Source organism: Pseudomonas sp. SJZ078, from assembly GCF_007828255.1.
Taxonomy (GTDB): Bacteria; Pseudomonadota; Gammaproteobacteria; order Pseudomonadales; family Pseudomonadaceae; genus Aquipseudomonas.
This window is the reverse complement of record NZ_VIUG01000001.1, coordinates 344,770-399,436: the sequence shown is the minus strand read 5'-3', so window position 1 is coordinate 399,436 and position 54,667 is coordinate 344,770. Positions and strand designations below refer to the sequence as shown.

Here is a 54,667-nt window from a genome sequence, read left to right as displayed (position 1 = left end):
CGCACAAAAGTGAAGAACTGATCATCGAAGCGCTGGACGTTCACAAGTCCTTCGGTGACTTGCAGATCCTCAAGGGCATATCCCTGCAGGTTCGCCGCGGTGAGGTGGTGGTGCTGATCGGCGCGTCAGGGTCCGGCAAGACCACCTTCATCCGCTGCATCAACCTGCTGGAAGACATCCAGGGCGGACGCATCCGTGTCAACGGCCAGGCCATGGGTTACCGGGAACGGGCCGATGGCAGCCTGGTGCGCGATTCGGAGCGCAACATCGCCCGCCAGCGCCGGGACATCGGCATGGTGTTCCAGCGTTTCAACCTGTTCCCCCACATGACCGCCCTGGAGAACATCATCGAGGCGCCGATCCAGGTCCTTGGGATTCCGCGTGCCGCCGCGTTGGAACAGGCCCGCAGCCTGCTCGCGCGGGTCGGCCTGGCGGACAAGGCCAGCCATTACCCCTCCATGCTCTCCGGCGGGCAGCAACAGCGCGTGGCGATCGCCCGGGCGTTGGCGATGAAGCCCCAGGCGATGCTGTTCGACGAACCCACCAGCGCCCTCGACCCGGAAACCGTGGGCGAGGTGCTGGAGGTGATGAAGGAACTGGCGCAAGAGGGCATGACCATGGTGGTGGTGACCCACGAAATGGGGTTCGCCCGGGAAGTGGCCGATCGTGTGGTGGTCCTGGACCAGGGCGAGCTGATCGAGCAAGGCCCGCCGGAGCAGATTTTCAGCCACCCCAGTCACCCGCGTACCCGGGCCTTTCTCAGTCGTGTGCTCTGACTCATTTTGTAGGTGAAGAGAGTTTGTCATGTTGAAATTTTCTGCTCACGAGTACCCGTATCCGTCGCAACGCCAGAGCGTTTTCGCCCGCCGAGGCATGGTCGCCGCTTCTCAGCCACTGGCCGCGCAGGCGGGTATCGAAATCATGCAAAAGGGCGGCAACGCCATCGATGCGGCCATCGCCACGGCGGCGGCGCTGACCGTAGTGGAGCCCACCGGCTGCGGCATCGGCGGCGATGCCTTCGCCTTGGTCTGGTGCAAGGGCCAGTTGCACGGCCTCAATGGCAACGGCCATGCACCGGCGTCCCTGAGCGTCGAAGCGGTGCAGGCCGCCGGCCATGAACGGATGCCCACCTACGGCTGGACGCCGGTGACGGTGCCCGGTTGTCCATCGGCCTGGGCCGAGCTGTCACAACGCTTCGGCAAGCTGCCCTTTGCCGATCTGTTGCAACCGGCGATCAGCCTGGCGCGGGGTGGTTTTGCCGTGTCGCCGGTGGTCGCTCATCAATGGCAGATCGCCTTGAAGGAGTTCACGCCCCAACGCGACCCGGTGCTGGAGACCTGGTTCGATACCTTCCTGATTGAAGAGCGTGCGCCGCGGGCCGGGGAGATCTTCCGCAATCCGGCCCAGGCCCGCACCCTCGAAGAACTCGCCGCCACCCGTTGCGAAAGTCTCTATCGCGGTGCTCTGGCCGAGCGCCTGGATGCTCATTCCCGAGCCACCGGCGGCTACCTGCGCAGCACCGACCTCAAGGATTATCGCGCCCAGTGGGTGGAGCCGATCCACATCAACTACCGGGGCATCGACGTCTGGGAAATCCCGCCGAGCGGGCAGGGCCTGGTGGCCTTGATGGCGCTGAATATCCTCGAGGGCTTCAACTTCGATCACCGCGACAGCCAACAGACCTGGCATCGCCAACTGGAAGCGATGAAGCTGGCCTACAGCGACGGCCTGCATTACATCACCGATCCGCGGCATATGCGCGTGGCGGTGGCCGACCTGCTGAGTGACGACTACAGTGCCCGGCGCCGTGGGCAGATCGGCGAACAGGCCCAGCCGCCCGAGCCCGGCGACCCCCACGCCAGCGGCACGGTGTACCTGGCGACCGCCGACGAAGAAGGCAACATGGTTTCGTTCATCCAGAGCAACTACCACGGTTTCGGCTCCGGGGTGGTATTGCCCCACAGCGGGATTGCTTTGCAGAACCGCGGGCAGGAATTCAGTCTCGACCCGACGCACGCCAACTGCCTCGCGCCGGGCAAGAAAACCTTCCACACCATCATCCCCGGCTTTCTCACCCAGAACGGTCAGGCCCTTGGTCCCTTCGGCGTCATGGGCGGCTACATGCAGCCCCAGGGACACGTGCAGATGGTCATGAACCTGGTGGACTTCGGCCTGAACCCCCAGGCGGCCCTGGATGCGCCGCGCTGGCAATGGCTGGGCGGGATGAAGGTCGGCATCGAGCACGGCGCGTCACCGGACCTGGTCAACGCCCTGGCGCGCCGTGGCCATGAGGTACAGGTCAGCAGCGACCTGACCGACTATGGTCGCGGGCAGATCATTCTCCGCGATCCGCTCAGCGGTGTGTTGTGCGGTGGGACTGAGCCTCGGGCGGATTCGCATATTGCGGTCTGGTAGCCCAGGGGCCGGCCGTGATATCGAGCGACAGTTCGTTGCGACGGTTCCTGACGGAAGTATCCAGGTGCGCAGTCTCGATAGGGCAGGAAGACGTGTGCGCATTGTGTCAGTTACCGGCCCATCCGCGATGTTTTCCTGTCCGCCCTTTGCCCGGGATTACAGGGGCATCTTCAACAGCGCCTCATAATCGGGGCTGATTTCCGCCAGGATCATCAGGGCCGCGGCCCCGACCGCAACGGCGTCAGGGCCGGCGCCAAGCGAGCCTACCGAACACCCGCTGCTGGAACCGTTCACCATGATCCAGGGGTTCTACCTGATGGCTGCCCGACTGGCCGAGGCTCGCGGACGTGATCCTGACCAGCCGCGGTTGTTGAAGAAAGTGACCGAGACGCGGTAACGCGGGGCGCGGGGGGGGCCGCTGGGGAGGACAGAGGCATCGGTCCGTCACAGGGTACATAGCCTCCTGAGCGCCGATACAACGTCTGCATGGCACCGCTCGGTGAGCGCCCCCGGATACTGATCGAACATGTGCGGTACGCCGGGATACACGTGGAGCTCCACCGGGACGCCAGAACGGGAAAGCTTCAGCGCAAAATCCACGTCTTCCTCCAGGAACAGGTCCAGTGCTCCGACGCAGATGAAGCTGGGTGGCAGGCCTTGCAGGTCCGGGGCAAGGGCCGGTGAGAACAGCGGCGCGCGTTCATCGTCGAGGGCATATGAACCTTGCATGCATTGCCAGCAGAACTGATTGGCTTGCCGTCCCCAACCGATCTGTCCGCCCGTGGGATTATCGACAGGTGCGCTCGATGAGCCGGTTCGATGATCGAGCATCGGGTAGATGAGTACCAGTCCGGCCATGGAGTGGTGTTGCCTGTCCCGCACGGCGATCGCCAGCGCAGCGGCGAGTCCGGCCCCGGCGCTGTGCCCCATGACCACCAATCGGCTCATGTCCAGGCCAAAGGGTTTGCTGTTGTGCTCCATCCATTCCAGGGCGGTGTAGCAGTCTTGCAGTGGCGCCGGAAAGGGATGCTCTGGAGCGAGCCGATAATCCACCGCCACTATCGCTATCTTCAGCGTGTTGGCGAGGTCGGCCAGGTAGTCGTCAACCATTTCGGGGCAGCCCAGGACAAAACCGCCGCCGTGAATGTACAGCAGGGGGGCCAGCGCCTGATGTTCAGCTGTCGAGTCGGGCCGATACAGGCACAAGCGGACCCCCGAAGGCTCCGGCGAATCAGTCGTCCATTTAACTTCGCAGCGTGCGGCCTGCGCTGATTTATATCCGCGGCTGACCCGATGCCTGATGTCAGCAAGCGTGCCGGGTGTCCAATGGCTGGCCGGTTCATCCAGCAAGAATCGATACGAAGGGTCCAGTAGCTCAGTAGCGTCCATTCGTCACTCCTTGACAAGCGGGAGCCGGCAGCCCCCGGGTTTCAGCACCTACAGCCAGCTTTTGATTTGCGCGCAGACCGCCTCGGTCGAAATGCCGTAGCGATCGTGCAGCGTCGGAAGCGCACCGGCATCCAGGAAGGCATCGGGTAATGCGATCTGCCTGAAGGTCGGCGTGACGCCGTTGCGTAGCAGTACCGTCGCGACCGCTTCACCCAAACCACCAATGATCGAATGGTTTTCGGCAGTGACCACCAGGCGTCCGGACTTGCGCGCCTCGGCGAGAAGGGTCTGCTCGTCCAGCGGCTTGATGGTCGGGACGTGGAGCACGGCGACGTCGACGCCATCTGCCTGAAGCTTCTGCGCAGCCTCCAACGAGCGCATGGTCATCAGGCCGGTGGAGATGATCAGCACGTCCTTGCCGGTGCGCAGGGTCTTGGCCTTGCCGATTTCGAACTGGTAGCCGTACTCGTCGAGTACCAACGGCACGTTGCCGCGCAACAGACGCATGTACACCGGCCCGTTGTGCGCGGCGATGGCTGGCACTGCCTGTTCGATTTCGAGGGCGTCGCACGGGTCGATGATCATCAGGTTCGGCATCGCGCGAAAGATCGCCAGGTCGTCGGTGGCCTGGTGGCTTGGACCGTAACCGGTGGTCAGCCCGGGCAACCCGCAGACAATCTTGACGTTCAGGTTTTCTTCGGCAATGGCCATGCAAATAAAGTCATAGGCACGGCGTGAAGCGAACACGGCGTAGGTGGTGGCAAAGGGCACGCAGCCTTCGCGGGCCATACCCGCGGCGGCGCTCATGAGCAGTTGCTCGGCCATGCCCATCTGGTAGAAGCGATCCGGGTGGGCTTTGGCGAAGATGTGCAGATCGGTGTATTTCGACAGGTCCGCCGACAGCCCGACGATGTCCGAGCGCTGCTCGGCCAAAGCGGCCAGTGCGTGGCCGAACGGCGCGGAGCGGGTCGCCTGACCTTCGGAGGCAATCGAGGCGATCATGGCCGACGTGGTCAGGCGTTTCTTGCCGCTCGAAGGGGTTTTCACACTGCTCATACGGTTCTCCCGACCTTCAGGTTATTCAATGCCAGATCCCATTCGTTCTCGTCGACGCGAATGAAGTGGGTCTTTTCACGGGTTTCGAGGAAGTCAACGCCCTTGCCCATCTTGGTGTCGCAGATGATGACGCGCGGCTGACTTCCCTGATGGCTGCGCGCGGCGTCGAATGCACCCACCAGCGCGGCGATATCGTTGCCATCCACCCGTTGGGTGAACCAGCCAAACGCCTGCCAGCGGTCGACGATCGGTTCGAACGCCAGCACCTCGCTGGCGTGGCCGTCGGCCTGCTGGTTATTGACGTCGATGATTGCGATCAGGTTGTCGAGCTTCCAGTGCGAAGCCGACATCGCGGCTTCCCAGGTCGACCCCTCATTGAGTTCGCCATCGGACAAGAGGTTGTAGACGAATGCGTCCGATTGTTTGCGTTTGAGCCCCAGGCACGCACCCACGGCGATACCCAGGCCATGGCCGAGGGAACCACCGGTGATTTCCATGCCAGGGGTGTACGCGGCCATGCCAGACATCGGCAGACGGCTGTCGTCCGAACCATAGGTTTCCAGCTCATCGAGGGGGAGGACTCCGGCCTCGATCAGCGCGGCGTACAGCGCAATCGCATAGTGCCCGATCGACAGGTAGAAGCGGTCGCGTTCCTCCCATTCGGGATTCTGTGGCTGATAGCGCAGCGCATGGAAATACGACACGGCTAACAGATCGGCGGCGCCCAGGGCTTGGCCGACATAGCCCTGACCCTGGACCTGGCCCATGCGCAGTGCATGGCGGCGGATGTTATGGGCGCGATCTGCCAAGGCCGATAGCGGCGTGATAGGGGAAGTGACAGTCATGGTGACGACTCCAGGAACTTAACGATTGACCGAGGCGGCCGGGATTCGCAGTACCAGCCACGCGCCGATGCACAGCACGCAGGTGATCAGGTACATGCCGATAGCGCTCGAGCCTGTTGTGGTAGTGATCCAGCCAATCAGGTACGGCGAACAGAAACCGGCCAGATTGGCAAAGCTGTTGATGCCGGCGATGCCCGCCGCGGCGGACACACCGCCGAGCAGCGTCGTGGGTAGCATCCAGAACAGTGATGAGGCGGACAGCACGCCGGCGGCTGCCAGGCACAGGCTCAGCACCGAGAGCAGCAGGTTGCCCCCCAGCAGGGCCGCCAGCGTCAGGCCTATCGCGCCGGCGATCATCGGTGCAACCAGATGCCAGCGACGCTCACGGTGCTTGTCGCCGCTGCGGCCCATCAGCAGCATCGCGGCAATTGCGCAGAGGTAGGGCAGGCTGGTGAACAGGCCAATGTGCAAGGGGTCGGAAACCCCGGCGTTGCGAATCAGCGTTGGCAGCCAGAAGGTAATTGCGTACTGGCCCATCACCACGCAAAAGTAGATGCACGCCAGCAACCACAAACGCCGGTCGCGGATGAATTCCCGTGGCGAAGCATGGGTGACCTTGCGGCTGTTGTCTTCGGCGAGCTCCTTGTTGACCAAGGCCTTTTCATCGTCGGTCAGCCAAGTGGCCTGATGCACACCGTCCTTCAGGTAGGTCAGCACCAACAGGCCTACGATCACGGTGGGAATGGCTTCGATGACGAACATCCACTGCCAGCCGCTCCAGCCATGAAAACCTGCGAACTGATTCATGATCCAGCCCGACAGCGGGCCGCCGATCATGCCGGACAGCGGGATGGCGATGAACCACAGGACCGTCATCTTGGCCCGGCGATAGGAGGGGAACCAATAGGTCAGGTAAAGCAGCAGGCCAGGTGCCAGGCCTGCTTCGGCGATGCCCAGCAAAAAGCGCAGGGTGTAGAACTGCCAGGCCGTCTCGACGAAGGCGAAGAGCGCGGAGATGATCCCCCAGGAGATCATGATCCGGGCAATCCAGCGGCGAGCGCCGACCTTGTGCAGGATCAGGTTACTGGGGACTTCGCAGAGAAAATAGCCGAGAAAGAACATCCCGGCGCCCAGTCCATAGACGGTTTCACTGAGGGACAGGTCGCTCATCATCTGGAGTTTGGCGAACCCCACATTGACCCGATCCAGATAGGCGCACAGATAGCACAACATCAAAAAGGGCATCAGGCGCCAGGCAGTCTTGCGGTAGGCATTGGAGCGCACGGTCGAAACCGCGTCGAGCGTCAGGGTGGTCATCATGATGGTCTGATCTCTTGTTTTTATAGACCGCCAGGCGCTACCGCCCGGCGCATCATCGATCCAGAACAGCGCGGGCCGTTACCGACCCGCTTGGGTGTCATCAGTGAATCAGCATGCCGCCGTTGACATCCAGCGTAACGCCTGTGAGATAGGAGGACAGGTCGCTGGCCAGGAACAGCGCAGCGTTGGCCACGTCCTGGGCGGCGCCCAGACGACCCAGCGGAATACCCTCGATGATCGCGTGACGCCGTTCATCCTGCATCAGGCCACCGGTGATGTCGGTATGGATCAAGCCGGGTGCAATCGAGTTCACCCTGATCTGGTCCGGACCGAACTCACGAGCCATGGCCTTGCCCAGGCCCAGGACGCCCGCCTTGGCGGCGCTGTAATGCGGGCCGCCAAAGATGCCACCGCCCCGTTGGGCTGAGACCGACGACATGCAGACGATACTGCCCGACGCTTGAGCGCGCATGGTGGGGATCACGGCCTGGGACATCAACAGCGTGCCACGCAGGCTGACGTCGAGCACTTTGTCGTAGTCGCCGGGACGGATGTCGAGGGTCTTGATGGGTTGGGTGATCCCGGCGTTGTTGACCAGCACGTCGATACGGCCGAAATGTTCGATGACGTGGGCGACGGCCTGCTTGACCTGGGCTTCGTCGGCGACGTTGGCCGCAAGGCCCAGGTGGCCTTCGCCCAACGCGGCAGCCGCGTCGCGTGCAGCGGATTCATCCAGGTCCAGGATCACGACGCGGGCACCATGCAGGGCGAAGGTCACGGCAGTGGCGCGGCCGATACCGCGTTCCGATGCAGCGCCGGTAATGATTGCGATTTTGCCTTGAAGCAACATGAGCGGTTCCTCTGATTGTTCTTATGGTTCGATGGGTGATCGATGATTCAGAGTGTTCCGAGCGGGAGGGGTGAGCAATAATGCAAACTTCACTGGTTGATGAAAAAAATTCAGCTCTCGTCAAAGCGAGCCTCGGATGGTTGAATACGTTGACGTCAAGAAACCCTAAGAAAACTGTGCGGAGCATTCATGCGCCATGACGACAACACGCCAGCGAACCTGCCACCGCTGAGAGCTATTCAGGCCTTCGAGCAAACCGCTCGGTTTGGCAACCTGGCCAGGGCCGCGGAAGTTCTCGACCTGACGCCTTCGGCAATCAGTCATCAATTGGCGAAACTGGAAGCGATGATCGGTCGCCAACTGTTCGTGCGCGCGGCCCGCGGCGTAACCCTTACCCCTGTCGGCGAGCAATATCTCAAAGACATTTCCGGGCTGTTGCACAGCCTGGAAGTGGCGACGGAGCGGGCCTCCAGCGACATCAGCCTCGACTGCCTGAGGCTTCACTCGTCGCCCAGCTTCGGCTTGCTCTGGTTGATGCCGCGCCTGGAGGCTTTTCGCCTGAGCCATCCGGATATCCAGATCAATCTGTCCTGTTCGTATGAGTCGCTGCATTTCAGCCGGGACAAGATCGACGTCGACATCCGCCATGGTCAGCCGAACTGGCCGAGCTACGAGGTGCGAACCGTGCGCAACGAGACCTTCGCGGTCCTGGCGTCCCCGGCACTGCTCGCGCGACACCGTGTCACCAGCGCGGCGGATCTGCTGGAAAAGGATCTGATTCTCTCCGAAGCTACGTTGCTCAAATGGCCTGAGTGGTTTGCGCAACACGGCCTGGCACGACCGGAAAAACCCTACGCATTGAGTTTCGACCGTTCTTACATGACGCTGGAGGCCGCGAGCCACGGCCTGGGGTTCGCCCTCGAGAGCACGTTGCTGGCGCAGAAATACCTTGTCAGCGGTGCGCTGGTCGAAGTCGCGCCGCAGACCTTGAGCGCCCCGGTAGCGGCGCATCACCTGGTGTTTCCCAAAGCCCACTCGGGCTTTCCCAGGGTGCGGCGTTTCCTGGAGTGGATGGAGAGTGAGCTGGGGCATGGTTTTGTGTTTTGACAGTTGCGGGCGCTTCCGGACGGTCAGTTCCTTTTGACCCGCGCAGTTGGAAGCCTGTCATGTCCGCGCAATCAGCGGGCAAGCAAACCCGCCAGCACCTCCTTCAGGCCGGTGTGCCCTTTGCGAGGGAGGCCTTCGAATCGAATCCAGCCTTCGTTGAAACCGTCGAGCATCTGAATCCTGGGCAGCGGGTTGTTCATGCCTTGGGAGCGGAATAGCGACTCCCAGGTGTCGCCGGGCACGACTTCCATTCTCACCGGCTTGCCGAGCAGTTCCGAAAACGCGGCGGCGATGTCGTTGGGCGTTACAGGGGATTCGTATTCCAGTTCGATGATGCGTTTGCCGTGCCAGTCCTCCTGCAACAACTGCGCGCTCATTCGACCTACGTCGGCAGTCGCGATCATGGGAATCGGCTTGTCGAGAGGGTGGAGAAAGCTTGGAATCACACCGCTGTTCCTGGCCGGTTCAATGTCCCAGAGGCAGTTTTCCATGAACCAGGCAGGTCGCAGGAACGTCACGGGCAGCTCCAGCGTGCTGAGGCTCTGTTCCAGCAGCTGCAGCTGGTTCAACAGATTAGGCTGACGAGCCTGTGCGCCGATGGTTGAAATACACACGATCTTTTCAGGTCGAGCGGTGGCGAGCGCAGTGCGCAGGTTTTCGATGATCCGGCGCGTTTCCCCAAAGCCCTCGGAAGGGTCGAAATTGGGCGGCAGCAGGATGAACACGCCAGTGCTGGCACTGAACGCATCGATCAGCGTGTTGAGGTCATTGACATCGGCCACCACGATTTCGCAACCTTTTCCGCCCAGGCCTGACCTTTTTCGAGATCACGCACCACCACCTTGACGCGCTGGCGGGCAGCCAACAAGGCACGTGCAACCTCAGCGCCGACCTGACCTGTTACACCCATGATCGTGTACATATGCCGTCCTCATTCAGAGCGACCCGATGTCGCTGTCGTTGAATTATTGCGGCGCCGCAAAACATCTTCGATATCATCAATGTCATTAGTTTGATGATGAGGAATCATTAATGAGTTTCGATGGACGCTTGGTCAGCGGAATGGGGGTGCTGTCGGCCGTGGTGGAGACCGGGAGCTTCGTCAGGGCCGCCGAGGCGCTGGACATGACCCAGTCCGGGGTCAGTCGGGCGGTTGCACGCCTGGAGGCGAGGCTCGGCATCCGGCTGTTCGACCGCACCACCCGTTCCGTGAAGCTGACTGACGAGGGGCGGCGCTTGTATGAGGAAATCGCACCGTTGCTGGCAAGCCTGGAGGAGGCCGCGACGCTGGCTTCAGGCAGTGCCACGGCGGTACGTGGACGGTTGAGAGTCAACGTCGACCCGTACTTCTCCCGACTGTTCCTGGCGCCGGCGCTGGGCGGCTTCATGGCGACCTATCCCGCCATCGAGTTGGACCTGGTGACCCGCGAGCAGTTGGGCGATCTGATCGCAGACGGGATGGACCTGGCCGTGCGCTTCGGCGAGCCGCCTTCGTCTTTACTGATCGGGAGGCAGTTGCTGCAAACCCGTGTCCTGACCGTTGCTTCTCCGGCCTACCTGAAAAAGCATGGTCGCCCCCTGCACCCGACCGAACTGGAAAGCGCTGGGCATGTATGTGTTGATTTTCGCGATCCGCAAACCGGCAGGGCCTTCCCCTGGGAATTTCATCGAGGCGCCGAGCGGCTGAGCGTCAAGACCCATGGGCGGCTGATGGTCAACGATGTAGGCACGATGCATCGGATCTGTGAAGAAGGCCAAGCCGTTGCCCAGGTATTGGCGTTGGGTGTGGAGCCCGCTTTGCGGGCGGGCACACTGGTCGAGCTGTTCCCGGACTGGCCGGATGAGTATTTTCCACTGTACGCCTTGTACCCCTCTCGGCATCTTCCTCCGGCCAAGGTGCGGGCGTTCCTGGAGTTCGTGGTCGCGCTCAGTCGTTAGACGGATTTCTTTCCTGCCGATTGGACGCTGCCGCCGGTGTCGTTATTTCATGTCCCTGGCCTGCACCCACAGTACGGCGTCTTGGGACAGGGGTTTGCCCTTGTGGGTTTTCGTCGCACCGATGTTGAGTGCCGCGATGCCCCACCAGCCGGCCCGGGGCAGGCCGATGGTCACGACACCTTCGGCATCGGCGTAGGTGCTCAGCACGTTGAAGGACGGTTGCGGAGCAGCGACATAGGCTTGCTGCCCAAAGGCGTTGTGCTCGAAGTCGATGGCATGGTTGAGGTATTCGATTTCAACTCTGGCGTTCGGAACGGGCTTACCGTCGGCCAGCACCCGGGCGCGGAACACGCCGCCGGTCCAGTTCGCATAAGGTTTGCTCAGGGGCTGGATTTCCACCGGCAAGTCCTGGGGCTCTGCCCATTGGCCGGGCACGCCGCCGACGTTGACGATCAGTTTGGTGAACTGCTGGATGTACAGGTCTTCCTCGGTTTCCAGGTAGGGCTCGGGTTCGAGCAGGAAGACATGGTCGCCCATCGAACGCATCAGCTCCCGTGGAATCGTCGCGCGATAGGCGGCCGCTCGGTTATCGCGGGTGTGCCATTCGACCGGCCGCAGGTATTTGAGCAGATCCTGCTTTTCCCCGGCCAGCGAGCTGGTGTGGCTGAAGGCCCGGGGTTCACCCATGACCATGGTGGGGCCGCCGGCGAAGGGGTGGGTGAAGACGACCGCGAACTCCAGTTGTTCCCCACGCTGCAATGCCGTTTCCTCGACATAGAGCATCTGGAAATGCGCTTGTGCGACGCCGGTCAGGCAGATGGAGGCAGCGGCAAGGGCCTGGAGCAGTGTTCTCTTGTTGATCATGGGCGGTTTCACTTTGAGATGTCGGAGGACTGGATCGTGACGTCATGGCCGTCGCCGCCGAGGAACAGCACCGAGTAGTTTCCGCTCGGGGGTTGGAACCGGTAGGTGTTGTCCTGGCCGACGGCGCCTTCGAACAGCACTTTGTCGCTCATGTCCCGGACATGGATTTTCCGGCCGGCGGCGGAACTGCCGTCGGTGAAGCCGGCCTCGCACTTCACCCAGTCATCGCTGTCGATGTAGCAGTCGAAAACGGGCGCATGGGCGAAGGCCGCCTGGCAGAACAGCAGGGCACCTGCCATCGATAGCCGATGTACTGAACGGGGTAATTTCATAAGGTCTCCACGGTCGGCTTGATTATTGGGGCGGCGAAGGCGGCCAGCAGTGCATCCAGGTTCGAGCGCAGGAGCGCCTCGTACCCGTTGGCCGGGTCGGCGAATAGGCCCGGGTTACCCGCGTCCAGAATCAACAACCGAGCGCCGCCGTCTTCGATGGCCTTGGCGATCCTGGCGTCCGGCGCCCATTTGTGGACGACTACGTGGATGTTGCGCTCGCGCAGGTATCGGGTCAGCGCGGCGCGGTCGTCGTCGCTCCAGTCGATGTCCTGCCGGACAAACCAGCCATCGACAAAGATGTCGAATTCGCCGAACAAGTAGATGAATTCGTTGGCCAGCGACAGCACCCGTGGATCCGGCAGTTCCACCAGCCGGGCGTCGTACTCGGCCTTGAGCTGGCGCAATCGGTCCTCCAGCGTGGCGAGGTTACGGATGATCCGAGGCGCATCGGCGGGGGACAGGCGCACCAGGTCGGCGGTGATCAGCGCCGACATGCGCATGGCGTTGACAGGGCCGAGCCAGGCATAGGGCGACGGGCCGACACCGACATCACGCGGGCCGGCCCAAGGCACGTCGTTCGCGGGTGTACGGACCACCGCCACGCCGGGCTTGATCGGGTCCCAGGAGCGCGAGGCATCGATTTCGATGATCCGCAGGTTGTGGCGACGGGCGGCCGCAAACAGCGGATCGGCACGCCAGAGGCTGCTCAGGGTGACCACCGCGTCGGCCTGCTGGAACACCTTGGTGTCCAGGCGCGACAGCGCATTGGCCTGGCTTTCCATGGGCACGGCAGCGTCCGATGGAATACGGAGCACCTCGATGCTCGTACCCTCGCTGAGTGCCGAGGTGAGCGCATGCACGCCCGGCAGTGCGACCAACACCCGAGGACCGGCGAAGGCATTGAGCTGGCTGCCCAGCAGCAGTGCCAGCACCACCAGCCAGGATCGACGTGACAGGCTGAGCGGCTTCATACGCTGGCCCCCCTGAATCGGGACGTGGAGGCGCGGATGACGGCGGTCACGACAAACACCAGGGCGGCGATGATCACGATCGCACCGCCGGTGGGCACGGGGATCTGGTATTGCATCGGTGCCAGGATGCCGAACACGCAGGCAAACGTTGCAATCAGGATGGCAAGGGTGACCAGCCCCGGGAGCGAACGGCTGACATTGCGCGCGGCCGCCGCCGGTATCAGCAAAAGGGCTTCCACCAGCACGGCGCCGATGATCTTCAGGCAGGCGACCGTCACCAGGGTGACGAGCACGACGAACAGGTATTCGACGACACGCACCGGTACGCCGCGGGCATGGGCCAGGCTCGGGTTGAGGCTCGCCAGCAGAATGCTGTTGTACAGCGGCAATCCGACCAGGGCACAGGTCGCCGTGACGATCAGCAGCACGTTCATGTCGGTGTGGTCCACCGCCAGGATGGAGCCGAACAGCACGCTTTCCATCACATGGGTGTTGATCTTCGCTGACACGAACAACAGCAACGAGGCGCCGACCGCCAGCGAGATCGACAGGAACACACCGATCAGCGTGTCGTTGGACAGGGTGGTGCGGTGCTGGGTGTACTTCAGCGTCAGGGCGAACAGCACGCAGAAGCCGAACATCGACAGGTAAGGGGAGGTGTAGGATTCGCCGATCAGCACGCCAATGGCCACGCCAGTCATCGCCGCATTGCCCACCGCCTGGCTGAAGAAGGCCATGCGCTTGATCATCACCATGGAACCCAACACACCCAGCAACGGCCCGATGAGCAGTGCGCAGAGCAGCGCGTTGATCACGAACTCGTATTCGAACGGCTGCGGCAGCAGGTGGCTCGCGGCAAGTGCCTGGAGGTGGTCGCGGATGAACGTGTAGAAGGCGTTCATCGGCTGCTCTCCAGATGCTGGGCGACCTGATGGGGCGGCCCATCGAATATCACCCGCTGGTTGATGCCGGTGACCGACTGCGCAATGCGCCTGACCTGGCCCAGGTCATGGTTGATCCAGAGAATGGTGACGCCGCTCTGGTGCAGCTCGGCCACCAGCGCTTCCACCAGGAGAATGCCCGCTTCGTCGATGCCGGCGGTCGGCTCGTCGAGGATCAGTAGCCAGGGCACCGGAGTGATCGCCTGGGCCAGCAGCACACGCTGGCGTTCGCCACCGGACAGGCTGCCAAAGAGCTTACCGCCCAGTCCGGCAACGCCGGTACGCTCCAGGGCTCCGGCGTTGGCCGCCCGGGTGGAGCGGGCCGAACCCAGGAACGCCGGCCGGCGTTGACCAAGCAAGGCCATGACATCGTTGACGGTCATCGGCACGTTGCGGTCGAAGTCCAGCAACTGCGGGACATACCCCAACGGTTTTGCAAGCCCGCCTTCAAAGCGGATAACCCCCGAATGCGGCATCTGCCCCAGCAGCGCGCGCACCAGGGAAGTCTTACCACCGCCGTTCGGACCGACCAGGCAATGGAGGGCGCCGGCCTCGATCCGGAAGCTCACCGCGTCCAGCACTTGCGTACCGCCCAGTTGCAATGAAACGTTATCGAACACCACGGCGGGTCCGCGCATCGCTGGTTCCTCACTCATTGTTGTTGTGTGAACTCGACGGCCTCGGCCAGGGTTTCGAGGTTCTCGCTCATCGCCACCTCGAATTCGTCGGCGCTGTAGGTGCTGCCGGTGATATGGGACAGGGCGAAGACCCGGACGCCGGTCGCCGCCTCGATGGGTTTGGCCAGGTCGATGGAAAAGTACTTCTCGGCGAACAGCACACGCACGTTGGCTTTCTTGATCGCGTCGATGGTATTGGCCAGCTGCCGCGCAGTCGGCGCAACGCCGTGACGCGGCTCGATGACGGCGCTCACGAACAGGCCGAACTCCTGCATCAGGTAGTCGTAGCCGGCGTGTGTGCTGGCGCACCGGAACGAAGACAGGTCCAGGTTGGCAAACCGCGTCATGAAGCGCGCCCGCAGCGCACGGATACGGCCGGCGTAGGCCAGGGCGTTGTGTCGATAGACAGCCGCGTTGTCCGGGTCCAGTTCGCCCAAACGGCGGGCGATTTCGAACACCTGTTGTATCGCCGCGGTGGTGGAGACGAAGGTATGCGGATTGACCACCTTGGCACCGTCCTGGTCGCCGCCGATGGGGATGAGGGCAACGGTGGCGTTGGCCTGGATGATCGGCAGGTTCTCGCTGCGCCCGGCGGCCTTGACGATCTGGAAGGCCCATTGGTCGTGGCCGATGCCATTGACGACCAGTGCATCGAGGCTCATCGCGCGGGTGATGTCGGCGGGTTGCGGTTGGTAGTTGTGTGGGTTCGCCTCCGCCGGAATGAGCGCAACGACCTCCGCCCGATCGCCGACGATGTTCGCCACGAAGCTGTAGTAGGGATGCAGGGTGACGCCGACCTTGAGCTTCTTGCCCTGGGCGTGTGCCTGGCCGAGGAGCAGGAGGGCGGGTATCAGCATCAGCAGCGCGATCCAGCGGCGCAGCGGTACCCGGTGTTTCGCAGGGACGGTCATGGCTGGGTTCCTTTTACGCGTTCGACTTCGCGGGTACCGTCATAGGGGATGACCTGGCGCCAGCCTTTGCTGACCAGCGATTCGGGTTTGACGATGCCCGGGTAGGGGGCATTCGGGTCCCGCTGGACCCAGATCGTCGCCTGGTTGGCCCACATGACACCCGCATGGGCGTGCCCGATCACCAGCAGGTAGGCGCTCTGGCCCGGCACGTTGCCGCCGGAGCCGTAGTAGACGGTGGCGCCTTGGCCCAGGGTGGCTTGCGAGACATCGTTGACGCTCTTGTCCGCAGGGGGCGCGTCGTCAACGTGTTGGTCGCCGGAAGGGCTGTGGGGCTGGTGGGTGCCAGGCAGAATCAATTGCCAGCGCACCTGGCCGTTTCTCTTCCAGAATGCGTCGCGGTAGAACGGCGGCAGCACCAGGTCCTGGGCATGTTCCAGGGTGATCCATCCGCCGGTATCGTTGTTGAACCAGATGATCTCTTCACCGGCAGGCAACAGTGCGCTATGAATGGCCTGATCGACCGTACCCAAGCCATCGAAGGAACGCACTTGCCAGCTCAATGCAGTGGGTGGGCCGACTGCCTGGGGGCGCAGCACTACATAACCGGCCACGCCGACGATGACTGTCAGAGTCGCCAGCAGCATTGCCAGGGACTCCCACCGACCGGACACCGGACGCACCACATTGACTGCTTCGCCGTGGTCGCCGCCGGGCAGGCCTGTGGTGGGCCGACGCCAGCGTGGCAGTAGGCGCGCCATCAGAAAAACGCGATCCAGCGGCCAAGGCAGATCACGCCAGCCCACAACACCATCGAACCGAAGCCGGCGACACGGGCACGGCCGGGGGGCGGTAGCGTCGTGTCCCATTCGCCGATCCTGCGAAAGACCCCCAGGTGAAAAATCCCCATGTTGAGGCCCGCCAGCAGCAACAGCCCCATCTTTGCCCAGAAAACCGGGTTCTGGGCATAGGTGGAGGCGTTGGAGACGAACATGAGCAGACCCGTGATCACGCATGTCGCAAAGGCGACCCAGGTGTACGGCAACAGTTCCTGGATCAGCCGTAGCGCGCTGCGGCGATGGGATGCAATGCCGAGCAGGCGTAAGTCCACCACGGCGATAGTCCCGAACACCAGCGCGATACCGATCACGTGTACCGATTCCAGGGTTGGGAAGGCGAAGCCCGACTCTCTGATCAGGGAGGCGACAGAGGTGGCCTCGAGGGCTTGCAGGTTCGATTGAATGTCCATGGCAAATACCTGAGAGCGTTTGTTGAAGATGCGCGCCGTTAGATCGTGTAGGCGATCCAGCGGCCGCAGAAGATCACCACGCACCACAAGGCGATCGACAGCCAGGCCAGCGTCTTGACCAAACCGTCCGTGCCTTCGCTGCGTGTCGGATCGGCAGGGCGCAGCAAGGGGCGCCGGACCCACCAGGCCAGGGTGAACGCACTGACCACCAAGGCCATTTTCAGCCAGAACGTCGAGTTGACGAGCACCCGGTCCGGCTCGCCGACGGTCATGACCAACCCCGTCAGGAGCAGGACGATGAGCGCATTGCGCATCCATGGGTAATAGCGACGGATGACGCCGCGCATGGGCTCGTCCGTGGCGAACACACCGGCCAGCCGAAGGTCGGAGATGACGGCGGAGCCGAAGATCACCGCGATGGCCACGATATGAATGGATTGGACCGTGGGCACGACCCAGAGCATGTCCCTGATGGCAGTACTCACCGGTGTGGCGTAGAGCCAGTCAATGATCGGTGCTGATGACATGTGCTTTCTCCCACTGTGGGTTAGAAGTCTTGGGGTTTGGCGATCGGACGCAGGCCAGGCGCATCTTCCGGGAGGAGATAGCCATCCTTGATCGAAATGGCCTTGGCGTTCTCGAACTGCTGTTCGTAGTTGCCGAAGCTGCCATAGCGTTGCCCGAGCCGGTCCTTGGTGTAGGGCACCTTGGTGTCGTAGATCAGGCCGCAGCCGGTTTCCTGATCCGTGAGGTAGGTCGCGCTGGGCACTTGCACCCACGGCGGACGCACGCCGCCTTGCAGGTTGCCGGTAGCGGGGTCGCGCACGACAGTTTTGCCCTCGCGTAGCACGCGGGGGGCCTTGGGCATCGGTTTGCCCTCGCGCACCCATTGGTCCATGCCATCGAGGAGTGCCGAGACCACCCATTCTGCCGGCTCGTCGTACAGCGTCTGGCACCGTGGGTCGTCGCCCTTGCCGATGTCTGCCGCGACGTGTTCGGTATGCTCCGTACTGAGGTCGGCCAAGCGCAGGTGCGGCATGCCGGTCACTTCGTAATAGCGCAACTGCGGGCTATCGGTATCGGGCGGTAGATCGATGCCTTCGAGCACGTCGTGCATCAGTTCGGACTGGCTATAGACCGTCACGAACGGCACGCCGGCAGGCATCTGCCGTGGCACTCGGATGACGTCGCCGCCGACCTCGCCGTAGGCCATGCGGCCGGTCATATAGCCGTCGATCAGCGGCGCCGCGTCGGGCATGCGCCATTGCTGGTGCCGGCCCTGGTCGAGGTAGTCCATCCAGACCTGCGCCGTCACGGCCCAACTGTTGACGTAGACCCGATGCACGTCGAGGTTCGCCAACGGGCCTTGCGCCGAATGGGTCTTCAGCAGCAACGCCAGCTGCGCGCCGATGCCCTGGGACTGCGGCACGAATGGATCGGGCCCGTTGCCGCGGGTGAAGCGTTCCGGATCGTAATAGCTGCCCAGTGGTGCATAGCGTGCATAATCGAAGCGGCGCATGAACTCGAAATTGACGATGCGTCCGTATTGGGCGATCTGCTCGGCCTCGGCGGCGAGGGTTTCCGAAATGAACTTGGGGTCCACTTGCGGCTTGTTGATGTTCAACGTGTAGCCGACGTAAGCGTAACCGCGACGCAACAGGTAATCGCGGGTCAGGATCCAGCCGGCGCCGCGTTCGCCGAACCAACTGAACGGCTCTATCACCACCGTGCCATTGAAGCGCGCCGGGTCCGCTGGCCTACGGACCAGGATGCGCGTGGTGTAGGGCGCCTCGAAGAGGCTTTTGCCCGCGGCGGTGATGGCCGGCGCCACCCCTTGCAGGTAAAACTCCTCCTCGACGTAGCCATGCCGGTTGAGGTCGCTGTATTCGGTACCCTGGGTGTTGGCCGACGAGAGCGGTGGCTTGCCTGAAGGTGGCACCGGAACCACGGTGGGCATCCTGGGCACCTCTGCGAACGCGCTCGACAGCAGGAGCAGCGACACAAGGGCGCCCTGCAACGTTGGCCGCAGGATGTCGAAGGGCATCAGTCGTTCCATCCGGTGACTCCAAAGGGTTGTCGAAGGGGTTGTGGCGTCAGTCACGGCGCAGGCTCGTCTTGCCCTCGCTGTCGATCACGATCTGATTGTTCTCACAAACGTATTCTTGGATGCGGTAGTCGGAGCGCTTGTATTCGAACGTGAAGCGATAAGGTGTGTTGAGCACCTGCGGATCTTCGATCAACACTTGGTCTTCCAGGTGATTCGGCGCGGTCAGCCGCAGGCGTTCGGTGATCTTCATGTCCTTGCTGTGGGGAACACCGTAGAACGCCACGTCATCAGTGCGCACGCCCAAGGTTTCCACAACAAGGGTGTCGCCTTCCCAGTGGCCCCGCGAATGGCCTTGATAGGTCGGGTCCAGCTTCTCCTTCGGCGGCATCGCTTCGTTCAGGAAAATCCGCCGCACCTGTTGGAGATACTCGCCCAGGACCACCACTTGCTTATCGTCGTAGATGATCTGGATCGGGAAGAGCGCCGCCATCAGCACCGGCATGCCCTCCGGCAGGCATCGGGCGCTGGTGGTGGCCAGCGGCGTGCCGGCTTCGTTCGCCGCGGCTTCCTTCTTCTTCAGGTCGGCGTACTGACTGGCGTAGGGCTCCTTCAGGTCCATCGGTCCGCCCGGATGCACCGGATCGTCCGGATTCTCGCCGAACCAGTCGTCCGGGGTTCTTTCCCAAGTGCCGCTGATGTCGGGAGCCCTGGTTGCGCCTTGTTTGGGCGTTATCGCCATGCTCAGCCCGGCGAATGTCATGCAGGCGACGCCCAGGAAAATCATTGCCGGATTCAAGGTACGTGTCGGTTTCATTCAATCGTCTCCACCCTGTTGGTTTTTGCCATCGAGTACCCATGAAGCAGGGGATCGAGCGGACTCATCCGCCGCCCGTGAGCACGACGTCACCGATCTTGATTTCCACCAGCAACCCACCAGGATCACCGTTCTTCAGCGGCTTGTAGGTGACCTCGGCGTTCTCGCCGGCCTTGATCGAATCCGCCGTCCAGCCCGTGCGGCTCAATGCGTTGACGCTGCCGGTCTCGATCTTGATTTTCTGGGGGGGCGGGCCGGGGATATCGAGGTAGATCGCGATATGAGGGTTGGTCCAGGCAAAGCGCTCGACGACACCCTTGACCGTGATCGTCCTGGTCTGGTCGAAAATCGCGAACGAATGATGGGCCGTGGCAACGGCGGGAAGGACGCCGCAGGCGACGATGGTCAGCAGGCGAAGCCCCTGACGGAATGACGGAAAGGATGGCGTGGGGGTCATGACAGGGCCTCGTTCTTATGCGTTCTTATGGGGCCAGCATAAGGGCGGCAGGAGCGGGGGCCGTAACCCAAAACGGCAACTTCTCAAGCCTCGAAAACTGTTTCTACCCATCACCGTGGCGACTGACGTCGAGGACGAGCGGCCCGTGACACTTGCTGATTTGGGTTACCGCTTGCGCAACCCGAGCCGAAACACTCCCGTCTCGCCTCATAAATATAAAAACAGGAGAGACGTCATGCGCACCCCCATCTACGCCCCAATGCTTTCATTGGTCGCACTCTGTACGTTCGAGCCGCAGGCCCATGGCTACGAGCTCTATAACGAAGGCGATGGCACCACGGTGTTGAACGCCGACCTGTGGGCAGGGTTTGGCTGGTTCGGCAGCCAGAAGAACTACATCGCAGACCCGGAGAAGGAACCTGGCAGGATGCGTTGGCAAGAAGGTTTCATCAAATACGGCCTGAGCGGCACGACCGACAAGATCGAAGCCGGCTCGGTCTACGGCGGGTTCAGCGTGATCAGTACAGGATCTTGGGGTGACGGCGACCCGGGAGCGATCACCGACGGGACTGAAAGAAGAACCGCCGTGGAAGACGCCTATCTGGGTTGGAAATCAGGTGACATGATCCCCGCACTGGGCCCGGATGGGGTTGATTTCTCTTTCGGCCGGCAGCTCGTCACGGTGGACGGGTTTCTGATTACCGATGATGGCTTCAACCCCGGAAAGGCCTTCAGCCCCATCGAGGGTGTTTCCGATGGCCGATTCGATCGCGGCGGTGCTTTTTACCTGGGCTCACGGTTGGCCTTTGGCAATACCGCTGTTTTGAAACTGGGAGGTACAGACGGCCTTCACGGAAGTCTGATATGGTTGAAGTCGGATAACCCCGGACAGTCCAAGACTGAAGTGGCCGCTGCCACCGTCGACTATACGACGCCTATTGGCTCGATCGGTTCGACTTACGTGCACGGCCTGGATGTCGAAAAGCGGTATGCCTTTGCTGATCGACTTGAGCGCAAGGGCATGGACATCTACAGCATCCGTGGACAGGGCAACGCCGGAATCGAGAATGCCGATTTCGCCTTCGAGGTGGCGCGACAGGAAAAGCGTTCGGGGTCGCAGCGGGCAATGTTCTTCGACGCCGGCTACACCTTCGCCGACGTCAAGTGGCAACCGACGGTCAGCTACCGCTATGCGCGCTATTCCGAAGGCTGGGACTTCCTGTTCCAGGGCGGCTACCGCAAGCGCTACCAAGGTGAGGTCGCAGTGAATTACGCCGGCTCGCTCACCTCGAACATGGAGACCAACGACGTGCTCCTTTCCGTCAAACCGAACGAAAAGTTGACCCTTAACGCGATGGCCTTCGACTTCCACCAACTCTCCGATCGACAAGAGCAGGATTACAGCGCCCGCGAGGTCGATCTTTTTCTGGACTGGATGGTGACGGATAACGTCACCCTGTCGCCCCTGGTTGGTTTCTACAAGCCCAACAAGTGGCTCGGGAACGGTGGGCTGCAAAGTGGGAGCGCGGGCACGAACACTTACTTCCAATTCATCGTCTGGATGACGTTCTGAGCAGTCGCTCGTAGAGTGATGAAGCAAGTCGCTTGACCAGGAGCGCCACTCACCGTGGCGCTTGTCTGTATGACGGGATATAGCATCGGGGACGTTGGTTTCGTAACGGCTCCTGGCATGAAAAAGGCGCGGACCTCTTTGCCCGCGCCTCATCCAGTCAGATCATGCGACGCAACACGTCTTTTTGCGGATCCCGGTCGAGGAACCGATGCTTGAGGGCGCCGGCGATGTGCAGCAGGATCAGGACGAGCAGGGTGTAGGCGAGGACTTTGTGCAGCCATTGGAACACGACGAACCAATCGTCATTTTTCGACAGCAGCTCCGGGAGGTTGACCCCGAAGAAGAACACTCCGTCGCTCATCGTGTAGGTGCTCGACATGGAGTAACCCATCAACGGCACGATCACCAGAAGACCATATATGACCCGTTGCACAAGGTTTGACACCACCTGTTCTGGTCCGGTCAGCGTGTGCAGCGGCTTCGGCAACCTAGGCGTCATGTAGCGCAGGGCGATCTGAACCAGGACCACCAGGAACGTCAACACGCCGAAGGATTTGTGCCAGGGATAATAGAACTCGTACTTGCTTGCCACTTCATCGTTCATCCCGGTCATGTGCCAGCCTGCCCAGAGGAGACCGGCTACGAGCACGGCACGCACCCAGTGCAACAGCAGCAGGGACGTTGGATACCGATCAATTATCGCTTGATTTGTGGTGTTCATCGCAGTCGCCTCATCAATCGTCAAAGACATCGGGAACGCACTTTGAATCACCACCCTCGGCACCTCAACAGGGTTTGGAGGGTGGTTTGCCCAGTGCACTATTGTTCTCAGCCAGGCAGCAGCACGGTGATGACCTTCTCCTCGGTGTAGGCCAGTGCGCCGCTGAATCCACCTTCACGGCCGATACCGCTGTCCTTGACGCCGCCCCAAGGCAGGTTCGCATCCAGCGGGCTCCAGCAGTTCACGCCCACGGCGCCGGCTTTCACCGCTGCGGCGACGCGATGGGCTCGTACCAGGTTGCTCGTCCATACCGTGGCCGCGAGGCCGTAGCTGGAATCGTTGGCCAATGCGACAGCTTCTTCCTCAGTATCGAAGGCGATCACCGTGCCGACCGGGCCGAAAATCTCGTCCCGGGCAATAGACATGTCATTGCGGGCATTGGCGAAGATCGTCGGCCGCACGAACCAGCCCTGCTCAGGGTGCGATACACCACCGGCCAGCAGCGTAGCGCCTTGATCGATGCCCAGTTGGATGTAACGGTTGACCCGATCGAACTGCGCTTTCTTGGCCACCGGCCCCATCTGCACATCGGGCTGCCGAGGGTCACCCACCTTGATGGCACACGCAGCGTTGGCAAGCGCCGCGGCGAAGCGCTCTGCGAGGCTGCGCTGGACCAGGATGCGCGAACCGGCGGCACAGACCTGGCCCTGGTTGGCGAACAGGCCGAGGGTACAACCAAACAGCGCATCGTCGAACGGCGCGTCGTCGAAGACAATCTGCGGGCTCTTGCCGCCCAACTCCAAGGCCACGCGTTTGAACAGCACTCCGGCGGTGCGCTGGATCTCGCGTCCGGCCTCGGGGCTGCCGGTGAAACTGATCTTGGCGACATCCGGGTGTTGGCACAAAGCGCGGCCGACTTCCTCACCGTAACCGGTGACCACGTTGATCACACCGTCCGGGAAACCTGCTTCCTGGGCCAGGGCCGCCAGATGCAGAGCGGACTGCGGCGTTTCTTCCGAGGGCTTGATGACCACGGTGCAACCCGCCGCCAGCAACGCGGCGAGTTTCCACACGGTGATCATCAGCGGTGAATTCCAAGGCACGATGGCACCGACCACGCCCACCGGCTCGCGTACTGTGTACGAGAGAGTCTTGGTGCCAAAGTAGCCGCTGGAAGGGATGGTACGACCTTCGAGCTGATTGGCCCAGCCGGCGGCGGCACGCAGGTTGGCGAGCACGTTGGGAATGTCCAGGCGACGCGGCTCCATGGGCGAGCGCCCGATGGCGTCGGCGTCCATGTCGGCGAGCAAGTCGGTGTCGCGTTCCACCAGGTCAGCCAGTTTCAACAGCAGCCGGCCGCGCTGGGCGCCGTCGAGCTGGCTCCAGGCGCCACCTTCAAGCTGCTTGCGGGCGGCTGCCACGGCACGATTCACGTCCTCGGCCGTACCGCGCGCGGCGCTGCCGTAGACCTGTTCCGTCACAGGGTTGATAAGACTGGTTCGACGGCCGTCGGAGGCCTCGAAGGAGCCGCCTTCGATGAAGTGATTCAGATGCTGTGTCATGTTTGGATCCATGAATGTTGTGCAGTGGGCAGGTAGACCCGTTTCATGCCTTGAGGGACGCCAGGGCGTCACCGAAGATCTCCAGCGCCTTGAAGAACAGCGCGCGCGAGATCGTCAGCGAAGGCATGACACGCATCACGTTGCTGTAGCGACCGCAGGGAATCATCAGCACGCCATGGTTCAGCAGGTAGCCCATGAGTTGGCCAATCCTGGCGCCTTCCAGAGGGGCCTTGGTGACCGGATCTTCCACCAGTTCGATGCCGATCATCAGGCCGCGACCGCGCACTTCACCTACGAACGGGCTGTTGAAGCCACGGATACGCTCCTGCGCCTCCAGCCCCAGCGTGTGCGCACGGTTGAGCAGATCGAGTTCCGGATCCTGCAGGATGCTGATGTTGGTCAGCGCCACGGCGGCGGACAACGAGTTGGCGGCGAATGTATTGGGCACCGAGCCGTCAGGAATCGCGGCCGCCAGGTCCGAGCGCATGATCAGGCCCGCCATGGGCAAGTCGCTGCCGATGCCCTTGCCGAAGGTGAGCATGTCCGGCTTGACGCCCGAGTGCTCGACCGCCCACATCTTGCCGGTACGCCCGGCGCCGGATTGCACTTCATCAACGATCAGCAACGCGCCGCTGCGGTCGCAAGCCTTGCGCAGAAGTTGCAGGAACTCAGGCGAGGGCGGCACGTAGCCGCCTTCGCCCTGCACCGGTTCGACGATCACGGCGGCCACGTCATCGGCGGCGGTGTAGGGGGTATTCAGCAAATAGTCCACGTAATCGCCGGCAATCTGCTCGGCGCTTTTGTGGGTGGTGTCGAACGGGAAGCGGTAGGCGTAAGGGTAGGGCGCGTGAATGACGCCGCCCATCATGGCGCCGTAGCCCTTGCGGTAGGCCGTACCTGTGGTCAACGCGCCGGATGCGTTCCACACGCCGTGGTAGCCTCCGTGAAAGGCGATGATCTGGTGCCGCCCGGTGATGCGCTTGGCGAACTTCACCGCGGCCTCCAGCGCATCACTGCCGCTTTGGGTAAAGAACGTGGTGCAATCGCCACGCAAGCCATCGGGCGCGATCTCGGATATCTTGGCTGCAAGCTCGGTGCGTCGGGTGCTGTTGACTTCCAGGGCGTGCATCAATACTTCGGACTGTTCACGGATGGCCTGCACCACTTTCGGGTGGCACCGGCCTACGCTGCTGACGCCCACGCCGGCGGACAGGTCGATGTAGGTGTTGCCGTCCGGGTCCTTGAAGGTCGCGCCGAACGCCCGGTCCATGGCCACCGGCATGCGTCCGCCACCGCGGGCCATGGATTCGGTACGCGCCGACAACGCCAGGGCCTCGCGGGTCATGGGGCCGGGCAGGGTGCTGGAAATAATTCGCGGGGCATCCGCGAAGTGGAGGGATTCAAGTTTGGCTTCACTCATGACGGTCTCTCTGGGTCTCGGTTGTAATGTGCCGATCATCTCCAGCGAGAGCCGCCAGCCGGTAGCCCGAATCGGCACATGGATGAATTGCGCTGTAGGAGGCGGGTGATATTTCGCTATGGAATTTTGCTGAATTCCTTTATTGTGCGAATATCGGTCATGGAGGCAGGATAAAAAACAATAATATTTGAGAGGTTTTCGCATATTATGAGAAATGTCCACATAAACCACTTTCGCGACGTCCACCTCCATGCCGCTACCGTCCAGGAGTGGAGCCAGGACTACAGCCAGCTGACCGCCGGTTCGGCCGAAAGTACGCTCATGCAGCTGTCCACCGCGCATTGCCATATCTTTCGCGAGCAGATCAACCAGCGTGTCGTGCAGCACGGCGTGGCCCCGCGGGGCAAGATGTGCTTTGCGGTGCCGATCAACGTCCCGGGCGCGATTCGGATGCAGGGGCGCGAAGTGGATGACAGCAGCCTGTTCTTTCTTCATGGTGGCGAAGAGTTCATGTTCCATATGCCGATGGGCATGGAACTGCTGTCCATCACCTTCGAACGGGAATTGTTCGAGCAGGCGCTGGCACAAACGGCTTCGGCAAAGGAAATCAGCAAGCTGCTGCGTCAACCGGTGATCAGGGTTTCCACGCCGCACTTCGCACAGGCGCGTCGTCGTTTGCTGGCGATATTCTCCCAGGCCCTGGCGAACGAAGAGCTCGACAATGTATGGGAACAGGAATTGGAACAGGCGATGCTCGGCGAAATGCTGAAGCTCATGACCGATCCGGCCTGCGACAAGTCCCAACGCACCACAAGCTCCACCCGCAGCTTCATCGTCGAGAAATGCCACCACTTGACCACCGCTGAAATGAACAACGTGCCCAGCGTGGACGAGTTGTGCCAGCGACTCCAGGTGAGTCGGCGTACCGTGCAGAACAGCTTCCGTGCGGTGGCCGAGACGACGCCGCTGAACTACCTGCGTTCCGTCAGGCTCAATGGCGTGCGCCGCACCTTGATGTCCACCCGCGCGTCGCAGCTCTCGATTGGCGATGCCGCTGCCCAGTGGGGCTTCTATCACCTGAGCCACTTCGCAGCGGAATACCAGGAACTGTTCGCAGAGTTACCATCCCACACCAAGCGCGCAGCCATTCCCGATTGCGCCCTGGCCTGAGCGCGCATTCGTTGCACAACAACCTTGTGGCGAGGGGATAAATCCCCTCGCCACAGTTTTCATGGAAAGAGCCGTCTGATGACCGATTTGGGTTAGTGCGACATTGATGGGCAGGCATAGGATCGAACCTGGCGTGCAACAAGAACAATAAGCCATTCGGTGCCGGTGTACGGATGACTGCATCGATCCCACAGCGACTGCCTCATACAATAAGGTCAAGCACATGAGTGTATCTCTCCCGGTCAACAGCTCCACGGAGCTAAAGCGTGGTGCCCTGGGTGTCGGCTTCATCATCTTCTTCGTGGTGTCGGCGGCGAGCCCGTTGAGTGTCATCGCCGGTGGCTTTCCCATCGGCATCATGCTGGGCAACGGTGCCGGTACACCGGCGTTGCTGATCCTGGCCTTGCTGGTGTTGCTGATGTTCTCGGTGGGCTATACCACCATGTCCCGGCATGTCACCAATGCCGGTGGTTTCTATGCCTTCACTTCCCGCGGCCTGGGTGGCCTGGCGGGTGGTGCGGCAGGGGTGTTGGCGATGTTTGCCTATAACATCCTCCAGGTGGGGCTGTACGGCATGTTCGGCGGTGTGGTCAGCGGCACCATGGCCAGCGTGTTTGGCCTGGAGCTGCCCTGGTGGGCTTATTCGCTGATGGCAATGGCGAGCGTCGCGATCCTGGGGTATCGCAAGATCGATCTCTCGGCCCGGGTGTTGTCGGTCATTGTGATTGCCGAGTATCTGGCGATCCTGACTCTGGATTTCGCCATCCTCAGCACAGGCGGTGACAGTGGCGTCAATCTCGACGCGTTCGATCGCAGTCATGTGTTCAGCGGTACGCCGTCGATCGGCTTGCTGTTCTGCTTCGCCGCGTTCATCGGCTTCGAGGCTACGACTATCTATGGCGAAGAGGCCAGGGACCCGCAACGGACGATCCCGATTGCCACCTACTGCTCGGTATTGCTGATCGGCGGGTTCTATGCGCTGTCGGTCTGGTCGATGGTGGTGGGCGTGGGCGCGGACAAGATCGTGCCGATGCTGCAGGCCTTGCAGGACCCCACGACCTTCATTTACGGCATGTCCGATCACTTTGTCGGTCCGCACCTGACCCAGATTATCCGGGTGCTGTTCATGGTCAGTATCTATGCCGGATTGCTGGCCTTTCATAACGCCGCCGCCCGTTATTTCTACGCCATCGGACGCGACGGCCTGTTGCCGCGTCAGTTGGGAACCACCCATCGCGTCCACCAGAGTCCCCATATGGGCTCTGTCTTGCAGAGCTTGATTTCTGCGGTGGTGGTGCTGATTTTCGCCGCCATGGACGCTGATCCGATCCTGCAGTTGTTCGCCTGGCTGTCCAACCTGGCCACGTTGTGCGTGATCCTGTTGATGGCGCTCACGTCCGCCGCGGTATTTGCCTTTTCCCGCTGCCACCCCGAGCTGAAGCTGGGACTCTGGCGTGGAGGGATCTTTCCCGCTTTATCCTGCCTGGTCCTGTTGGCGGTTCTGATCATCGCGGTGTTGCATTTCGATGTGTTGACGGGCGCCAGCCAGACCTTGTCCTATGGCCTCTGCGCGATCATTCCCGCAGCGTTGCTGGCGGGTGTGTTGCTGGCGGCTCGGCTGCGCAAGGGGGCGCCGGAGCGGTATCTGATGCTGGGGAGCCACAAGCTCTAAGACGTCACAGGTGCTGCTTGAGGAAGCTTACGAACTCAAGGACCAGTTGCGAGGGTTCTTCCTGGGTGGGAAGCAGCAAGGCAATTTCGTACCTGATGGCGGGCTTGAACGGTTTCAGGACCAGGTCGTGGGCGAAGGAATGGCTGATCACCGGGTCGACCATGCCGACGCCCATCCCGGAGCGGACCAGTTCGCACGCCGTCGCAAAAAACTCTGTCTCGGCCACCACATTCCAGAATGACCCGTACGCCGAAAACGCCATTGCCAGTTGCTGGTAGAGGGGATCGCCCTTGAACAGCGAAATGAACGGCTCCCCATCCAGGTCCGCCGGGGTTATCACGTCCAACGCTGCCAGTGGGTGATCGACAGGCATCATGCACTGGCATTCATAGGCAATCACCTCCATGCGGGACATTGGGTAGTCGAGGGGCAGCTCGGCAATGGCCAGGTCGAATTGCTGCGTCGTGATCAGCTCACGAACGGATTGGGAATTGCGGGTGATGATCTTCAATTCCAGGCCCGGGCGCTCCCTGGCGAATTCGGCCATCAGGCGTGGCAGCAGACTGATCGAGATGCTGGCATAGGCAGCGATTGCCAGGTGGCCGCGTTTACCCGTGCGGATTTCCTTGGCGATGCGCTGGGTCTTCTCCACGGCCTCTAACGCACGCTCCGTCTCGACGAAGAACAACCGCGCCTCGGGAGTGGGTTGCAGGCGGCCGCCTTTACGCACGAACAGCTTGAGGCCGGTTTCATGCTCAAGGTTGGCAATGGTGCTGCTGATCGCCGGCTGGGAAATATTCAGGAGTTCCGCAGCGCGGGTCATCGTGCCGTGAATCATCAAGGTTCTGAAACACTCGAGCTGACGGATTCGCATAGGGTTTACCTATAGATTCAACTTATACCAAGGCCACTTTATATTATTGGTTTGCGGTTTTCTCTTGTGTTTTCCTTGTTCGCAAGCCCATCAGCGCAGAGGAAACCGCGACATGAACACGATGACTTCGATGACCCCCGGTGAGCGGGTTCTATTGCCGGCCCGGCACGGTGTAGCGCTCCGGTTGAACCAGGGGCAGACCCTCAAGGTGATCAACACCCATGGCAAACAGGTCGTGGACACCTGGGCCTTCAACCCGGACGACCTGCGAGAAGCCATGTCGATGGAGCACAGCCGTCCTTTCTGGTTGAAACTCAACCCTCGTGAAGGGGACAGCCTGCTGACCAATAAGCGCCGCGGGATCCTGACGCTGATCGAGGACACGACGCCGGGCATCCATGACACCCTGGTCGCGGCCTGTGACCCGACCCGCTACGTTCAACTGGGCGTCGTCGGTCATCACGCCAGTTGCAACGAAAATCTCTTCCTGGCCCTGGAGGCCCTCGGCCTGGTGGCGCCTGACACGCCAAGTCCCTTGAACCTGTTCATGAACGTTCCGGTGCACGAAGATGGACGCATCGAGTTTGCCGAGCCTGTCAGCACACCAGGGCAATATGTCTGCCTCAAAGCGGAAATGGACGCTATTGTGGTCCTGTCCGCCTGCCCCCAGGACGTTACCGCCGTAAACGGCATGCGGCCCCAGGACGTGCATTACTGCGTCCTCTGACGCACCGCAGACCTGCCGGCAGCGGTGGCTTGCCGGCAGGACACCGAATACCTCGCAAGCACCCCGACGGGTGCCCGGAGAAAACCATGCGCAAAATACCCCCTCTGAATTCCGTGCGAGCGTTCGAGGCTGTCGCACGGCACCAGAGTTTTTCCGCCGCGGCGAACGAGCTCTCGGTGACGGTCGCGGCGGTCAGCCATCAAGTGCGCCAGTTGGAGGAAGGCCTGGGGCAAAAGCTCCTGGAAAGAGGTCGAATGGTGACCCTCACGCCCGCCGGGAAGGCGATCTATCCATTGCTGCGCGAGGGCTTCGACCAGATTGCCCAGGCGTTCACCTTGTTGGGCGGGACAAAGGAGGGCGATGCCATCCACGTATCCACCACGCGGGCATTCGCCGAACGCTGGCTTATGCCGCGGCTGGCGAAATTCAATGAGATCTATCCGAACATCGTGGTGTCCATCCACGCCTCGGAAAAAGTCGTGGATCTGCGTGCTGAAACCGTCGACCTGGCGATTCGTTATGGGCCGGTCGATGCCGATGTGCGCGGGCCGGTGCTGTTCGAAGACCGTTTCATCGCGGTCGCGGATGAGCACATTTGCCCGGTGGAGGGCAACGCAACGATCAACGATTTTCCGAATCGACCGCTGTTGGCGTTCAAATGGAAGAACCAGGCCCTCGAAGCCCCCTCGTGGTCAGCCTGGCTCGCTGGCGTCAAACGCGATGCCGCCGGGGATTTGCGCATTTCCTGGTACAGCGAGGAAACCCTGGCCTTGCATGCGCTGGAGCGAGGCCTGGGGCCCTTGTTGTGCAGCGATGTACTGATTGACGATGAGCTGCGTTCCGGGCGGATCCGGCGATTGGAAGGTCCGGCCTTGGCGGGGTTCACCTATCATCTGGTCGAGAGCGGCCATGGCCACCCACGGCGCAGCCTGGCGTTGTTCAGGGAGTGGCTCCTGGACGAGGCCAGGTCATTCAGAGGCAATGCCCTCAATGACCTGGCCGGAGATCAACGCTTGCTCACGACCTGAACCCATCCGCGAGCAGGGTCGATTCTATCGCCAGGCACGCACTGAGCAATGGGTCATCGCGACCTCGTGTCGCCGAGACCAGCACTGAGGTGGCAAGCCCGAGGCTGTCCCGGCCGGATGGGAGGGCAACGCCCGGCATGTCCAGCAGGCTGCCGATCATGGTGAGCGACAAGGTCTCCAGATTGACGGCCGCGAACAGCCCGTCGTCTTGTTCCAGGGGTGCCATGGGCGGAGCGACATGTTTGACCGTCGGCATCACCAGCAAAGCACCGTCGAGCTCATCCTCGATGGCCGCCATCAGCTCTTCCCGTGATTGTCGGATCCTGGCTTCCGTCGCCGAGTCGATGCCCTTGGCCGCACGCAGGCGCGCGCACACGCGTCTGTCCATCCGGGCGCCTTGCGCGCTTTCCACGATCGGGCCCAACAGGCGCCAGGCTTCTATCGCGCCCAACCAGCCCGAGCGGGCGATCAGTTCACGGGTACGGGCGACGGCGGCTACCGCTCGATACTCAACCTGGGCGCCGGCGGCGCGCAGCCGTGCCATCGTGGCGACAAGGTTCTGCCGCACCGCTGGCTGCAGCGCCGGGTCGGACAACACACCTTCGTCGACCACAAGGCGCAGGTCCGAAAGCCTCGCAGCCGGGCAGTCGCCGTCGTTGATCCCGCGCATCGCCCTGTCCAGCGCGGCGCAGTCGGCCACGCTGTGGGCGAAGGCGCCCAGGCTGTCGAGCGTGACGGCAAGAGGGTGCACGCCTTGTTGGCTGTAGCGGCCCGTCGAGGCCTTGTAGCCGACCAGACCATTGAACGCCGCCGGGACGCGAATCGAACCGGCGGTGTCGGTGCCTATGGCGCTGCTGACAATACCTCGCTGAACCGCGATGGCCGAGCCGGAAGAGGAACCGCCGGGCAGACGGACTTCATCGACCACGACGTTTGAGGTAGGCGTCCCGAAATGCGGGTTCAGGCCCAGGCCGGAATACGCGAACTCCGCGAGGTTGGTTTTTCCCAGCGGGATCATGCCCTGCGCGGTGAGGGTGGCGATGACTGCTGCATCCTCCACGGCGATTTCGGCGTCGACCCGGGTGATGGAGCCGGCGGTCGTCCGGCTGCCGGCAACGTCCAACAGGTCTTTGATCGCGTAGGGAATGCCGTCGAAGGCGCTCAGCGGAGTGCCTTGTTGCCAGCGCCGGGTCGATGCCCTGGCGGCGTCGAGGGCGCGTTGCTCCAGCAAGGCGATAAACACATGCTCCGTTTTTCTCGCCGCGACCAACGCGCAGGCGACCAACTCATCCGGTGTCGTCAGGCCCTGCTTCAATCGCTCGGCGGTTTGCAGCATCGTGATCATGTTTTCTTCCTTGTCGGTTAGGCGACGGTGCCGGACGCTCAAGCCACCGACACCTGGTGTTGTCTTTCCTCGATCATCTGCCGGACCAGCACCGGAACGGCGTCGAAGGCATTGGCGATGGAGGCTTCATGGCGCGCGTCGGCAAACTCCTGGTAGTCGATGGAAATCACATGGGTTTCATTCACGCCCAGGTAATGCGCGCAGGTCTGGATGTGCGTGTCCAGATGGTTCATGGTCTCGCGAACGCCGCCAGGCCCGAAGCCGAATTCGCCTCGGGACGACAGGATGACCAGTTTCTTGCCGCTCATGATCGGTTCCAGTGGGTAGTCGCCGCGCTCCAGGTCGAAGGTGAAGGTTTTGCCGATCCGGATCACCTTGTCAAACCAGGACTTGAGCGCGGCCGGCATGCCGTAGTTGTACATCGGCGTGCCGATGACGATGACGTCGGCGCGGTCGAGCTCATCGATCAACTCGTCCGAGAGGCGGATTTCCTCGCGTTTTTGCGGCGTCAGTTGCTCTTCGGGGGTAAAGACCGCGGCAATCCAGGCCTCGGTCACGAAGGGGGGTGGAATGCGGCCGACGTCACGGGTGATGACTTGGGTACTGGCATCGCGCTCACGCCAGGCCTCGACAAAGGCCTGGGACAGTTTACGGCTCAGTGAGCGGTCGGATCGTGCGCTGGCGTCAATATGAAGAAGGGTGGTCATGTCCTGTTTCCTGTTAAGCCTGAGGTGGAACTACCTCGGTGACGGAAACAAGTTGGCCACGGCGCTGAGCCGCCCGACTATTGATATTTACTTGAACCGCATCAAATAAAACTCAACAAGTGATTGTTCTTAGTCGCGCCGTTTTGAAAAGCCGCTATTTTCAAAGCGGAAATGGATAGATCACATTGCAGGTTTTAGGAAAACTCAACCCGACAAGTTTTCTAAAGGACGGTTTAGTTATCGTCAATTACTTAAACTTGCGGACCTCGCTTTAATGAACCCGGGCGATACAGGTGGTCGCCGTTCAGCGAGGAAAATAATAATGTCAACGCGTCGCGAATCTGCAAACAGTTTAATCAACGAGGCCAACTATGATGCACTTGGTATCGAGCCAGTGCCCGATAGCCAGCGTACCTCTACGCCCCTGGACCAGTTCTGGATCTGGGCGGGGGCGAACGTGGCGCCGATCAACTGGGTATTGGGTGCCATCGGTATCCAGCTAGGCCTGAGCCTGATTGAAACCCTGTTGGTCATCGTGATCGGCAATCTGTTGGGCGCCGCCTTGTTCGGCGGCATCTGCATCATGGGGCACCGCACGGGAGTCCCGCAGATGGTCCTGTCTCGGCTGGCGTTCGGCCGGCGCGGTGCCTACCTTCCCACCCTCATGCAGGTACTGATGCCGATGGGCTGGGTGGCGACCAACACCTGGATCGTGCTGGACCTGGCGGTGGCCGCCCTGGACAGGGTCGGCATCAACGGCGGCATGGAGCTCAAGTACGGCATCGCCCTGGTCGTCATGATCGCGCAGGTCGGGATTGCCGCCTGGGGTTTCAACGCCATCAAGTGCTTCGAGCGCTACACCATGCCGGTGATCCTGCTGATCATGGTGGTGATGACCGGCCTGGCCTTCACACACGTGGACATCCAGTGGCAGCGCTCGACCGTCGAAGGCATCGGCAAGCTTTCGGCCATGAGCAGCCTGATGACGGCGATCGGGATCGGCTGGGGCATTTCGTGGCTGGTTTACGCCTCGGACTACACCCGCTTCACCCAGAGCAGATTGTCCGATGGACAGGTGTTCCGCTCGACGTTCCTCGGCATGTTCCTGCCCACCGTCTGGCTGGCGTTCCTGGGCGCGGCAATTGCTTCTGCGGGTGCCGGTTCGGACCCCGCGCAACTGATCATTGCGGTCTTCGGCACCATGGCGTTGCCGGTTCTGCTGGTGCTGCTCCATGGGCCGGTGGCCACCAACATCGTGGTCATCTACTCGGCGGCGCTGGCCACCTTGTCCCTGGACCTGCGCGTCCCACGCTGGGTGGTTTCAACGGTCTCGGGCCTGGTGGCGCTGTTCATCCTCTATCTGTTCCTGCAATCCGGCGAGTTCGTGCACGCCTTTGAAAACCTGATGGTGTTTTTCGTGGTGTGGATCAGTCCCTGGGCGGGTATCACCCTGGTCGACTTCTTCCTGATTCGCCGGGGGCGGATCGATGTGAAATCGCTTTATTGCCATCACTTGGAAAGTACCTGCACTGACGTGAACTGGAGGGGTGTATTTGCACTGGCCGTGGGTGTGTTGGCGGCCTGGTTATTCCAGGTAGGCACCATCCAGTCGCTGCAAGGCCCTCTTGCGATGGCACTGGGTGGAATTGATTTGTCCTGGTTGGCGGGATTTTGCGTGGGCGGCGGTATTTATTACCTATTGCATCGCTCGCGTCCCAGCGAAGTTATTAACGGGCCAGTGATGGCTAAGTAAACGCTGTGCACGATTCAACATTAAAGAGGTTATTGCAAATGTCTCATCTTGAACAAACCAATGTGCTGGCTGCATTGAGCGGCGGCGCCGAGATCGATGCGTTCCTGGGCAACGTCGTGGAGATCGCAATCGTGACCCGGGACCATAAACGCACCATGGACGGCTTGCTCAAGCTGGGGATCGGCCCATGGCGGGTATACACCTTCAGCCCGGAGAACACCCGGAACCAGACGTACCACGGTGAACCGGCCGACTTTGTGCTGAAGGTCTGCTTCGCCCAGTCCGGAAACATGGTCTGGGAGCTGATGGAGCCGGTGTCGGGGCCGACGATTTTCGCCGACTTCCTGGAGGCCCATGGCGAGGGGATCCAGCACGTTGCCTACGACTGCAACAACATCCCGTTCGAGGAGCGCATCGCTGAATTGCAGCGCCGCGGTTTCAAATGCGTGCAGTCCGGTTCGTGGATGGGCGTGAATCATTTCGCGTTCTTCGGCACCGAGGCCGACACCACTACGGTCTTCGAAACCTACGCCTTTCCTGCCGACTGGGACTATCCGGAGCCGGAGTCCTGGTATCCGCCGCGGGCATAAGCCCACTCGGCATCACTGGGTTTCGCCTGGGCGTCAGCAGCGCCTGGGCGTGACCGCTTTGCAACGACACAGGAGTAAAACCATGAACCCTGTCCGGATGGATAACATCAGTTGGGTGGACTATGAGCACCGGGTGCAGTCAGGTGCGGTGGTCTTGCTGCCCATCGGCGCCACGGAGCAGCACGGCCCCCATCTGCCCTTGGGGACCGACGCCTTGCTCGCCAGTGCAATCAGTGAAGACGTGGCTCGGAAGATCGACGGCGTGGTCGCCCCGGCCTTGTCCTACGGCTATAAATCCCAGCCCAAGTGTGGCGGCGGGCAGCACTTCTGCGGCACCACCAGCGTGGATGGCGCGACGCTGATCGCCATGGTCCGCGATGCTGTGCGTGAGTTTCATCGCCATGGTGTAAAGCGCCTGGTCCTGGTGATCGGTCACTACGAAAACCAATGGTTCGTGACCGAAGGCATCGAGCTGGCGATGCGCGATATCGGGCCCGCGGCCGGACTGGAGGTCATGCGCCTGGAACACTGGGAGTTCGTCAAAGCACAGACCCTCGACACGATCTTTGCGAACGGTTTTCCGGGCATCGCACTGGAGCACGCAGCGGTCATCGAGACGTCGATGATGCTGCATTACCACCCGCAACTGGTGTGCCTGGACCAGATCCCTGACCACGGACCGGCTGAGTTCCCGGTCTACGACATGTACCCGACCCGAACCGAATGGGTGCCGGCCAGCGGCGTGCTGTCCTCCGCATTGGGGTCGAGCGCAGAGAAGGGACGGTTGCTGGTGGCGGATGTCGTCAGCGGTATCGTCCAGGCGGTGCGGTCGGAGTTCAGGCTCGCCGGGGCCGAGTCGCAGGTTTCAAACGGCTGAACCGGGCTCTTGTGCAGGGTTGCCGGAGGCGAACATCGGCAGCCGTTGCAACATCCAGTTCAGTAACTCCTGGGCAGGGGCCGCCAGCGGGCGTCCGGACTTCACCAGCAGTTTCGCCTCGACCCCCAGGAACAGTGGATGGTCGACGGCCACCGCCGCGAGGCTGCCTTGGGCAATTTCCCGATAGGCCGCCACTTCGCCCAACAGCGAGGCAAACTCGCCGCTCGCGACCAGGCGCTTGAGAGCGGCCAAGGAGTTGCTGACCAGCGCCGGACGGATTTCGATCTTCTCGGCGTACTCGAGCATCTTCAGCGCGTGACCGATACCGAAGGTCGGCGGCGTCAGCACCAGTTGGCAGTCGAGCAAGTCGGCGACGGTTGCCATTGTCCCTTGCAAGGCCAACGGATGGTCCGGGCGAACCAGCAGCATGACGGGCTGCCGGGACGTCGCGCGGTAATCGATGTGAGTGTGGGGAGGCGGGTTGTAGGCCAGGCCGATGTGCGCGCGATTTTCCGCGATTTCGTTCAGGACGTCGTCCACGGGCAGTATGTCCAGCCTGACATCGAGCTTGGGGTACTGTTTGCAGAACGGCGCGAGCACGTGGTCCACCAGGGTATCGACGTAGCCTTCGCTGATGACGACTCGCACGTGTCCCTGTTGCAGCCCCTTGATGGCCTGGAGCTGGTCTTCGAGCTTCTCCTGATGTGATCGATAGCCGCGCCAGAACTCCAGCAGGTGCGCGGCAGCTTCGGTGGGCTGGACGCCACGGGCCTGGCGTTCGAACAACCGGGTACCCAATTCCTCTTCCAGCAACTTGATCTGGCGGGTAATCACCGAGGGGGAGGTGTTGATGCTGTCCGCCGCGCCACGGATCGAGCCGTGGGTCAGCACCTCATGAAAATACCGCAGGCGTTGCTGGTTGATCTCGCGCATGACTGGTGTCCTTCCGATTCTGCGTTGCTCATAGGGCAACGGTACACCAACATAGTTGCTCTTGCTGTGATTTGGTGGTGGGCGCAACATCTGACCTGCAATGCGTTGCAATCGGGTCTTGAATGCAGCGCAGGTGAACAGGCGCCTTTACTGAACCTCGCACCCATCGTGTTCCGCAAGGAACCTTTCCAAAGAGAGAACGCAGATGCTTTTACATCTATCGACCTGGGCCGAAATCGAAACATTCCTCCAGCGCAGCCGTACCGTGGTCATCCCGATCGGTTCCAACGAGCAGCACGGGCCTACCGGATTGCTGGGGACGGACTGGATGTGCCCCGAAATCATCGCCCACCAGGCGCAGCAGGCCGCGGACATTCTGATTGCCCCGACCTTCAACATCGGCATGGCGCAACATCATCTTGGATTCCCGGGAACAATCTCGCTCAGACCTTCGACTTTCATCGCCGCCATCGGCGACTGGGTGCGCTCGCTGGCTGCCCATGGGTTTGAAAAGATGCTGTTTCTCAATGGCCATGGCGGCAATATCGCCTCGATTGAAGCGGCGTTCTCGGAACTGTACGCCGAGGCGAGTTTCGTCCGTCGCCCTGCGGGTTTCGCCTTGAAGCTGTGCAACTGGTGGGATCTGGAAGGGGTCAATGAGCTGGCGCGGGAGCAGTTCCCCACCGGTCACGGTGTTCATGCAACGCCTTCGGAAATCGCCGTGACCCAGTGGGCCTATCCCCACGCCATCAAATCCGCAGATTACTCGCCATAGATCGCCAACTGGGGCCCGATCCGGGAGGCAGCCGATTTCCGCGCCCGGCATCCGGATGGCCGCATGGGATCGGACCCGGCGCAAGCCTCTGCGGAAAAAGGCCGGCAGTTGGTGATGCTGGCCGCGCAAGGTCTGTTGCAGGAGGTGCAGGCCTTTAGCCGTGAGTCCATGGCGGGTTGAACCGCAGCGCTGCCATTGCACACGCCTGGGTATCCCGGGCGTTGGCGTTTCATCCCGTAAGAACGGCAATCAATCAGGTACGCCACGATGTGGAAAATCGAAAAAAATTCCAAGCGATGATTGACCAAGGAGAATGATCGTTCTACATTGGGCTCATGTAGAAGAACGAAAATATGGCCCTGGCGCATATTAGTCTGCGTGGTTGCTCGTACCCGTTCGCGTAAGCTGGCTTGTTGAGATGTTGATATGAATCGCGATTATCGTGACGTGTTGATGTTGCGATGATGATCGCTGAAAGAAAGTTGTGCCGTTTTGCTGAGTTTCGAAAACGTTATATAAACCGATACATCCAATTGTCCTGGAGGCACTACCATGTTCGATGCACAAACTCGTCCGCCCCTTCCTCCGTTCACTCGTGAAACGGCGATTGAGAAAGTCCGACTCGCTGAAGATGGCTGGAATAGCCGCGATCCCGAAAAAGTATCGCTTGCCTATACGTTGGACACCCAATGGCGTAACCGAGCGGAATTTGCTACCAATCGTGAAGAGGCCAAAGGTTTTCTTACTCGCAAATGGAGAAAAGAGCTTGATTATCGCCTGATCAAAGAGCTCTGGGCCTTTACCGACAACCGCATCGCTGTACGTTACGCATACGAGTGGCATGATGATTCAGGTAACTGGTTCCGCTCTTACGGTAACGAAAACTGGGAGTTCGAAGCGGATGGCTTGATGCACCGTCGCTTCGCCTGCGTGAACGACATGCCCATCAAGGAGAGCGAGCGCAAGTTCCATTGGCCGCTGGGACGTCGCCCGGATGACCACCCAAGCCTGTCTGACCTCGGTCTGTAAATATCTCAACCGACCTGAACCTTTCGTTGAAAAGGCTCAGGTCTTTTTTTGAGCCTGGCGCTATAAATAGTTTCTTTATCAAAAGTCCTCCTGACTCGTAACCGCACGCAATCCCTCCAAAGTATATCCTCCAACTCTTGGCCGGTCTTATCCGGCTCTTCCGCCTGCCAACGGTCTTCATTGCCTGCTTCGCGAAAGGTCTAGCGGTCGCAGCTTTTCCAGCCATGAGTCTATCACTGAAGTTCCCTAACAATATTTGCTTCACCAGATCCACGCATGAGGCTGCAAATCGTAGCTCCGTTTGTCTCAGGCGGGAACTTGCGGTGAGCTGGATTTTCGCAGCCAGCCGTTGGCGATTCTTGGTTTTGGATACGGCCTGAGTAAATGCACTTCCGTGCAATTACTGCCGGAGTAGAGGCGGAAAGCGCGCTGCAGGGGCGCAAGTAGAGAAGGGTTATTCTTTCAAAAGGTCAGGGGACGGCAGGTGTTTGAGCCCCCCGTCCCTGGCGCCAACGATCGAGCGCCAGATGTAATAAAGGGTTGGGGTGTAGCCCGGTTGCCGTCAGACGCCCGGGCTGACTTACATCAGAAAGGCTTGGTAGGCAGATACTTGCCGTCCAGGGTGATCACAGCGCGATGGCCACCCTCCGGATCTTCGACTTTCTTGATGTCCAGCTTGAAGTTGATGGCACTGATGATGCCGTCGCCGAACTTTTCGTGAACCAGCGCTTTGAGGGTGGTGCCGTATACCGACATCATCTCGTAGAAACGGTAGATGGTCGGGTCGGACGGTACGCCATCAAAAAAACTGCCGCGAACTGGCATCGATTGCAGCAAAGCGACTTGATCAGCATCGAGGTCGAGTTTCTTGCCCACGACATGGGCGGCGCTGGAAGGCAGTGGATGCTGGCCGAGCAGGGCAGCAGTGACGAAGGCTTCGGACAGGCCGGTGCCGTCAACGATCTCGGCGAAGGACAGGTCCTTGCGAGCCTTGGCCAAAATGATGGTTTCGGTCAGTTCTTGGCGAGCGGTGCGAGTGGCTTGAGTCTGGATCATGGCGAATCTCCTAAGTTGGTAAGGGTTGCAGGTACAGGTTTCAGGCGATGTGCCTGGCTTGCTGGAAAACGGCGTGGATTTCGGGGTTCTCTGCGAGGGACACGAAGGTCCCGGTACTGCCATCGAAGGCGTCGATACGCCCGCTCTCGATGTCATAGATCCAACCATGCAGGGTGATGCGGCCTTCTTCGAGCGCTAGGCGAACGGATGGGTGTGTCTGGAGGTTGGCCAGTTGCGCGATGACGTTTTCGCGGACCATGGACGTAACTTTGCTCGGCAGATCCGGGTGTTTGCGGGCTTCGTTAACCACCTTGGCCGAGTCGGCGTAACGGAGCCATCCGGCAACGGCTGGCATGTGATCCAGGCACTTGCATGTTGCTATGGCGGTCATCGCGCCGCAGTCGGAGTGGCCGCAGATGACGATGTCTGCGACCTGGAGTGCGGCGACCGCGTATTCGACAGAGGCCGAAACGCCGCCTGGCTCCGGGCCATACGACGGTACGATGTTGCCGGCGTTGCGGATGACAAACAGATCGCCTGGCTCGCGCTGGGTGACCAGTTCAGGCACCAGTCGGCTATCTGAGCAAGAGATGAACAATGCTCTTGGGCTCTGCTGATTAGCCAAGTCCTTGAACAGTTTGATCCGCTCAGGGAACGCGTCTTTCTGGAATTTCAGAAAACCGTCGATGATTGCTTTCATGGTTGCTGTCTCGATGTCCGGGTGTGAGACAAAGATTAAGCAACGCGTTACATAAGATAAAAGTCTGATTTATTATGCTATTGATCGGATTATCTTATGAGTGAAATCATGCCTGCTCGCCACATCCAATACTTCCTTGCGGTTGCGGAACATCTCAGCTTCACGAAGGCCGCAGCGGCACTGCACGTGTCTCAGCCAGCCCTTTCGCAACAGGTGAAACAGTTGGAAGAAAGTCTTGGAGCCCAGCTGTTCGACCGTTCAGGACGCACAACTCGCTTGACTGACGCGGGAGACGTCTATCTTTTGTATGCACGCCGTGCTTATCAGGAATTGCGAGATGCTAAAAGCGCCATCCACGATGTGAGCGACCTCACCCGTGGCTCATTGCGCCTAGCCGTGACGCCGACGTTCACGACTTATCTGGTAGGGCCCGTGATCGAAGCATTTCACTCTCGGTATCCCAAGATCACTCTCAACCTGAAGGAGATTTCCCAAGAGCGCATTGAGGAGTTGCTTTTGGCTGGGGAATTGGACGCGGGGATCGCGTTCGATGAAATAAATACACCGAATATTGATGCCATCCCTTTGCTGAACGAAACCCTCGCTTTAGTGGTGAGTCGCAGTCACCGCTTGGCCGAGGAGCGGTCCATTGGATTGCAAGGTCTGAATGCCGAATCCCTGATTTTGCTCAGCCCGGAGTTTGCAACCCGCGAACAAATCGATCGCTACTGCCGCAAACACGCGATTCGCCCTCAGGTGCAAATGGAGGCCAATGCCCTCGGTGCAGTGATCGAAATCGTTCGTAGGACGCATCTATCAACTTTATTGCCGGCCAAAATTGCGTTGGCCCATGACGATCTGGTGGCCATCGCACTGGAGCCTGAGCGCTTGCAGCGCACCGCCGTCCTTTTGCGGCGCAAAGATGCCTTTCAGAGCGCAGCGATGCGAGTTTTCATCGAGGTGGCTAAAGAGGTATCCATTCAACTAAACGTGTAATACATCCATCCAAGGACAAGCGATTTTCCCTGCGTTTTACTTCAGCCCCTTCAAACGGATATTCGCCCTCTGCACCGCAGCCATTTTTTCAGGCCGCTTCATGCGTTTCCACTTTCTGATGTCCTCTTTGCTCCGTCCACAACTGACACACAAATCACCCTTCAGTTGGCATAACGCGATACAGGGATTTTCGATTTCCTTGGCCATCCTCAATCACCCTTGGCCAGACGCTTTTTCCAATCGCCACCATGACCGCGCTGGCATTCTTGCTCAGAGTCAAGGCGGACGTTGCGATCCGACAAGCTCAGATCGATGCCGGCTTCTTTCAGCGCGATGGCCGTCAGCTCGAGGATGCGAGCCTTGGCATCAACCTGGGCTTGCTGTCTGTCAGCGAGGGTTTCGAACACCCAGGTCACCTTCAGGGTTTTAGCCAACGCATTCAAGTCAGCAGTGTGGGTGAGCCAGGTGAAACCTTGGATTTCACCTTTTGCTGTTTCGCACGCTTCGGTCAGCGTGGTAATCAACCGGCGTTCGATCCGCGCCAGTTCACGTTGCCCTGGAGGCATCGCAAGTTCCTTTGGAATTGATGGAAGGGGAGACCTCAGGCCGGTCGAAACTCGACCGTCAGATGGCTGACTTCGTGCACCGGCTTGAGACGTTCACGAATGCTGTCGGTATTATGCCCATGACCGGGTCCAGCCACACCCAACCCAGATAGCAACCGGCGAGCGGCACGGCATTGGCGAACATGGCGGTGGTGAAGTATCAGCTGGGTAAACTCAGTCGGGCGAAAAGCCTGATCCACGTATCTCGCCATTGCGTGCGCTGATTCTGCAGCAGGTCGCCATGGGGTTTCGCACGCGGCAGTACCGGCGTTGGGTAGAGAAGGGTTCGATGTGAGTCGGTACCTGTTCAACTCGGAGAGCGATGGGAGGTAACCCACTTTTTCAACTCTCTACCGTTGGTGGAATGTCTACTTCTGGGCCGAAAGCAATCGTTCATCATCACTTGATTTCGTAGCGTGCCGTGTCGCGTTCTACGGCTAGCTACCTGTCTAACCCACTCGAGCAGCAATAACTTTGTTCCGCCTTAGCCTTTTCGTATGATGAGCGAACACGATATTTGGAATGCTTTCAGTGAAGTCGCCACCTAAAATTGGATTATCCAGCCCGGCTCCTGCAGGTGACGTCAAACCAGATTTCAGTGGTGCTGTAGCCCAGCTTTCGTGGGACGATTTACGCATCATTAAAACGCTCAGCGAATGCGCCAATCGCACTGACGCTGCCAAGAAGCTGGGGATCAACGTTTCTACCGTTTCGCGCCGAGTGACCCAGGTTGAAAAAATACTCGGAGTGGCATTGTTCGATCACCGCCGCTCGGGATATATGCTCACTACTGAGGGGGCGGAATTACGAGCGCTCGCCGAGCGAGTCGAGCTGGATATCGTCAGCGTTGCACGGCGTGTTTCACGGGCGGGTCAAGGGCCACTCGGAAAACTCCGGATCACCACCAGTGATTCGCTACTGCTGTACTTCCTCACGCCCATCATCGCGCAGTTCAAGGCACTGAATGAAGGGATAGCGATTGAGGTACTGGTAGTCAATCAGACATTGAGTCTGGCCCGAGATGAATCGGATATCGCGGTGAGGGCGACCAACAAGCCATCAGAAAGTCTGGTAGGACGAAAGCTCGCGACAATTGCTTGGGCGCCATACGGCAGTGATAAAAACGCGCCGACCTCAACACCTTTTGCAGAAGGCCAGACGTGGGTGTCCTATTCGGCAGCCTTATGCGGCCTCAAGGCAACGAGCTACGTCGATAGCAGGGTTGCCCCTGATTGTATTTCCTACCGAACCGATTCCGTCGCCGCAGCGAGCGCTGCCATTGTGGCGGGTCTTGGTTTTGGATTCCTTCCCTGCATGCTGGGTGACATCACGCCCGGGTTGGTGCGCGTCGGCCCGGTTGTGCCTGAACTTCAGGACGGGCTTTGGCTGCTGACTCATCAGGACATTCGAAAGTCATGGCGAGTCAAGGCGTTCATGACGTTTTGCGCAGCGGCGGTTGCCGAACTCAAGCCCTTGGTCGAAGGCCAGCGAGCTCTCCCGGTTTCGTAGACGAAACCGGGAGCACGTCTTAGCGGGTGCCGGAGCCGATGACCGCCTTGCAGACAATTTCGATCAACTGCGAACGCTGTGCGAGCCTCGATACGCCGATGATGTTGCTCGCGCACTGGGGCCGCTCAGTGCCAAAGGCAGCCTTGCGAACATTGCCTACCACAGCAAATGCTGCGTCCATGTCCAGCACATAAAGCGTTTCTTCAACGACGTCTTCAAGGGTCGCGCCATACAGGGCGAGCAACTTGGAGATGTTGTCGTAGGAGGCGCGCATTTGTTCCCCCATTGAAGAGAAATCACTGGGCTTGCCTTCGCTATTCAGCGGTGCGGGAGCGATCAGGTTGCCATCTTCATCGTGGTTGAATTGGCCAGATATATAGATTTCGTTGCCTATCTGCCTGGCCTGGGGATAGCCGTAGCTTTCCTCCCATGCCACACCCCAGTAAGCGGTTTTCTTTCCGAACGGTTGCGAAGCTGCCATTGCATTCTCCAGACGTAGAGCAGACTGCCCGCACGGCGGCAGTCCGGGTTGTGGGAAGGCGAAGACTAGCATTGCAGATGCTTTTTCAATGGCGCATTAATGCGCCGCTATAGACGTATTAATGCGCCCCCTGAAGTTGTGAGTGATCACTACCTTGAACCCAAGTTCGGCGCCGCCCATTGGCGAACGACCTTCCGCGAACGCTCTTACTGCGGCCACTGCTCAAGCAGGATCGAGACAAACTTCTCGGCGGCGGGGGATAGGGACGCGCCTCGTCGATAGACCAGCCCCAGTGATCGGTTGACCACCGGTTCGATCAGCGGCACGCTGACCAGTGTTGGATGGTCCCCGGCGGGCATCGCCAGGCTGGGCATTGCCGATACCCCGAGGCCTGCCTCCACCAGCCCCAGTGACGTAGACAGGTGCTGGACCTCGTAAAACCATTGCGGACGCCAGCTCAGTCCCGACAGGGCATGATCAAGCAGCATGCGATTGCCACTCAGACGACCCACCCCGATCAGGCGATAGTCGCTGAGTTCCGACCAGGTGACGGCGCTGCGTCCAGCCAATTCATGATCGCGGCGGCAAGCCAGGACAAAGGGTTCGTTGACCAGGGGCACGAATTCGATGTCCGGATGCTGGCCGCTCATCATGTTGATGCCAAAGTCGGCTTCGCCGCGCAGCACCGCTTCGAGTCCCTCGTTGGCGCTGAGGTCGAGCAGGCGGATGCGGATTTTCGGATAGCGCTCGTTGTACAAGCGGATTACCGACGGTAGGAAATAGAACGCGGCGGTGGGAATGCAAGCCAGGGTCACCCGGCCGATCTGCCGTTCCGCCAGTTCGCGAATGTTAAGGATCGAATCGTCGAAGTCGTCCAGCAGGCGCCGCGCCTTGGGCAGAAAGTCGCGTCCGACGCTGGTCAGGCTGACCTTGCGCGTCGTGCGATCGAGCAAGGCAGTGCCCAACCCTTCCTCCAGTTTCTTCATGCGCCGGCTCAGGGCCGGCTGAGACAGGTGAAGCGCATCGGCAGCCTCGTGGAAACTGCCAAGTTCGGCGATTTTGACGAAAGATCGTATGTCCTGTAGCTCATATTCCATGCCGGATCCCCATAAGCAACGCGATACATCGTGGTAGTCATCCTACGGGGATTGATTCGCTAAACGCAATAAAGTCTCCGATCTTTGCATTGGAAACACTTTTCAAAGCCTGCCACTCTTGTCTCCAGAACATCAATTATCCAGATTGATTAACAAGAGTTAGTGTTCATGCAACGAATTCCTTGTGTGCTCATGCGCGGCGGTACCTCCAAAGGCCCAGTGTTTCTCGCTTGGGACCTGCCGGCCGCCATCGTGGAACGTGACGAGCTGTTGCTCGATCTGATGGGATCTGGCCACGAGCTGGAGATCGACGGTATCGGCGGCGGCAGCCCGCAAACCAGCAAAGTGGCAATCGTCAGCCCATCGTTGCACCCCGAGGCGGATGTCGATTACCTGTTCGTCCAGGTCATGGTCTCCCAACGTCGGGTCGACACTGCGCCCAATTGCGGCAATATGCTTTGCGCCGTCGGCCCGTTCGCCATCGAACAGGGGCTGGTCAAGGCGACCGGTGACCGTACCCCGGTGCGCATTCGCAACCTCAATACCGGCACCTTCGTCGTGTCCGAGGTGCAAACCCCGGGGGGCAAGGTCAGCTATGAGGGAGACACTGCCATCGATGGCGTTCCGGGCACTGCCGCGCCGGTGGAACTGACGTTCCTGGATGCGGCGGGCAGCAAGACGGGCAAACTCTTCCCCACCGGGCAATCGCAGGACGTCATCGACGGCATTGTGGTGACCTGCATCGACATGGCCATGCCCATGGTCATCGTCGAAGCGAGTCAGTTCGGCAAGCGCGGCGACGAAAGCCCCGCCGAGCTGGATGCCGATAAAGCCTTTCTGCAACGCCTGGAGTCCCTGCGGCTCAAAGCCGGGCTGGCCATGGGCCTGGGCGATGTCAGCGACAAGGTGATTCCCAAGCCGGTGCTGGTGTCGCCGGCAAAGTCTGGCGGAACGCTCCAGGTGCGCTACTTCATGCCGCACAACTGCCATCGGGCGCTGGCGATTACCGGCTCCATCGGGCTTGCTACCGCGTGTGTGACCGCAGGCAGTGTGGCCGCCGGATTGATCGGCGGCGTCAGCGAGCCCCGTTTGCAGCGGGTCCGCATCGAGCATCCGAGCGGCGGTATCGACGTTGTTTTGTCCTATGCCGGGGAAAAGGGTGAGACCATCCGCGCCTCGGTGGTGCGGACCGCGCGCCGACTGTTTTCGGGTTTCGTCTACGCCAAGGGTTCCCAGCGACTGGCCGGTTAGCCAGGCTGTCGTTGTCGTTAGCATCAGAACAATTCTAAAAATGGGTGATGCCATGAAAGTTGTTAAATCGCTCTACTTCCAGATCATCTGCGCCGTGCTGCTGGGCGTGGTGGTCGGGCACTTCTGGTCGCAACAGGCGATTGCCTTGAAGCCGCTGGGCGACGCCTTCATCAAGCTGATCAAGATGATGATCGCGCCGGTAGTGTTCTGCACCATCGTCACGGGCATCGCCGGCATGAGCGACAAGCGCTCGCTGGGGCGCTTGTTGAGCAAGACGATGTTGTTGTTTCTGGGCTTGACCGTGGTCAGCCTGGTCATCGGCCTCGCGGCGGTCTATCTGTTCAAGCCCGGAGCCGGGATGAACATCGACCCGACCCATTTGAGTACCCAGGGCCTGGCGCAGTACACCGACTCGGCGGCGAAGCTGGGGGTGGTCGACTTCTTCATGCACATCATTCCCGATACCTTTATCGGCGCCTTCAATAAAGGCGAGGTACTGCCGGTCCTGTTTATCGCGGTGCTTTGCGGCTTCGCCCTGTCTTCGTTGGGTGAGCGGGGCAAGCCGGTACTGGACGTACTGGAATCGGCTTCGCACATGGTGTTCAAGATCTTCTCCTACCTGATGCGTTTTGCCCCGATTGGCGCATTCGGCGCCCTGGCGTTCACGGTCGGGCAGTACGGCATCACTTCGTTGGGGAGCCTGGCCAAGCTGATCATGACCTTGTACATCGCCTGTGCCTTCTTCGTTTTCGCGGTCCTGGGCGGTATCTGCCGCGCCCATGGCTTCAGCTTATGGAAACTGCTGCGCTACCTGCGCGAAGAGTTCCTGGTGGTGCTGGGCACGTCTTCGACCGAACCGGTGATGCCGCGAATGCTGGAAAAACTCCAGGCCCTGGGTTGCAAGAAAGGGGTAGTGGGGCTGGTGCTGCCGACCGGCTACTCATTCAACCTGGATGGCACCGCGATCTACCTGTCGCTGGCGGCTATCTTCATCGCGCAGGCTTGCAACATCGAGCTGACGCTGACCCAGACTGTCACTATGCTGGCGATCATGTTGTTGTCGTCCAAGGGCGCCGCGGGAGTGACCGGCAGCGGGTTCGTCGCACTGGCCTCGACCCTGACGGTCATCCACGACATCCCGCTGGCCGGCCTGGCCCTGTTGATTGGCATTGACCGATTCATGTCGGAAGCGCGGGCACTGACGAGCCTGGCGAGCAACGCGGTGGCGACCGTGGTGATCGCCATTTCGGAGAACGCCTGCGACCGCCAGGTGCTGTTACAGACCCTGGACGGCAAGCCTTCCCCGTCAGTGGCCCAGGCTATGCATGACGCCTGGGACGACGCCAAGGCCGCGAAACATCTCTAGCCGGTCACGGCAAACTCGATATCACGGCTCTACACCTTTCTTGACCTCTGCCAGGCACACTGAACGTGTCGCCTGACAGGTTGGAAGGCGTGCGCCTGGGTGTTGGTAAAGCTACGAATAACAACAAGAGAACTGACCTATGCTCGCTTTACTTGGCTTGGCCATGGTGGTGGTCTTCACCTTCCTGATAATGACAAAACGCCTGTCGCCGATCGTTGCCCTGACGATCGTGCCCATTGTCTTTGCGGTGATCGGTGGGTTCGGCGGCACCACCGGCAAAATGATGCTGGACGGCTTGAAGATGGTTGCGCCTTCGGCAGCCTTGTTGCTGTTCGCGATCCTGTTTTTTGGCCTGATGATCGACGCCGGCCTGTTCGATCCACTGATCCGCAAGATTCTCAAGCGGGTCAATGGCGACCCGATGAAAATCGCTGTCGGCACGGCCTTGCTGTCGCTGGTGGTGGCGTTGGACGGTGATGGCACGACGACCTACATGATTACCTGCGCCGCCATGCTGCCGTTGTACAAGCGCATCGGCATGAACCCGATGATCCTCGCGACGGTGGCGATGCTGTCCTTGAGCATCATGAGTGGCATGACCCCCTGGGGCGGCCCGGCGACCCGAGCGATCGCGGCACTGGGCCTGGATGCCGGCGATTACTTCGTGCCCTTGCTGCCGACCATGATCGGCGGTGCGATGTGGGTGGTGTTCACCGCATTCCTGCTGGGCCGTGCCGAACGCAAGCGCATTGGCAACGTCCAGCTGCAAAGCGGCGGCGGAGATTGTTATATCAAGGCGATCATCGAAGACACCCCGCACAAACGCCCTAAACTGGCTTACGTCAATCTGCTCCTGGTGATCGCGGTCATGGCGGCCCTGGTGATGGGGCTCATGCACTCGGCGATCCTGTTCCTGATCGGGTTCGTCCTGGCGCTGATGATCAACTATCCGCAACTGGACATCCAGAAAGAGCGCATTCTTGCCCATTCGGGCAACGCCATGACCGTGGTCCTGCTGGTCTTCGCCGCCGGCATCTTCGCCGGGATTTTCTCCGGGACGAAAATGGTCGACGCCCTGGCGCAGACCCTGGTCGATTGGATTCCGCCCTCGTGGGGGCATCTGTTCCCGCTGGTGGTGGCGATCACCAGCATGCCGCTGACCTTCGTCCTGTCCAACGATGCCTACTACTTCGGCGTCGTGCCCATCCTGGCCAATGCCGCTGCTGCGTATGGAATCGATCCGGTGGAAATCGCCCGGGCGTCGATTCTCGGTCAGCCGGTGCACCTGATGAGCCCGCTGGTGGCGTCGACCTTGCTGCTGGTGGGCATGGTCGATCGTGACCTGGGCGACTTCCAGAAAGCGACCGTCAAGTGGGCCGTGCTCACCTCCCTGGTGATTACCGCGCTGGCCTTGCTGACCGGTGCGCTGACCCTGTTTTCCTGAACCACCCGACACCTTCGTTTTGCGCCTGTCACGCCTCGTCGCCGGGGTGTGCGCTGGCTTGCACGCCAAATAACAACAACGAGAAACCGATATGCACACTTCTCTGATCCGTGGGGCTGTATTTCCTATGCTTGGCCTGTTGCCGCTGGCCGCCGCCAACGCCGAGGGTTTTATCGACGACAGCAAGCTCAAACTGCAATTGCGCAACGTCTACTTCAACGAGAATTTTCGCGACGAGCACGGAATGAGCGCGCGAGCCGCGAGAACCGCGAAGAGCGAGCGCACAGAATGGGCCCAAGGCTTTCTGTTGGATTACCAGTCGGGTTTTACCCCCGGCACCGTTGGCTTTGGCGTCGATGCCCTGGGGCTGCTCGGGGTCAAGCTCGACTCCGGGCGTGGCCGCAGTGGCACCGGTCTGTTACCTGTGCATGACGATGGTCGCGCCGCCGATGAGTTTGCCAGCGCGGGGATGACCGCCAAGGCCAGGGTGGCCAAGACCACGCTCAAGTACGGCACCTTGCTGCCCAAGACCCCGGTGCTGATCTACAACGACGCGCGACTGTTGCCCCAGACCTACCAGGGCCTGCAGGTCAGCAGTACTGACATCGACAATCTCGCCCTGACCGGCGGCCATCTGGAGCGTTTCAAACTGCGGGATTCCAGCGACAGCATGCCGATCGTGCCTGACGGTTACGCTGGCGATCAGTCAGGCGACTTCAACTACGCCGGTGCCGATTACAAACTGGGGAAAAACACCCGCTTGAGCTACTTCTACGGCGAGCTCGAGAACTTCTACCGACAGAACTTTGCCGGCATCCAACACGACCTGCCGCTGGGCAGCGGGGTGTTGACCGGCGACCTGCGCTACTTCAACAGCGTCGATTCCGGTTCGGCCTACGGCGGCAAGATCGACAACGACATGCTCAGTGGCCTGCTGTCCTACGCCGTTGCTGGTCATACGCTCAGTGCTGGCTACCAGGCGCTCAGCGGTGAGGCCGGCTTGCCGTACATCAGCGGTGCCACGGTTTATTCCTTCAGCAATGCCGGGATTGGCAAGTTCATCGAGGAGGACGAGAAGACCTGGATGCTCGGCTATGGCTACGATTTTGCCCGCCTCGGTGTACCAGGCCTCACGTTTTCCAGCCGCTACCTGAGTGGCAACGATGGCCAGTCCAACAGCACTGTGAAGGAATGGGAGCGTGATGCCGAAATCGCTTATGTCGTGCAGCACGGCACGTTCAAGGGGGTGGGGATGAAGCTGCGCAACTACGTCTATCGCTCGGATTTCTCACGGGGCCGTGACAGCAATCGAATCTACTTCACCTATGATGTTGCGCTTTGGTAGGACGTTGGTCCAACCCGCTTGAACGTCTGCCCCAACACGGCCTCTGAGAGTAATGCAGGGCGAGCCCACTTCGCCCGTTTACACTCGGAGGCTGGATGCACATGAACATTCTGATGGTTCTTACCTCTCACGATCAGTTGGGCGACACCGGCAAGAAGACCGGTTTCTGGCTGGAGGAATTCGCTGCGCCTTACTACGTGTTCGTCGACGCCAATGCGACGGTCACGCTCGCCTCCCCGAAGGGCGGACAACCACCGCTGGACCCCAAGAGCAACGAAGCGGACGCGCAAACCGATGCAACCCGTCGCTTTGGCTCGGACACCCAGGCCCAGATGGCATTGGCCGACACGGTGCCGCTGGGTGAGATCGACCCCTATGCTTTCGATGCGGTATTTTACCCAGGAGGCCACGGCCCGCTCTGGGATCTGGCTGAGAACACCGACTCCAAGGTCCTGATCGAAGCCTTCTACGAGTCTAATAAACCCATTGCCGCCGTCTGCCATGCGCCCGGCGTGTTCAAGAACGTCAATGCCCCGAACGGCCAGCCGATTGTGAAAGGTAAAAAGGTGACCGGGTTCACCAACTCCGAAGAGGAGGCGGTGGGGTTGACGCAGGTGGTGCCGTTCCTGGTGGAAGACATGCTCAAGGCCAAGGGCGGCGAGTATTCCAAGGGGGCGGACTGGGCCAGCTATGTGGTCGAGGACGGGCATTTGATCACCGGCCAGAATCCGGCGTCTTCCGAAGCCGCCGCCCATGCATTGCTCAAGCGTCTGAAGCAGGAACAGTCGGCCTGAGCCATGGGGTATTCGCTGGAACGGACACTGCCGGCCGCAGCGATGCGGCCGGCGGGTGGAGGGAAACGCATCATGCATGACATTTACAACCTGGCCCGTTTTGTCGAAGCCCAGGCCCCGGTGTTCAGCCGTGTCATGAACGAGCTGCAGGCAGGTCGGAAAACAAGTCACTGGATGTGGTTCATCTTTCCGCAGTTGCAGGGCCTTGGTCGTACCGAGATGGCGGCTCGGTTCGCTATCTCTGGCGTGGCCGAAGCCTGCGCGTATCTGCAGCACAAGGTGCTCGGCCCTCGGTTGGAGTTGTGTGTGACCACTGTACTGCAACACCGCGACCTGAGCGCCGGGCAGATCTTCGGTTCGCCCGACGATCTGAAGTTTCGCTCTTGTCTCACGCTGTTCATGACAGCGCGGCCGGAGTCGACTCTGTACCCAGAGGCGCTCGATCAGTTCTATTCGGGTGAACCCGATCCCAAGACGCTTCTGCTGTTGGGGGACTGATGATTAACCTCCGGACGCCGCCGTCATGCCCAGCAACCGCTTTTGCCGCCAGGTCGGCGCACTGGTGGGAAAAAGTACCTCGTCCGGCCGAAAACGGGCCAGCCCGCAGGCGGCGGCAATGCGCTGGCGTTGCTGGCCGAGAATCAGTACCTGTTCAAACGCCTGTTCACTGTGTGCCAATCCCAGCAGGTACCGGGTACCCACCTGCAAATGCCCTCCATTGGCCTGCCACCAGGCTTCTATGGATTGAGGGTCGGGCCATGGCAGGTTTTCATCGGGGTCCATGGCGACGTTCGGGTCCTCAGGGTCGTCGTTCGGGCCCGCTTCGAAGTCCGGCAGGTCCTGCAAGTCCAGGTCGAGTAGCGCCAGGTCGGCGCCGGTGATCAGGCTGAATGCTTCACCGGCCACGCGGGCGTAAGGCGGGTCGCTCATCTGCTGGAGCAGCCAGGGTACGCAAGCCGGATCACCCAGCAATCCAAGGGCCTGGATGCCGATGCGCAGATGCCTGGGGTTCTGCACCCACTGGCGTATCCAGGTGATGCTGGTCTCGCGTTCTTGCCAGGCCAGTAACACACTGAGCGCGCGGTATTGAAATTCGCCCGGTTGCTCGGCGAAGTGGCGTAGGGGTTCCAGGGGCTGCTGATCGCCCATCTGGACGGTGGCCCAGTTGGCCCAGAAACGGGGGGCTGGATCCGGGTGCCGGCAGTGGGCGCGGAGGTTGGGCAGTAAGTCGCGCCGGCGCAGTTCGCCGGCGGTACGGGCGGCACGGGCCAGCACGCTTGGGTCTGTGTCGCACAGTCCGTTAAGCAGGGCGGGGCCCGGGTCGTGCCGATGCATGCCGCAGGCGGCCAGGCCGAGTCGGCGAAACATCGGCTCAGGTGCGGCGAGCATGCGCTCGATCCAGGGCGCTAGCCGCTCCCAGTCGAGCCAGCCCAAGGCCATCAGATAACCGCGTTCCGTTTCTGCGGCGCCTCGCAGGTGTTCGCTCAGCCGCGACAATACCTTGCCATTGGCCGACTCGAAGGCCAGCACCGCACAGGCAAACATTTCGCCGATGGCATGAGGGCCAAGTTGCGCCAGGAGCGTTTCCAGGCCGTCCTGGGCTGCGATACGCAACCCGTCGAGGTGAGCGTCCAGGCGGTTATCGAGTGTGCCGAGGTGTTCGATGTCGAAATGCGGTGCGCGCGCGGCGTAGTCACGCAGGTTGGCAAGGAAGCTGGCCTCTTCGGCGTGCTGGTCGATTATCAGCAACAGCGAGTTGTTCATGGGACATTCATGTGTTGTGTGGGCATATCAACCGCTGCCACTGGTTGCCATCGAATTTGAGTAGGGCGCCTGCTTTCTAGTTGATCTGCACCGACCCCCCCTTGATGCGGTTGACCCCGCTGGATCGGCTGGAGAGGTAGGCGCCGCGGATGATGACTTTTCCCGCGCGGGTCAGGGTGATGCTGGCCTTGCCGCAGCGCAGGACGATTTCCCGTTCGGCGCTGAACTCCAGGCGTTCGCCATCCAGATGGGCGAGCGCGGGTGTTGCAGGCTCTTCCAGACGCTGGATACGGCCGATCACCAGCGGCCGTGCCGGGTCGCCCGCCTCGAACATCAACGCGACCTGGACGCCGATGTCTTCGCGGTTCAGTGGAGTGGTGGTGCGTGCGGCGAGGCCTGTTTCACCGGGACAGCCGGGAAAAGCCACCACCGGGGCGTCCACCCTGGGCACGTCCAGCAATACGCCAATCACCACGCCTTCCACGCGCATTGGCGCGGAGGTAGTAGTTGCGCGAAGGTGGTATTCAACGGTCATAGCGGCCACTCCGTGGGCTAGTTCTGCAGGATCTTCTGGCCTTTGACGACGACGTTCCTGTTGGCCTTGATGTTGATGGCGCCGGAGCCGTCGAGGGTGATGTTCTTGCCGCTGATCACGATGGTGCCGTCCTTCTTCATGGTGATACTGGCCGCCCCGGTGGTCAGCGTGATCGAGTCGCCAGCGGTGAGGGAAAAATGCTTGCCTACATCCAGGCTGTCGTTCTGCTTGATGTCGGTGCTGCGGTTCTGGGCGACATCACGGGATTCGTTCTGGCCGATCTGGGTACTGTGGTTGCCATTGATATCGGTGCTCTGGTTGCCGCTGATCTCGATGCCTTCATTGCCTTTTACCGATTCATTGCGGTTGCCGGAAATGCCGATCGTCTCGTTACCGCCGACGTCTTCGTTGCGGTTGCCGACGATAGTGATGGTTTCGTTGGCGCCGACCTTTTCCGTGCGGTCGGCACCGATGGTGATGGTCTCGTTGCTGCCGACTTTCTCGGTGCGATTGACGCCAATGGTGATTTTCTCGTTGCTGCCCACCTCCTCGGTACGGTTCACGCCGATGGTGATGGTTTCGTTGTTGTCCACCGTCTCCGTGCGGTCGTGTTTGACGTGCACGGTCTCGTCGTTGTCGATGGTCTTGCTGCGGTCATGGCCGACCCAGTGGGTTTCGTCGTTCTCGACCTCGATGTCCTGGTTCTTTTCGGCGTGGATGAACAGCTGCTCCGAACCTTTCTTGTCCTCCATGCGGATTTCATTGAAATTGGCCGGTGAGCCGCCCTT

At 60.8% G+C, this 54,667-nt stretch carries 57 protein-coding genes and 2 pseudogenes (2 of these 59 running past the window's edge); 23 read left to right on the top strand and 36 right to left on the bottom strand.

The window, feature by feature from the left end:
• Together FBY02_RS01750 and FBY02_RS01745 are read left to right on the top strand one after the other, a co-directional pair.
• A protein-coding gene (locus FBY02_RS01750; RefSeq protein WP_144922542.1) for an amino acid ABC transporter ATP-binding protein crosses the window boundary here: on the top strand, positions 1-776 show its 3' portion. Its footprint begins 4 nt before the window's first position; the window shows 776 of its 780 coding nt (coding positions 5-780); its start codon lies beyond the left edge, outside the window; the stop codon is at positions 774-776.
• Positions 777-804: 28 nt separating this feature from the next.
• Positions 805-2,415 carry a gamma-glutamyltransferase family protein gene (locus tag FBY02_RS01745; protein ID WP_144922539.1) on the top strand — a complete coding sequence of 537 codons (1,611 nt, stop codon included), beginning with the start codon at positions 805-807 and terminating at the stop codon, positions 2,413-2,415.
• Between the two features lie 156 nt (positions 2,416-2,571).
• Here the strand turns inward: FBY02_RS01745 and FBY02_RS28035 are convergent, their stop codons facing one another.
• From FBY02_RS28035 to FBY02_RS01715, 6 genes are all read right to left on the bottom strand, one after another.
• Positions 2,572-2,712, bottom strand: a complete 141-nt coding sequence (locus tag FBY02_RS28035) for a hypothetical protein (protein WP_178111848.1) — start codon at positions 2,710-2,712, stop codon at positions 2,572-2,574.
• 147 nt (positions 2,713-2,859) lie between these two features.
• Entirely contained in the window at positions 2,860-3,804 is a 945-nt protein-coding gene (locus FBY02_RS01735) for an alpha/beta hydrolase (protein ID WP_144922536.1), read from the bottom strand.
• 48 nt (positions 3,805-3,852) lie between these two features.
• The gene (locus tag FBY02_RS01730) at positions 3,853-4,860 is read right to left on the bottom strand and encodes a transketolase family protein (RefSeq protein ID WP_144922532.1); all 1,008 of its coding nucleotides are present in this window, start codon (positions 4,858-4,860) and stop codon (positions 3,853-3,855) included.
• Positions 4,857-5,705: a transketolase gene (locus FBY02_RS01725; RefSeq protein WP_144922529.1), complete on the bottom strand. Its 849-nt coding sequence runs from the start codon at positions 5,703-5,705 to the stop codon at positions 4,857-4,859. The genes FBY02_RS01730 and FBY02_RS01725 overlap by 4 nt, the downstream gene beginning before the upstream one ends.
• Before the next feature lie 18 nt (positions 5,706-5,723).
• The gene (locus FBY02_RS01720) at positions 5,724-7,025 is read right to left on the bottom strand and encodes an MFS transporter (protein WP_144922526.1); all 1,302 of its coding nucleotides are present in this window, start codon (positions 7,023-7,025) and stop codon (positions 5,724-5,726) included.
• 100 nt (positions 7,026-7,125) lie between these two features.
• A complete protein-coding gene (locus FBY02_RS01715; protein ID WP_144922523.1) occupies positions 7,126-7,875 on the bottom strand; it encodes an SDR family NAD(P)-dependent oxidoreductase in 750 nt (249 codons plus the stop codon).
• A 189-nt stretch (positions 7,876-8,064) separates the two neighbouring features.
• Here FBY02_RS01715 and FBY02_RS01710 point away from each other — a divergent pair, with 189 nt between their 5' ends.
• A complete protein-coding gene (locus tag FBY02_RS01710; RefSeq protein ID WP_144922520.1) occupies positions 8,065-8,982 on the top strand; it encodes a LysR substrate-binding domain-containing protein in 918 nt (305 codons plus the stop codon).
• A gap of 71 nt (positions 8,983-9,053) precedes the next feature.
• Here the strand turns inward: FBY02_RS01710 and FBY02_RS01705 are convergent, their stop codons facing one another.
• Entirely contained in the window at positions 9,054-9,764 is a 711-nt protein-coding gene (locus FBY02_RS01705; protein WP_256662454.1) for an NmrA family NAD(P)-binding protein, read from the bottom strand.
• The gene (locus FBY02_RS28270; RefSeq protein WP_256662453.1) at positions 9,734-9,904 is read right to left on the bottom strand and encodes an NmrA family NAD(P)-binding protein; all 171 of its coding nucleotides are present in this window, start codon (positions 9,902-9,904) and stop codon (positions 9,734-9,736) included. The genes FBY02_RS01705 and FBY02_RS28270 overlap by 31 nt, the downstream gene beginning before the upstream one ends.
• A 110-nt stretch (positions 9,905-10,014) precedes the next feature.
• Here FBY02_RS28270 and FBY02_RS01700 point away from each other — a divergent pair, with 110 nt between their 5' ends.
• Positions 10,015-10,920: a LysR family transcriptional regulator gene (locus tag FBY02_RS01700; protein ID WP_144922518.1), complete on the top strand. Its 906-nt coding sequence runs from the start codon at positions 10,015-10,017 to the stop codon at positions 10,918-10,920.
• Between the two features lie 42 nt (positions 10,921-10,962).
• Here FBY02_RS01700 and FBY02_RS01695 read toward each other — a convergent pair whose 3' ends face one another.
• From FBY02_RS01695 to FBY02_RS01640, 12 genes are all read right to left on the bottom strand, one after another.
• Complete coding sequence (locus FBY02_RS01695; protein ID WP_144922516.1) at positions 10,963-11,784, bottom strand: DUF4198 domain-containing protein; 822 nt, start codon at positions 11,782-11,784, stop codon at positions 10,963-10,965.
• 8 nt (positions 11,785-11,792) lie between these two features.
• Positions 11,793-12,116: a hypothetical protein gene (locus tag FBY02_RS01690; protein WP_256662452.1), complete on the bottom strand. Its 324-nt coding sequence runs from the start codon at positions 12,114-12,116 to the stop codon at positions 11,793-11,795.
• Positions 12,113-13,087, bottom strand: coding sequence for a metal ABC transporter solute-binding protein, Zn/Mn family (locus FBY02_RS01685; protein ID WP_256662451.1), 975 nt, complete (start codon positions 13,085-13,087; stop codon positions 12,113-12,115). The genes FBY02_RS01690 and FBY02_RS01685 overlap by 4 nt, the downstream gene beginning before the upstream one ends.
• Positions 13,084-13,989 (bottom strand): metal ABC transporter permease, encoded by a 906-nt coding sequence (locus FBY02_RS01680; protein WP_144922514.1) that lies wholly within the window; start codon positions 13,987-13,989, stop codon positions 13,084-13,086. The genes FBY02_RS01685 and FBY02_RS01680 overlap by 4 nt, the downstream gene beginning before the upstream one ends.
• Positions 13,986-14,666 (bottom strand): metal ABC transporter ATP-binding protein, encoded by a 681-nt coding sequence (locus FBY02_RS01675; protein WP_144922512.1) that lies wholly within the window; start codon positions 14,664-14,666, stop codon positions 13,986-13,988. Before FBY02_RS01675 ends, FBY02_RS01680 begins: the two co-directional genes overlap by 4 nt.
• A 14-nt stretch (positions 14,667-14,680) precedes the next feature.
• Positions 14,681-15,616 (bottom strand): metal ABC transporter solute-binding protein, Zn/Mn family, encoded by a 936-nt coding sequence (locus FBY02_RS01670; protein ID WP_144922510.1) that lies wholly within the window; start codon positions 15,614-15,616, stop codon positions 14,681-14,683.
• A complete protein-coding gene (locus FBY02_RS01665; RefSeq protein ID WP_178115341.1) occupies positions 15,613-16,374 on the bottom strand; it encodes a DUF6162 family protein in 762 nt (253 codons plus the stop codon). Before FBY02_RS01665 ends, FBY02_RS01670 begins: the two co-directional genes overlap by 4 nt.
• On the bottom strand, positions 16,374-16,862 hold the full coding sequence (locus FBY02_RS01660) for a DUF6644 family protein (protein ID WP_144922508.1): 489 nt from the start codon (positions 16,860-16,862) through the stop codon (positions 16,374-16,376). The genes FBY02_RS01665 and FBY02_RS01660 overlap by 1 nt, the downstream gene beginning before the upstream one ends.
• A gap of 38 nt (positions 16,863-16,900) precedes the next feature.
• Positions 16,901-17,389, bottom strand: a complete 489-nt coding sequence (locus FBY02_RS01655; protein ID WP_144922506.1) for a DUF6644 family protein — start codon at positions 17,387-17,389, stop codon at positions 16,901-16,903.
• A 20-nt stretch (positions 17,390-17,409) separates the two neighbouring features.
• Positions 17,410-18,918, bottom strand: a complete 1,509-nt coding sequence (locus FBY02_RS01650; RefSeq protein WP_144922503.1) for an alpha/beta hydrolase domain-containing protein — start codon at positions 18,916-18,918, stop codon at positions 17,410-17,412.
• Positions 18,919-18,955: 37 nt separating this feature from the next.
• Complete coding sequence (locus tag FBY02_RS01645; RefSeq protein WP_144922501.1) at positions 18,956-19,723, bottom strand: hypothetical protein; 768 nt, start codon at positions 19,721-19,723, stop codon at positions 18,956-18,958.
• Between the two features lie 64 nt (positions 19,724-19,787).
• On the bottom strand, positions 19,788-20,180 hold the full coding sequence (locus FBY02_RS01640; protein WP_144922499.1) for a DUF6152 family protein: 393 nt from the start codon (positions 20,178-20,180) through the stop codon (positions 19,788-19,790).
• A 235-nt stretch (positions 20,181-20,415) separates the two neighbouring features.
• Here FBY02_RS01640 and FBY02_RS01635 point away from each other — a divergent pair, with 235 nt between their 5' ends.
• Positions 20,416-21,753 carry a hypothetical protein gene (locus tag FBY02_RS01635; protein WP_144922497.1) on the top strand — a complete coding sequence of 446 codons (1,338 nt, stop codon included), beginning with the start codon at positions 20,416-20,418 and terminating at the stop codon, positions 21,751-21,753.
• Positions 21,754-21,910: 157 nt separating this feature from the next.
• Here the strand turns inward: FBY02_RS01635 and FBY02_RS01630 are convergent, their stop codons facing one another.
• The 3 genes from FBY02_RS01630 to FBY02_RS01620 form a co-directional block, all read right to left on the bottom strand.
• Positions 21,911-22,474 (bottom strand): cytochrome b, encoded by a 564-nt coding sequence (locus tag FBY02_RS01630; RefSeq protein WP_144922495.1) that lies wholly within the window; start codon positions 22,472-22,474, stop codon positions 21,911-21,913.
• A gap of 107 nt (positions 22,475-22,581) precedes the next feature.
• The gene (locus FBY02_RS01625; RefSeq protein WP_144922493.1) at positions 22,582-24,036 is read right to left on the bottom strand and encodes an aldehyde dehydrogenase; all 1,455 of its coding nucleotides are present in this window, start codon (positions 24,034-24,036) and stop codon (positions 22,582-22,584) included.
• Between the two features lie 43 nt (positions 24,037-24,079).
• Complete coding sequence (locus tag FBY02_RS01620) at positions 24,080-25,456, bottom strand: aspartate aminotransferase family protein (protein ID WP_144922491.1); 1,377 nt, start codon at positions 25,454-25,456, stop codon at positions 24,080-24,082.
• Positions 25,457-25,663: 207 nt separating this feature from the next.
• Here FBY02_RS01620 and FBY02_RS01615 point away from each other — a divergent pair, with 207 nt between their 5' ends.
• Both FBY02_RS01615 and FBY02_RS01610 read left to right on the top strand, forming a co-directional pair.
• A complete protein-coding gene (locus FBY02_RS01615; RefSeq protein WP_144922488.1) occupies positions 25,664-26,626 on the top strand; it encodes a helix-turn-helix domain-containing protein in 963 nt (320 codons plus the stop codon).
• Between the two features lie 223 nt (positions 26,627-26,849).
• On the top strand, positions 26,850-28,298 hold the full coding sequence (locus FBY02_RS01610; protein ID WP_144922485.1) for an APC family permease: 1,449 nt from the start codon (positions 26,850-26,852) through the stop codon (positions 28,296-28,298).
• A 4-nt stretch (positions 28,299-28,302) separates the two neighbouring features.
• Here the strand turns inward: FBY02_RS01610 and FBY02_RS01605 are convergent, their stop codons facing one another.
• Complete coding sequence (locus tag FBY02_RS01605; protein WP_144922482.1) at positions 28,303-29,172, bottom strand: LysR substrate-binding domain-containing protein; 870 nt, start codon at positions 29,170-29,172, stop codon at positions 28,303-28,305.
• 112 nt (positions 29,173-29,284) lie between these two features.
• Here FBY02_RS01605 and FBY02_RS01600 point away from each other — a divergent pair, with 112 nt between their 5' ends.
• Positions 29,285-29,899 (top strand): DUF1989 domain-containing protein, encoded by a 615-nt coding sequence (locus FBY02_RS01600; protein WP_144922478.1) that lies wholly within the window; start codon positions 29,285-29,287, stop codon positions 29,897-29,899.
• Positions 29,900-29,985: 86 nt separating this feature from the next.
• The gene (locus tag FBY02_RS01595; RefSeq protein WP_144922475.1) at positions 29,986-30,927 is read left to right on the top strand and encodes a LysR substrate-binding domain-containing protein; all 942 of its coding nucleotides are present in this window, start codon (positions 29,986-29,988) and stop codon (positions 30,925-30,927) included.
• Here FBY02_RS01595 and FBY02_RS01590 read toward each other — a convergent pair.
• Both FBY02_RS01590 and FBY02_RS01585 read right to left on the bottom strand, forming a co-directional pair.
• Complete coding sequence (locus tag FBY02_RS01590; protein WP_144922472.1) at positions 30,917-32,272, bottom strand: amidase family protein; 1,356 nt, start codon at positions 32,270-32,272, stop codon at positions 30,917-30,919. The two genes, FBY02_RS01595 and FBY02_RS01590, sit on opposite strands and share 11 nt — an antisense overlap.
• A 38-nt stretch (positions 32,273-32,310) precedes the next feature.
• Entirely contained in the window at positions 32,311-32,979 is a 669-nt protein-coding gene (locus tag FBY02_RS01585; RefSeq protein ID WP_144922469.1) for an FMN-dependent NADH-azoreductase, read from the bottom strand.
• 322 nt (positions 32,980-33,301) lie between these two features.
• Between FBY02_RS01585 and FBY02_RS01580 the strand changes: the two genes are divergently transcribed.
• The 3 genes from FBY02_RS01580 to FBY02_RS01570 all read left to right on the top strand — a co-directional run bounded on the left by FBY02_RS01580 (position 33,302) and on the right by FBY02_RS01570 (position 36,199).
• A complete protein-coding gene (locus FBY02_RS01580) occupies positions 33,302-34,732 on the top strand; it encodes a cytosine permease (protein WP_144922466.1) in 1,431 nt (476 codons plus the stop codon).
• Positions 34,733-34,770: 38 nt separating this feature from the next.
• Positions 34,771-35,322: a VOC family protein gene (locus FBY02_RS01575; protein WP_144922463.1), complete on the top strand. Its 552-nt coding sequence runs from the start codon at positions 34,771-34,773 to the stop codon at positions 35,320-35,322.
• Between the two features lie 82 nt (positions 35,323-35,404).
• Complete coding sequence (locus FBY02_RS01570) at positions 35,405-36,199, top strand: creatininase (RefSeq protein ID WP_144922460.1); 795 nt, start codon at positions 35,405-35,407, stop codon at positions 36,197-36,199.
• Here FBY02_RS01570 and FBY02_RS01565 read toward each other — a convergent pair.
• The gene (locus tag FBY02_RS01565; protein WP_144922457.1) at positions 36,188-37,132 is read right to left on the bottom strand and encodes a LysR family transcriptional regulator; all 945 of its coding nucleotides are present in this window, start codon (positions 37,130-37,132) and stop codon (positions 36,188-36,190) included. The two genes, FBY02_RS01570 and FBY02_RS01565, sit on opposite strands and share 12 nt — an antisense overlap.
• 205 nt (positions 37,133-37,337) lie before the next feature.
• Between FBY02_RS01565 and FBY02_RS01560 the strand changes: the two are divergent.
• Positions 37,338-38,087 (top strand): annotated as a pseudogene (locus FBY02_RS01560) (creatininase family protein).
• Between the two features lie 372 nt (positions 38,088-38,459).
• Entirely contained in the window at positions 38,460-38,936 is a 477-nt protein-coding gene (locus FBY02_RS01555) for a nuclear transport factor 2 family protein (protein WP_144922454.1), read from the top strand.
• Positions 38,937-39,521: 585 nt separating this feature from the next.
• Here FBY02_RS01555 and cynS read toward each other — a convergent pair.
• Together cynS and FBY02_RS01545 are read right to left on the bottom strand one after the other, a co-directional pair.
• Positions 39,522-39,992, bottom strand: a complete 471-nt coding sequence (gene cynS, locus FBY02_RS01550) for a cyanase (RefSeq protein ID WP_024777263.1) — start codon at positions 39,990-39,992, stop codon at positions 39,522-39,524.
• Between the two features lie 40 nt (positions 39,993-40,032).
• Entirely contained in the window at positions 40,033-40,692 is a 660-nt protein-coding gene (locus FBY02_RS01545) for a carbonic anhydrase (RefSeq protein ID WP_144922451.1), read from the bottom strand.
• A 108-nt stretch (positions 40,693-40,800) separates the two neighbouring features.
• Between FBY02_RS01545 and cynR the strand changes: the two genes are divergently transcribed.
• Positions 40,801-41,688, top strand: a complete 888-nt coding sequence (gene cynR, locus FBY02_RS01540) for a transcriptional regulator CynR (RefSeq protein ID WP_144922626.1) — start codon at positions 40,801-40,803, stop codon at positions 41,686-41,688.
• Positions 41,689-41,724: 36 nt separating this feature from the next.
• Here cynR and FBY02_RS01535 read toward each other — a convergent pair whose 3' ends face one another.
• Positions 41,725-41,895, bottom strand: coding sequence for a DUF1289 domain-containing protein (locus FBY02_RS01535; RefSeq protein WP_144922449.1), 171 nt, complete (start codon positions 41,893-41,895; stop codon positions 41,725-41,727).
• Positions 41,896-41,897: 2 nt separating this feature from the next.
• Positions 41,898-42,254: a hypothetical protein gene (locus tag FBY02_RS01530; protein WP_144922446.1), complete on the bottom strand. Its 357-nt coding sequence runs from the start codon at positions 42,252-42,254 to the stop codon at positions 41,898-41,900.
• Between the two features lie 170 nt (positions 42,255-42,424).
• On the opposite strand from FBY02_RS01530, the pseudogene FBY02_RS28265 reads away from it, so the two are divergent.
• Together FBY02_RS28265 and FBY02_RS01520 are read left to right on the top strand one after the other, a co-directional pair.
• A pseudogene (locus FBY02_RS28265) lies at positions 42,425-42,588 on the top strand (2,4-dienoyl-CoA reductase); the annotation flags it as partial.
• A 227-nt stretch (positions 42,589-42,815) separates the two neighbouring features.
• Positions 42,816-43,802, top strand: coding sequence for a LysR family transcriptional regulator (locus FBY02_RS01520; protein ID WP_144922443.1), 987 nt, complete (start codon positions 42,816-42,818; stop codon positions 43,800-43,802).
• Between the two features lie 19 nt (positions 43,803-43,821).
• On the opposite strand, the gene FBY02_RS01515 is transcribed toward FBY02_RS01520, so the two are convergent.
• Together FBY02_RS01515 and FBY02_RS01510 are read right to left on the bottom strand one after the other, a co-directional pair.
• Complete coding sequence (locus FBY02_RS01515; protein WP_144922440.1) at positions 43,822-44,283, bottom strand: RidA family protein; 462 nt, start codon at positions 44,281-44,283, stop codon at positions 43,822-43,824.
• Positions 44,284-44,489: 206 nt separating this feature from the next.
• Positions 44,490-45,380, bottom strand: a complete 891-nt coding sequence (locus tag FBY02_RS01510; protein WP_024777250.1) for a LysR family transcriptional regulator — start codon at positions 45,378-45,380, stop codon at positions 44,490-44,492.
• 168 nt (positions 45,381-45,548) lie between these two features.
• On the opposite strand from FBY02_RS01510, the gene FBY02_RS01505 reads away from it, so the two are divergent.
• The 6 genes from FBY02_RS01505 to FBY02_RS01480 all read left to right on the top strand — a co-directional run bounded on the left by FBY02_RS01505 (position 45,549) and on the right by FBY02_RS01480 (position 52,078).
• The gene (locus tag FBY02_RS01505; RefSeq protein ID WP_144922436.1) at positions 45,549-46,631 is read left to right on the top strand and encodes a 4-oxalomesaconate tautomerase; all 1,083 of its coding nucleotides are present in this window, start codon (positions 45,549-45,551) and stop codon (positions 46,629-46,631) included.
• Positions 46,632-46,671: 40 nt separating this feature from the next.
• Positions 46,672-47,997 carry a dicarboxylate/amino acid:cation symporter gene (locus tag FBY02_RS01500; protein ID WP_144922433.1) on the top strand — a complete coding sequence of 442 codons (1,326 nt, stop codon included), beginning with the start codon at positions 46,672-46,674 and terminating at the stop codon, positions 47,995-47,997.
• A 139-nt stretch (positions 47,998-48,136) separates the two neighbouring features.
• On the top strand, positions 48,137-49,441 hold the full coding sequence (locus FBY02_RS01495) for a CitMHS family transporter (protein ID WP_144922430.1): 1,305 nt from the start codon (positions 48,137-48,139) through the stop codon (positions 49,439-49,441).
• 91 nt (positions 49,442-49,532) lie between these two features.
• The gene (locus FBY02_RS01490; RefSeq protein WP_144922427.1) at positions 49,533-50,786 is read left to right on the top strand and encodes an OprD family porin; all 1,254 of its coding nucleotides are present in this window, start codon (positions 49,533-49,535) and stop codon (positions 50,784-50,786) included.
• Positions 50,787-50,887: 101 nt separating this feature from the next.
• Positions 50,888-51,580: a type 1 glutamine amidotransferase domain-containing protein gene (locus FBY02_RS01485; protein ID WP_144922425.1), complete on the top strand. Its 693-nt coding sequence runs from the start codon at positions 50,888-50,890 to the stop codon at positions 51,578-51,580.
• Positions 51,581-51,652: 72 nt separating this feature from the next.
• The gene (locus FBY02_RS01480) at positions 51,653-52,078 is read left to right on the top strand and encodes a DUF1810 domain-containing protein (protein ID WP_144922422.1); all 426 of its coding nucleotides are present in this window, start codon (positions 51,653-51,655) and stop codon (positions 52,076-52,078) included.
• A 3-nt stretch (positions 52,079-52,081) separates the two neighbouring features.
• Here the strand turns inward: FBY02_RS01480 and FBY02_RS01475 are convergent, their stop codons facing one another.
• The 3 genes from FBY02_RS01475 to FBY02_RS01465 form a co-directional block, all read right to left on the bottom strand.
• Positions 52,082-53,344, bottom strand: a complete 1,263-nt coding sequence (locus FBY02_RS01475) for a TIGR02270 family protein (protein ID WP_144922419.1) — start codon at positions 53,342-53,344, stop codon at positions 52,082-52,084.
• 76 nt (positions 53,345-53,420) lie between these two features.
• Positions 53,421-53,879: a DUF6484 domain-containing protein gene (locus FBY02_RS01470; protein ID WP_144922416.1), complete on the bottom strand. Its 459-nt coding sequence runs from the start codon at positions 53,877-53,879 to the stop codon at positions 53,421-53,423.
• Between the two features lie 17 nt (positions 53,880-53,896).
• A protein-coding gene (locus FBY02_RS01465; protein ID WP_144922413.1) for a type VI secretion system Vgr family protein crosses the window boundary here: on the bottom strand, positions 53,897-54,667 show its 3' end. It continues 1,431 nt past the right edge of the window; the window shows 771 of its 2,202 coding nt (coding positions 1,432-2,202); its start codon lies off the right edge, out of view; it ends in the stop codon at positions 53,897-53,899.

Bases quoted from the DNA above. Each gene is read 5' to 3' on its own strand.
- FBY02_RS01745 (WP_144922539.1), top strand. From the start codon at position 805: ATGTTGAAATTTTCTGCTCACGAGTACCCGTATCCGTCGCAACGCCAG.
- FBY02_RS28035 (WP_178111848.1), bottom strand. From the start codon at position 2,712: ATGGTGAACGGTTCCAGCAGCGGGTGTTCGGTAGGCTCGCTTGGCGCC.
- FBY02_RS01735 (WP_144922536.1), bottom strand. From the start codon at position 3,804: ATGGACGCTACTGAGCTACTGGACCCTTCGTATCGATTCTTGCTGGAT.
- FBY02_RS01730 (WP_144922532.1), bottom strand. From the start codon at position 4,860: ATGAGCAGTGTGAAAACCCCTTCGAGCGGCAAGAAACGCCTGACCACG.
- FBY02_RS01725 (WP_144922529.1), bottom strand. From the start codon at position 5,705: ATGACTGTCACTTCCCCTATCACGCCGCTATCGGCCTTGGCAGATCGC.
- FBY02_RS01720 (WP_144922526.1), bottom strand. From the start codon at position 7,025: ATGATGACCACCCTGACGCTCGACGCGGTTTCGACCGTGCGCTCCAAT.
- FBY02_RS01715 (WP_144922523.1), bottom strand. From the start codon at position 7,875: ATGTTGCTTCAAGGCAAAATCGCAATCATTACCGGCGCTGCATCGGAA.
- FBY02_RS01710 (WP_144922520.1), top strand. From the start codon at position 8,065: ATGCGCCATGACGACAACACGCCAGCGAACCTGCCACCGCTGAGAGCT.
- FBY02_RS28270 (WP_256662453.1), bottom strand. From the start codon at position 9,904: ATGTACACGATCATGGGTGTAACAGGTCAGGTCGGCGCTGAGGTTGCA.
- FBY02_RS01700 (WP_144922518.1), top strand. From the start codon at position 10,015: ATGAGTTTCGATGGACGCTTGGTCAGCGGAATGGGGGTGCTGTCGGCC.
- FBY02_RS01695 (WP_144922516.1), bottom strand. From the start codon at position 11,784: ATGATCAACAAGAGAACACTGCTCCAGGCCCTTGCCGCTGCCTCCATC.
- FBY02_RS01690 (WP_256662452.1), bottom strand. From the start codon at position 12,116: ATGAAATTACCCCGTTCAGTACATCGGCTATCGATGGCAGGTGCCCTG.
- FBY02_RS01685 (WP_256662451.1), bottom strand. From the start codon at position 13,087: ATGAAGCCGCTCAGCCTGTCACGTCGATCCTGGCTGGTGGTGCTGGCA.
- FBY02_RS01680 (WP_144922514.1), bottom strand. From the start codon at position 13,989: ATGAACGCCTTCTACACGTTCATCCGCGACCACCTCCAGGCACTTGCC.
- FBY02_RS01675 (WP_144922512.1), bottom strand. From the start codon at position 14,666: ATGCGCGGACCCGCCGTGGTGTTCGATAACGTTTCATTGCAACTGGGC.
- FBY02_RS01670 (WP_144922510.1), bottom strand. From the start codon at position 15,616: ATGACCGTCCCTGCGAAACACCGGGTACCGCTGCGCCGCTGGATCGCG.
- FBY02_RS01665 (WP_178115341.1), bottom strand. From the start codon at position 16,374: ATGGCGCGCCTACTGCCACGCTGGCGTCGGCCCACCACAGGCCTGCCC.
- FBY02_RS01660 (WP_144922508.1), bottom strand. From the start codon at position 16,862: ATGGACATTCAATCGAACCTGCAAGCCCTCGAGGCCACCTCTGTCGCC.
- FBY02_RS01655 (WP_144922506.1), bottom strand. From the start codon at position 17,389: ATGTCATCAGCACCGATCATTGACTGGCTCTACGCCACACCGGTGAGT.
- FBY02_RS01650 (WP_144922503.1), bottom strand. From the start codon at position 18,918: ATGGAACGACTGATGCCCTTCGACATCCTGCGGCCAACGTTGCAGGGC.
- FBY02_RS01645 (WP_144922501.1), bottom strand. From the start codon at position 19,723: ATGAAACCGACACGTACCTTGAATCCGGCAATGATTTTCCTGGGCGTC.
- FBY02_RS01640 (WP_144922499.1), bottom strand. From the start codon at position 20,180: ATGACCCCCACGCCATCCTTTCCGTCATTCCGTCAGGGGCTTCGCCTG.
- FBY02_RS01635 (WP_144922497.1), top strand. From the start codon at position 20,416: ATGCGCACCCCCATCTACGCCCCAATGCTTTCATTGGTCGCACTCTGT.
- FBY02_RS01630 (WP_144922495.1), bottom strand. From the start codon at position 22,474: ATGAACACCACAAATCAAGCGATAATTGATCGGTATCCAACGTCCCTG.
- FBY02_RS01625 (WP_144922493.1), bottom strand. From the start codon at position 24,036: ATGACACAGCATCTGAATCACTTCATCGAAGGCGGCTCCTTCGAGGCC.
- FBY02_RS01620 (WP_144922491.1), bottom strand. From the start codon at position 25,456: ATGAGTGAAGCCAAACTTGAATCCCTCCACTTCGCGGATGCCCCGCGA.
- FBY02_RS01615 (WP_144922488.1), top strand. From the start codon at position 25,664: ATGAGAAATGTCCACATAAACCACTTTCGCGACGTCCACCTCCATGCC.
- FBY02_RS01610 (WP_144922485.1), top strand. From the start codon at position 26,850: ATGAGTGTATCTCTCCCGGTCAACAGCTCCACGGAGCTAAAGCGTGGT.
- FBY02_RS01605 (WP_144922482.1), bottom strand. From the start codon at position 29,172: ATGCGAATCCGTCAGCTCGAGTGTTTCAGAACCTTGATGATTCACGGC.
- FBY02_RS01600 (WP_144922478.1), top strand. From the start codon at position 29,285: ATGAACACGATGACTTCGATGACCCCCGGTGAGCGGGTTCTATTGCCG.
- FBY02_RS01595 (WP_144922475.1), top strand. From the start codon at position 29,986: ATGCGCAAAATACCCCCTCTGAATTCCGTGCGAGCGTTCGAGGCTGTC.
- FBY02_RS01590 (WP_144922472.1), bottom strand. From the start codon at position 32,272: ATGATCACGATGCTGCAAACCGCCGAGCGATTGAAGCAGGGCCTGACG.
- FBY02_RS01585 (WP_144922469.1), bottom strand. From the start codon at position 32,979: ATGACCACCCTTCTTCATATTGACGCCAGCGCACGATCCGACCGCTCA.
- FBY02_RS01580 (WP_144922466.1), top strand. From the start codon at position 33,302: ATGTCAACGCGTCGCGAATCTGCAAACAGTTTAATCAACGAGGCCAAC.
- FBY02_RS01575 (WP_144922463.1), top strand. From the start codon at position 34,771: ATGTCTCATCTTGAACAAACCAATGTGCTGGCTGCATTGAGCGGCGGC.
- FBY02_RS01570 (WP_144922460.1), top strand. From the start codon at position 35,405: ATGAACCCTGTCCGGATGGATAACATCAGTTGGGTGGACTATGAGCAC.
- FBY02_RS01565 (WP_144922457.1), bottom strand. From the start codon at position 37,132: ATGCGCGAGATCAACCAGCAACGCCTGCGGTATTTTCATGAGGTGCTG.
- FBY02_RS01555 (WP_144922454.1), top strand. From the start codon at position 38,460: ATGTTCGATGCACAAACTCGTCCGCCCCTTCCTCCGTTCACTCGTGAA.
- cynS (WP_024777263.1), bottom strand. From the start codon at position 39,992: ATGATCCAGACTCAAGCCACTCGCACCGCTCGCCAAGAACTGACCGAA.
- FBY02_RS01545 (WP_144922451.1), bottom strand. From the start codon at position 40,692: ATGAAAGCAATCATCGACGGTTTTCTGAAATTCCAGAAAGACGCGTTC.
- cynR (WP_144922626.1), top strand. From the start codon at position 40,801: ATGCCTGCTCGCCACATCCAATACTTCCTTGCGGTTGCGGAACATCTC.
- FBY02_RS01535 (WP_144922449.1), bottom strand. From the start codon at position 41,895: ATGGCCAAGGAAATCGAAAATCCCTGTATCGCGTTATGCCAACTGAAG.
- FBY02_RS01530 (WP_144922446.1), bottom strand. From the start codon at position 42,254: ATGCCTCCAGGGCAACGTGAACTGGCGCGGATCGAACGCCGGTTGATT.
- FBY02_RS01520 (WP_144922443.1), top strand. From the start codon at position 42,816: ATGCTTTCAGTGAAGTCGCCACCTAAAATTGGATTATCCAGCCCGGCT.
- FBY02_RS01515 (WP_144922440.1), bottom strand. From the start codon at position 44,283: ATGGCAGCTTCGCAACCGTTCGGAAAGAAAACCGCTTACTGGGGTGTG.
- FBY02_RS01510 (WP_024777250.1), bottom strand. From the start codon at position 45,380: ATGGAATATGAGCTACAGGACATACGATCTTTCGTCAAAATCGCCGAA.
- FBY02_RS01505 (WP_144922436.1), top strand. From the start codon at position 45,549: ATGCAACGAATTCCTTGTGTGCTCATGCGCGGCGGTACCTCCAAAGGC.
- FBY02_RS01500 (WP_144922433.1), top strand. From the start codon at position 46,672: ATGGGTGATGCCATGAAAGTTGTTAAATCGCTCTACTTCCAGATCATC.
- FBY02_RS01495 (WP_144922430.1), top strand. From the start codon at position 48,137: ATGCTCGCTTTACTTGGCTTGGCCATGGTGGTGGTCTTCACCTTCCTG.
- FBY02_RS01490 (WP_144922427.1), top strand. From the start codon at position 49,533: ATGCACACTTCTCTGATCCGTGGGGCTGTATTTCCTATGCTTGGCCTG.
- FBY02_RS01485 (WP_144922425.1), top strand. From the start codon at position 50,888: ATGAACATTCTGATGGTTCTTACCTCTCACGATCAGTTGGGCGACACC.
- FBY02_RS01480 (WP_144922422.1), top strand. From the start codon at position 51,653: ATGCATGACATTTACAACCTGGCCCGTTTTGTCGAAGCCCAGGCCCCG.
- FBY02_RS01475 (WP_144922419.1), bottom strand. From the start codon at position 53,344: ATGAACAACTCGCTGTTGCTGATAATCGACCAGCACGCCGAAGAGGCC.
- FBY02_RS01470 (WP_144922416.1), bottom strand. From the start codon at position 53,879: ATGACCGTTGAATACCACCTTCGCGCAACTACTACCTCCGCGCCAATG.